Here is a 53,214-nt window from a genome sequence, read left to right on the forward strand (position 1 = left end):
ATGAGTCCGGCGCCGAGCAGGCGTCCGGCATCCGTGGGGGCGGCCGCGCCGAGCTCCCAGCGTCCGCCGGCGACGTAACGCATCACCAGGGCCATTCCGGCGACCAGACCGCCGGCGAAGCCGCCGCCAGGAAGGTTGTGACCCGAGAACAGCAGGAAGATCGATACGACGATGATCGTGTGGAACAGCACGCGCACGATCACCTCGAGCAGGATCGAGCGGTTCTCCGGCTTCATCCTCGGGCCGCCGACCAGCCAGGCGCGGGGGCTGCTCTCGTTCTCGTCGGTCTGGAAGCGGACGCCCTCGGTGGTCTCGACGAGCGGACGGCTGAGCGTGCGACGGCGTCGTGCCTTGGGCAGGGTCTTCGTGGCCGCGAGCATGTCGGCGCGATGGGTGACGAAAACGAGCGAGGCGACTCCGGTCGCGGCGAGCACGAGCACCGACAGCTCGCCCATCGTGTCCCAGCCGCGGAGGTCGACGAGCGCGACATTGACGACGTTCTTGCCGTGGCCGATGTCGTACGCGAGCTGCGGGAACATCTCCGAGATGGGGTGTGCGACGCGCGACTGCGTCGCGACCACCGCGACGAGCGCCATCGTGAGGCCGACGCCGACTCCGAGGAGCGCGCGGGGGATGCGTCCGACCGAGGCGTTGTGCTCGCCCATGCGTGCAGGCAGCCGCCGCAGCACGAGAGCGAAGGTGACCATCGTGACGGTCTCGACGAGGATCTGGGTGAGCGCCAGGTCGGGGGCGCCGCTGGTCGCGAACAGCACCACCATGCCGAGCCCGGTGATGGAGACCAGCACGACGCCGGTGTACCGCTTCTGCGCGCGCACGGCCATGACGCCGGCCGCCGCCATCATCGGCGCCACGACGAGCTGCGCCGGGGTGTGCCACGCGGAGAGCTGGAACCGGTCGACGTCGCTGGCGACCAGCGCGGTGATCTCGGCGGTGACGAAGACCACGAAGATGGTGCCGACGTACACCGGCAGCGAACCGCGCTGGGTGAGGGTGGTGCTGAGCACTGACAGGCGGTCGACGCCCCGCACGACGAGGTAGTAGACGTCTGCGGCGGTGAAGCGGATGAGACGCGCCTTGCGGTCCCAGCCGGTGCGCAGAGTCAGCAGGAACACGGCGGCGCCGAGCAGGATCGACAGGATCGAGATGCCGAGCGCGGGCTCGAGACCGTGCCAGAGGGCGAGGTGTCCCGGTCCTTCTGCGGCGACACCTTCGGCATCCAACCCGGGGGTCGCGGTGATCGCATAGCCCTGCAGAGCGACGTCGAGCGCAGGGGCGCCGATACCGGCGGCGAGGGTGAGGCCGGCCAGGATGATCGGCGCGGAGAGGAAGCCGACCGGCGGGTCGGGCCACGCGGTGTCCGGGAGGCGATCACCGGCGGCATCCCGCTTGGTCCAGAAGGCTCCCCACAGGAAGCGGATGCCATATGCCGCTGTGAGAATAGATCCGAGGCTGACGCCGATGATCGCCACGAGACCCCACGGGGATCCGTGCAGGGCGTCGTCGAGAAGTGCCGTGAGCGTCGACTCCTTGGCGACGAACCCGAGGGTCGGAGCGATCCCCGCCATCGAGGCGATCGAGATGAATGCCGCAGTCGCCATGACCGGAGCCTGCCGCCCGACCCCGCTCAGCTCGTCGACGTCACGCGTCGAGAGCTGCCGGTCGATCACCCCCACGATGAGGAAGAGCGCGGACTTGAACAGCGCGTGCGCGATCACGAGGGCGAGACCGGCGAGAGCGGATGCCTGCGTCCCGTAGCCGATGACCACCGAGAAGAAGCCGAGCTGGCTCACGGTGCCGAACGCGAGGATGCGCTTGAGGTCGGTCTCGCGGAGCGCCTGGATCCCGCCGAGCAGCATCGTGACGATGCCGAGCGAGATGATGATGGGCCGCCACGGTCCGGTGAACGCGAAGATCGGGGCGAAGCGGGCGATCAGGTAGATGCCGGCCTTCACCATCGCCGCGGCGTGCAGGTAGGCGCTGACCGGGGTGGGGGCGGCCATTGCGCCGGGCAGCCAGAAGTGGAACGGGAAGATCGCCGACTTGCTGATCGCGCCGACGAGGAGCAGCACCACGGCCGCGTCGACGACAGGACCCGTCGGGGCGAGCTCCAGGATCGCGCGGATGCTGGAGGTCCCGGCATCGACCACGAGCAGCACGACCCCGACGAACATGACGAGCCCGCCGAGCGTGGTGACCAGCAGCGCCTGCAGTGCCGCACGACGGCTGGCCGCGCGGCGGCGGTAGTGGCCGATGAGGAGGTACGAGAGGATGCTCGTCACCTCCCAGAACATGACGAGCATGACCAGGTCGTCGGTCAGGACGAGGCCGTACATCGCGCCCGCGAACCCGAGCAGCACGGCGGCGAACTGGCCGATCCCCGCCGAGTCGTCGTGGAAGTACCAGCGGCAGTACAGCAGGACGAGGGCGCCGACGCCGGTGACGATGAGGGTGAGCACCCAGCCGAGCACATCCATGTGCATCGACAGGTTCAGCCCGAGCTGCGGGATCCAGGCGAGGGACACGAACGGGGCAGGCCCGTCGAGCACCTGCGGAGTGAGCACGAGCGCGTGGACGAATGCCGCTGCGGGAATGAGTGCGGCGATGGCGAATGCCTGAGACCCCAGCCATCGCACCAGCACGGGCATGAGCAGCGACCCGAGGAGGAACACGGCGAGGAGCGTCAGCATATACGCGGCTCCTCAGGGCTCGTCGGCCGGGGGCGGCTCAGGCGGGCGGGCGGGTGTCGATATCGAGTTTACCTTGATTTCCCGCGCTTTCGGGCCGGTCTTCTCACCGTCCGATCACCCAAATGCCTGCGCATCCCCGGGATTCAGGGCATTGTGCATGCTGAGAAACGGAAAATCAGATCATTCGGACGCGTTCTCGGCCCGCCGCGCGAGCGCGGGACCGAGCCGCCGGTATGAGTTCTCGATGTGGGTCCGCATCGCCTCCGCAGCCGCAGCGGGGTCGCGACGACGCAGCGCCTCCAGGATGCGCTCGTGCTCGCTGACCGTGTCGTGCTCGAAGTCGTGGCGGAAGTTCAGTCGATAGAGGTGCATGTGCGAGCGCAGCCGCACGATGGCCTCGGAGAGCAGCGGGCTCTGCGCCTGCTCGGCGATCAGATGATGGAAGTGCAGGTCCTCGTCGATGAACCGTCGATAGTTGCGGAAGGTCTCGTCGTCGTCCGGAGCGGATGCCGTGCGCATCTTCACGACCGACGCCGACAGCTCGCTCTCGACGTCCTGATCGAGCTGGGTCGAGGCGCGGCGCGCGGCTTCCGGCTCGAGCAGCTCGCGCATGTCGTAGAGGTCACGCAGGCCGGCCTCGTCGAGCAGCGGTGCGGCGGCGTATCCCTTCAGCGCGCGTTTCGCGACGAGCCCCTCAGCCTCCAGTCGCGTCAGCGCCTCGCGGACGGGCGTGGGCGAGACATCCGCGGGTCCGTAGTCGAACGTGGCGCCCTCGGCGGGGTCATCCATCGCGAGGATGCCGGAGTTGAACACTGCGGCCGCGAGCACGGAGACGCCGCGCTGCGCCGCGAGAGGCATCAGGTCGTCTGCCGCCGACCGATCGAGGAGGGTCCAGCGCCCGGCGACCATCATGACGTCGGCATCCGTCTCCCGCACGAATCGCGCGAGCATCGAGCTCTGGTTCATGCCGGCGCCGAACGAGCGGATGACGCCCTGGTCGCGCAGCTCGCTGAGGGCGGGGAAGGCGCCTTCGAGAGCCTCCCGCTCGTGCTCGTCCGGGTCGTGGACGAGCACGATGTCGATGTGGTCGAGGCCGAGCCGCTCGAGCGACTGCTCGATCGACCGCAGCACGCCGTCCCGCGAGTAGTCCCGCACGCGACGGTGATCCGCCGGCACGTCGAAGAGGTTCTCGATGTCGGTGCGCCCGGCAGCCTCCTCATCGAGCAGGAGGGGCGGGTCGCCCTGCCCGATCCTGACGGCGTGCTCGACGAGAGCACCGCGCGAGTCGGAGAGCAGCCGATTGCTGCCGAGCGCGCGGATGGTGCGATCCTGGTCGATGTGGCCGCCGGCGCGACGCCGGTCGCCGTCTCGTTCCGCGCTCGTGACTGACGAAAGGCATCCCATGCGCATCGCCCTGCACTCCGAGATCCGCGACGGCGCGGTCGACGACTACCGCACGAATCACGCGCGGATCCCCGATGCACTCGCCGAGACCTTCGCTCGCATCGGCATCCACGACTGGACGATCTGGCGCTCCGGCCAGCGGCTGTTCCACCTGGTCGACTGCGACGACTGGGATGCCGCGGTCGCCGCGCTGAAGGACGACCCGGCCGACCACGCCTGGCAGGCCGACATCGGCCGGTTCGTCGAGGTCTTCCGCGACGCCGACGGTGCCGAGGGGACCGCGCCTCTCGAGCAGATCTGGGACCTCCGCGCGCAGATCTCCTGACCTGTCGACTCGCGTCCGTGGCCATGCCCCGCGAGCGGATGCGGTCGTCCACGCGCCGTGAAAGCGCGCGAGGAGTGGCAGAGTAGCTCCGTGACGCGGAGGTGGATGAGGGAGCTGGCCGGCTGGTCCAGCGCTGCCGCCATCGCGCTCGTCACCGCCGGGCCGGTCGCGTCGTCCGCCCGCGCCGACCTCGTGTTCCGCGACGGGGACTCGCTCGTCGTCGCGCTGCTCTCGCGCTCGCTGCTTTCGGGCGATGCGCTCGACTGGGCGATGTCGAGCGTGCTGTTCCTGCCGGAGACCGCAGGGTACTCAGCCCTGGACCTCGCTCTGCCTCTCGGCGTGAACGCGATACTCGCGGTGAGCGCGGTGCTGAACCTGCTCGCCCTGTACGGCGCCATCCGAGTGGCGGCGGGGCGAGCCGGCGAGGGCCGGGCGCCGGTGGCCTGGTCGGTCATCGCACTCGGGGTCTTCGGCATCCTGGCGATGACCGATGTGTCGGCGTCCCGCGATGCGCTGGACCTCGCGTCGCTGCAGCTGACGACCACGTACTACTCCTCGACCGTCGTCGCCGTCGTCCTCTCGATCGGCCTCGCGCGACGGATCCTCGACTGCGGCGAGCGCGGGGAGCGCGGTGGCCGCACCGTCGCTCTCCTGATCACCCTCGGTCTCGTCTCGACCGTCGCGACGCTGTCGAATCCGCTGTTCGCGGTGTGGGCCACGATCACCGTGGTCGCGGTGCTCGCGATCCTCGCCCTCCGCGCGACGCCGCGCGCGCCGATTCTCACCATGCTCGTCCCGCTCCTCGGCGGCACCGCTCTCGGCATCGTCCTGCGCATCCCGTTCGCGCCGTGGATCGCCAACACCGGAGTGGGATACGCGCAGCCCGCCCTCTGGGCGGAATCACTCCAGTACTACGGACGCCTTCTCACCGAACGCCTGCAGCATCCGCTCGGCGCGCTCGGGGCGATCCTCGTGGTCGCGCTCCTGGTCCTCGCGATCGTGGGATCCCGTCGCGCCGAGGACACCGGCTCGCGCCTGGTCGCGGTCGTCGCCTGGTCTGCTCCGCTGATCGTCGTCGTCGTCGGGGCCATCGCACTCGGCACGCACGCCGCGCGGTACCTGCAGCCCGTGGCGTTCATGCCCCTGCTCGCCCTCGTGGCCTCCCCGCGCGTCGTGCACATCAGTGTGCGCGTGCGATCGAGGGTGGCAGCCGGAATCGCCGTGCTTCTGCTCGTCGGGGGTGCGCTCAGCATCCCGCGACTGTCGGATGCCGCCTCGAAGCCCGACGTCGATCTCGCCTGCGTGACCGACTGGGTCGATGCGTCAAAGCGCACGGGCGCCGGTCAGTTCTGGACCGTGCGCCTACCGAAACTGCATCTCGCCGACCCGTCGCATCTCGTGCAGGTCGATCATCAGCTCAACGGCTACGCCTGGCTGGTGAATCGCACCGACTTCGATGTGGGCGAGGTGTCGTTCCTCGTCGAGGACTCGCAGACCGTGCAGTGGGATCTGCCGGTGGCGGTGGTTCCCGACGAGGTGGTCGACTGCGGCCGATACTCGATCCTCGACTTCGGCGAGCAGGCCCTCCCGCTGGGTCCGCAGCGTTCCTGACGCCGCGCGGCAGCCCCCGTCTGACCACTCCCAGCGAAGGAGAACTCACGCAACGAAGGAGAACTCACGCAGCGAAGGATCCATCGCGAGCACAGCTCCTGCGCACCGCGAGATCTCCTTCGCAGGCTGCGTGCGGCAGCTCCGCCCGGAGCCGCTGCGGCGGATCAGCGCCGCGGCGCGGCCGTCGTCGTGCCCGCCCGGAACCGACAGGTCAGGTGCAGGGTGAGACCCGGCTCCCCGCGGAGCATCCGCGCGACCTGCTCGCCGGCCGCCCGCCCCTTCTCGACCGCAGGCTGCACACTCGTGGTCAGTACGAGATCGCCGAGTCCGTCGGCGGCGATTCCGTCGAAGCCGGCGACGGACAGATCCTCGGGAACCCGCAGCCCGAGCTCCTCGGCGGCACGGATGACGCCGACCGCGATCAGGTCGCTCTGGGCGAGGATCGCCGTCGGCCTCGCGGCGGGATCGGCCAGCAGTCGGCGCCCCGCCAGCAGCCCCTCATCGATCAGGCTCCCGCCTGCGGAGATCGCCGGCGCATCGGGGAAGACCTCCCGCATGCCGGCGAGACGGTCGATCGTCACATCGACCGTGGCGGCGTCGATGCGCGGCTGGGTGACCGGCCCGCGTTCGCGGTCCGTGTCGAGCGGCAGCGTGACCAGCGCGACGTCGCGGTGCCCGAGATCATGGAGGTGCCTGGCAACATCGGCGGCCGCGGTGGTGTTGTCGAGCGTGATCCGCGGGATGCCCTCACCGGCGTCGCCCTCGATCACGACGACCGGCAGACCCCGACTGCGCACGATGTCGAGCGACGCCTTGGTGCGCCCCGAGCATCCGATCAGCACGACCGCGTCGACGGGGGCGTTGGTCAGAGAGGACCCCTCGTCGCCCGGCTCATCACGCAGCAGCAGGATGCCGGCGCTGAGATCGGCCATGCCGTCGGTGAGTCCGTCCATCATCGCCGTCGTCACCGGATCGAGGAACGCCGCACGCAGGTGCCCTTCGAGTACGACCGCGACGATCCCGCTGCGCCCACGACGCAATGATGCGGCCCGCGGATCGGGTCCCGCGTAGCCGAGTTCGGCGGCGGCCGCGAGCACCCGCTCACGTGTCGCGGGCGCCACGTTGGCCTTGCCGCTGAAGACGACGGATGCCGTGGAGGTCGCCACCCCCGCCTCACGGGCGACATCGGCGATCGTCGCTCGGCGCGGGAGGTCGTGGCTCGTCATACTCCGAGGATAGCTCCCCTGGTTTCGAAGTATCGAATCGATTCGATATGCTGTGCGACATGGACACCGCCCTCTCCCGTGCGCAGTATGTGCGCTGGCGCACCGCGATCTTCGCGATCTTCCTCGCCAGCGGTCTGTCGATCGCGACCTGGGCGTCACGCGTGCCCGACATCAAGCTCGCTCTCGAGGTCGACAAGGCGCAGGTCGGCATGCTGCTGCTGGGTGCGGGCATCGCCTCGATCGTCGGCATCTCGACGAGTCCGGCGATCATGGCGCGCACCGGCGCACGCCTCGGCATGATGGTGTCGATCTTCACGTTCGCATCCGGTGTCGCCCTGATCGGGATCGGCGCGAACGTGCTCGGCTCCTACGCCGTCGTGCTCATCGGCCTGGTGCTGTTCGGCCTGGGCAACGGATGCGTCGACGTGATGATGAACGTCGAAGCCACCGCGATCGAGCAGCACTCCGGGAAGACGATCCTGCCGCTCTTCCACGCCTTCTTCAGCTTCGGCACTGTCATCGGAGCCGGCCTCGGCGCCCTCGCCGCGCAGCTCCAGATCAACGTCTTCGCGCACACGCTCGCCGTCGCCGTGGTCATCGCCGCGATCGGCGTCGTCAGCATCGCCAACGTCCCCCGCCGCGAGGAGGCGCTCGATCCTCGGGCGGATGATGCAGAGAAGCCGCACTGGCGCGAGCGGATGCACGTCGCTCTGTCGGCCTGGCGCGAACCGCGCACCTATGCCATCGGTGTCGTGATGCTGGGCATGTCGTTCGCCGAGGGCGGTGCGAACGACTGGCTCGCACTCGGCGTCGCGGAGGATCACGGCGGCGGCACGGCCCTCGGCGCTGCCGCTCTGGCCACCTTCTCGGTCGCCATGACGGTCGTCCGCGTGTTCGGCGGGCCCCTCGTCGACCGCTTCGGACGCGTCGCGGTGCTGCGCATCCTCGCGGTGGCCGCCGCCTCGGGCATCCTGCTGTTCATCCTCGCGCCGACCCTTCCCCTGGTGTTCGTGGGTGCCGCGCTGTGGGGCGTCGGCGCGTCGCTCGGGTTCCCGCTCGGTATGTCGGCCGCGGCGGACGACCCCGCCAAGGCGGCCGCCCGCGTCAGCGCCGCGGCGACGATCGGGTACATCTCGTTCTTGGGCGGCCCGCCCGTGCTGGGCTTCATCAGCGAGCACATCGGCCTGCTCAACACCCTCTACATCCTCGTCGGGCTGGTCGTCCTCTCGGGACTCTTCTCCGGTGCCGCTCGACCCCTGCGCCAGGACGAGATGTCGTCGGCGCCTGCCGCAGAGAAGGCGTCTTCCTAGGTCGTCACCGCGCGGCAAGAAGGCGAGGCGGCGGCCCCTCGAGGCGAGCGATCGCGATCTTCACGTCGCCGAGCTCCGACCGAACCTCTTTCACTTCCGCTTCCAGACGATCGAACTGCGCGTCCACACGATCGAACTGCGCCTCCACACGATCGAACTGCGCCTCCATGCGCTGCTCGAACCTCTCGAACCGCGCATCGGTCCGGCTTATCGCCCAGCCGAACCCCGCCGCCAGCCCCAGCAGTGTGGACGCGACGGACACGATCATGGTCACCAGCTCGATCGACACCGTCATCTCCTCATGTTCGACTTCTCTGGCCAGAATGTCAGGATCGAGTGCGTCGCGGCAGCGCGTTCTCGCAACGGGCCGGCGGATGTGGAAAGGTCGCAACCTCTGCCCACCACCGCAGAAGGAGTGCGCCGGACGAAGTAGGCTCGACGGGTGCGTCTCGTCATCGCCCGCTGCTCCGTGGATTACACGGGTCGGCTCAATGCCCACCTCCCGCTCGCCACGCGTCTGCTCGTGCACAAGGGAGACGGGAGTCTGCTCGTGCACTCCGACGGCGGCAGCTACAAGCCGCTGAACTGGATGAGCCCGCCGTGCTCGCTCGCTCCGGAGGAACCCGGTGAGGAGGAGTCCATCGCCGGCGTGACCGAGGTGTGGCGCGTCACGCACAAGAAGACCGGCGACGCACTGCGGGTGCAGATCTACGAGATCCTCCACGACTCGAATCACGACCTCGGTGTCGACCCCGGCCTGCAGAAGGACGGTGTCGAAGCCGACCTCCAGCGCCTGCTCGCCGAACAGGTCGAGCGCATCTCGGAGGGCGCGACGCTCGTGCGCCGGGAGTATCCGACGGCCATCGGCCCCGTCGACCTTCTCGTCAGGGATGCCGAGGGCGCAGCCATCGCCGTGGAGATCAAGCGTCGCGGCGACATCGACGGCGTCGAGCAGCTCACTCGCTACCTCGAGCTGCTCGGGCGCGATCCGCACCTCACCCCGGTGCAGGGCGTGTTCGCGGCGCAGGAGATCAAGCCGCAGGCCCGTGTGCTCGCCGAGGACCGAGGCATCCGCTGCCTGGTGCTCGACTACGACGACATGAAGGGCATCGAGTCCGGCATCCCCCGCCTGTTCTGAGGCGGCCCGACGGCGGTTGCACAGATGTTCATCGCGGTCGGACGGGTTGTCGACTGCCCATAGGCTGGAAGGCATGGCCTCCTCCCCTTACTCGTGCGTCCTGTGGGACGTCGACGGCACGATCGCGGATGCGTCAGTCGGCATCCTCCGTCGTCTGAACGTCGCACTCACGCACTTCGGTCACCCTGCTCCCACGCGCGAGCAGCTGGTGCACTGGATCGGACCGCCGATGTTCGATTCGTTCCAGGCGCAGGCCGCCATGACGCCGGAGCAGGCGACCGAGGCCGTGGCCTTCTACCGCACGCTCGGCAAGGCCGACGGGTACACGACGGATGTCTCGACCTATCCCGGCGTCCCCGAGATCATCCGTGATCTGCATGCCGCGGGGGTGCCGCAGGCGACCGCGAGTTCGAAGCCAGAGATCCAGGTCGACGCGATCGTCGACTTCTTCGAGCTGCGTCCGTACTTCCTGACCACGGTAGGAGCGACGCCCGATGAGGCGACGCTCGCCTCCAAGACCGACATCGTCGCCGAGGCGCTGCGTCGCCTGGCCGAGCGCGGCGCCGACGTGTCGCGCCCGGTGCTCATCGGCGACCGACACCACGACGTCGAGGGCGGCAACGCGAACGGCGTGCCCGTGATCTTCGTCGAGTGGGGCTTCAGCGACTCTCACGAAGGCGACGACGCAGCGTTCCGCGCAGCATCCGCAGACGACCTGCGCGCACTGCTGCTGAACTGAGCCCGGCCGTCGGGCCCGCCGTGTCGGGCGGAGTTCGCCGCGTAAGGCGGAGCCTCAGCTCGACAGAATGCGCCCAATAGGGAGTTCTCCGCCCGACACGGCGCGCAACCGAGCTCAGCCGGGGGCCGCAGCCCGGTGCCCGTTCGCAGAAAGCACAGAACTCCCCGCCGGAGGTCGCAATGAAGTGCGGACCCCCGGTCAGGGAGTTCTGTTGTCGTCCGCTCTCAGAGCGGACGGATGTTCTCTGCCTGCAGGCCCTTGGGGCCCTGCGCCACGTCGAACTCGACTCGCTGGTTCTCTTCGAGAGACCGGTAGCCGGATGATTCGATGGCGGAGTAGTGCGCGAAAACGTCAGCGCCGCCGTCGTCGGGGGAGATGAAGCCGAAGCCCTTCTCCGAGTTGAACCACTTAACCGTGCCCTGGGTGCTCATGTACTGCCTGTTCTGCTGGAAAGAAGCCGACGCAGGATGCCCCGACGTGCTCCACGCTAGTGGAGCACGCGCTGAGCGGAAGTCCCGAGGTCAGCCCGTAACCCAAATGTTGCATGAGACGTCATCGACCGTCATGCACGCGGGTGGACACGCGCCCCAGAAAATGGTGTGGCCCTCACCGCGGGGGAGCGATGAGGGCCGAAGACGACCGGAGGGTGCGTCAGATTCCAGCCTAACCCCTCCGCGACCGATTTGTCCCCCATTTGGGGGACAAATCTGAAATCTGTAGGAGAGCGCCAACGATAGCGGCCCTCTCGAGCAGTCCGTTGGGGACTGAACCACTCGAGAGGGCCCAATCGCATGCACGGATCGCCTTGCCTCTGGGGAAGGCAGCCCGTCTCTGGGGAAGACGGAGACGATCAATCCCCTGTGCATGCACCTTCACCCTAGGGGAGCTCGGACGATCCCGCCATGGGGGTTGACGTCGCGCGTTTCGGCTCGTCCGGCGGCCGATCCATCCGGCGGGCGCGAGTAGCCTGGGGCCGTGACCCTGCTGAACAAAGACATGACGCTGTGCATCTCGCTGTCTGCCCGGCCGAGCAACAACGGCACCCGATTCCACAACTTCCTCTACGAGGAGCTGGGGCTCAACTGGATCTACAAGGCGTTCGCGCCCACCGACCTCGGCCAGGCCATCGCCGGCGTGCGCGGCCTCGGCATCCGGGGCTGTGCGATCTCGATGCCCTATAAGGAGGACGTCATCGCGCTGGTCGACCGCATGGATCCTTCGGCCACGGCGATCGATTCCGTCAATACGATCGTGAACGACGACGGGGTGCTGACGGCCTACAACACCGACTACAGCGCGATCGCCCAGCTGATCGAGAGCAACTCGCTGGACCCCTCGGCCTCCGTGCTGCTGCTCGGCTCCGGCGGAATGGCGAAGGCTACCGCCGCCGCCTTCCGTGACGCGGGATTCACGCGCGTCACCATCGCCGCTCGCAACGAGGAGCGCGGCCGCAGCCTGGCCGATCTGTACGGCTTCGCCTGGATCCCGGATGCCGCGGAGGCCACCGCCGACATCATCGTCAACATCACCCCGATCGGGATGGCCGGCGGGGCGGACGAGCACGCTCTGGCGTTCTCGGAGCAGCAGATCGCGGCCGCCTCCGTGGTGTTCGACGTCGTCGCGCTGCCGGCTGAGACCCCTCTCATCGCCGCGGGGCGCGCAGCGGGCAAGACTGTCGTCACCGGCGCTGAGGTGGCGACCCTGCAGGCACTGGAGCAGTTCGTGCTCTACACCGGCATCCGTCCGTCGGCCGAGCAGGTGCGCGCCGCCGAGGAGTTCATGCGCGCGCAGTAGCCGTCAGGCGGCGACGGTGCGGAGCGTGCCGGTGGTGGCCGGTGCCGGGCGACGCGCAGTGACGACCGCGATCACCATGACGACCAGAGCGGATGCCGTGATCGCCGCGCCGATCCAGATGGGCGAGGTGTATCCGAGCCCCGCTGCGATGCCGAGACCTCCAGCCCAGGCGCCGAGCGCGTTGCCGACGTTGAACGCCCCGATGTTCGCGCCGGACGCGAGGGTCGGCGCTCCTCCGGCGTACTGCATGATCCGGCTCTGCAGTCCAGGGACGGTGCCGAATCCGAAGGCGCCCATCAGCATCAGAATCGCGATGGTCACCGGCTGCGACCAGGCGAAGAGCCCGAACAGGACGAGCACGACGACCAGCGCCGCGATGAAGACGAGCAGGGTGCGATCGATCGACCTGTCGGCGAGGCGGCCGCCGATGGCGTTGCCGGCTACCAGCCCGACACCGAACAGCACGAGGAGCCACGGCACGGTCGTGTCGGCGAACCCCGTCACGCCGGTGAGCGTGTAGGCGATATAGGTGAACGCGCCGAACATGCCGCCGAACGCGAGCGCCGTCACCACCAGCGACAGCCACACCTGGCCGGAGCGGAACGCACGGAGCTCGCTGCGCAGACTCACCTGCTGTCCTGACGGCGTCGGGGCGGTCACGAGCAATGCGATGCCGGCGAACGCGATGACCCCGATCGCGGAGATCACCCAGAACGTCGAGCGCCATCCGGACTGCTGACCGATGAACGTGCCGAAGGGGACCCCGAAGACATTGGCGGCGGTCAGACCGGTGAACATGATGGCGATCGCGCGCGCCTTCTTCTCGGGGGCGACGAGGTCGGCCGCGACGACCGCGCCGATGCCGAAGAACGCGCCGTGGCAGAGTGCGGCGATGATGCGGCCCATCATGGCCACGCTGTAGTCGGGGGCGACCGCGGTGAGCGCGTTCCCGGCGATGAACAGCACGACCAGCCCGAGCAGCACAGGCTTGCGCGGCAGGCGAGTGGTGGCTGCGGTGAGGCCGAGCGCACCGACCACGACGCTCAGGGCGTAGCCCGAGATGAGCCAGCGGGCGGTGGCCTCGGTGACCCCGAAGTCGGTGGCGACCTCGGGAAGCAGGCCCATGATCACGAACTCGGTGAGTCCGATCCCGAAGGCGCCGATGGCGAGTGCGATGAGTCCGAGTGGCATGGGTGCGCTCCGAAGTCCTCTGCTAAAGTATTTGCAGACGCGGGATATTGCGTCCGACGGATAATCATTGCATACGCAAGTATTCCGCGCAAGCAACTACTTCGGAGGTCATCGTGGGAATCTCAGACGACGCTGTCGAGATCCGCGCGCGCGGCTGGCGCACACTCGCGGCCCTGCACGGCATCATCGAGGCGGATCTCGAGAAGGCGCTCGGCGCCTCGGTCGGGCTGTCGGTCGTGGAGTACACCGTGCTCGATGCCCTCAGCAGGCAGGACGGCTGGCATATGCGGATGCAGCAGCTCGCCCGTGCGACGGCTCTGAGCCCGAGCGCGACGACGCGACTCGTCACACGACTCGAGGACCGCGGACTGCTCACCCGCATCCTGTGCGCCGACGACCGTCGTGGCATCTACACAGAGCTCACCCCCGCGGGCCAGGCGCTGTACGAACAGGCGCACCCGATCCATGACGAGACGCTCGAACGAGCGCTCGGAGACGCCGTGACCCAGCCGGAGCTCGCCCCTGTCGTCCACGCCCTGCAGGGAGCGACGGTCGACGCCTAGGCGAGACGGCACGGCGCGGTCAGCCGTCTCCGCGAGTATCCGATGGGGCGGATGCGCGATCTGCGGTGCGATACGTGGGTAGCCTAGGCGCATGAGCGCGCCTCGCACCGCACGACGGACCCCCGCAGCACTCGCCATGGCGGCGATCGTCGCCCTGGCATTGACCGCATGCACCGGTGGTGGCGACAACGGCACCACAGAGGACGGTGGGCAGGCATTCCCCGACGACGGGTGCACGCACATCACCGTCGCGACATCCTCCGAGAAGGTCAACATGCTCGACGAGCTGGCGAAGGCGTTCAAGGACTCGCCCGAGCACAAGGGACTCGAGACCTGCGCCACGGTCCGACCGACGAACGTCTCCTCGGGCAACGCGACGCGCTTCCTCACCTCGGGCGAGGACTGGCCGAGCGACGACAAGGCCCTCTGGCCGACGCTGTGGTCGCCGGCATCCACGGTCTGGACCGACCGAGTCGCTGCGGCGGCCTCCGCCAGCCTCGTGGGCGAGCCCAAGTCGTTCACGCGGACGCCGGTCGTGTTCGGGATGCCGGAGCCGATGGCCACGGCCCTCGGCTGGCCGGACAGCCCGATCAGCATCACCGACCTCGAGACGCTGTGCCAGGACCCGGCCGGGTGGGGCAGCGTGGGCAAGGACATCTGGGGCGCCTTCAAGATCTCGAAGACGAATCCGAACACGTCGACCACCGGCCTGTCGACGATCCTGATGCAGTCCTACGAGGCGACCGGCAAGGCGGAGGGACTCACCTCGGCCGATGTCGAGGCCTCCGCCGACTTCTCGCGCGTGTTCGAGGAGTGCGTCATCCACTACGGCGACACCACCGGCAACGTCCTGTCGACGCTCTACGACGAGACCCAGAACGGCTCGAACGGATCGGCGTACGTCTCCGCCGTCGCGCTCGAGGAGACCTCGCTGCTCAACTACAACCAGGGAAACCCCGACTCGCACACGGTGCAGCCGGGTGAGACCCTGACCCCGCCCAAGACGAAGCTCGTCGCGGTCTACCCCGAGGGCGGATCGATGTGGTCGGACAACCCCATCACCGTGCTGGGAGCCGACTGGATCAGTGCCGAGCAGCGCACCGCCGGCGAGGCGTTCGCCGAGTTCGTGCAGACCACCGCCGCGCAGAAGATCTTGCCCGACTACGGCTTCCGCCCGCTCGACGAGTCCGTCCCCCTCGGTGACCTGTTCACCGCGAAGTTCGGCGTCGACCCTGCGCAGCCCGCCGTCACCCTTCCGAAGCCCGACGTCGACGTCATCTCGACCGCCATCGACCAGTGGACGCAGGTGCGCAAGCCCTCCTCGGTGCTCGAGCTGATCGACATCTCCGGGTCGATGGACGACCCGATCGGCGACGGGCGCTCCCGTCTCGACGGCGCGATCGAGGGTGCCCAGTCGACGCTGGACCACTTCCGCTCCACCGACGAGATCGGCGTCTGGGCCTTCACCACCGGCATCTCGTCCGATGAGGGCGAAGGCATCCAGGTGCTGCGCGATGTCAGTGCGCTCGGCTCGGACGGCGAGAAGCTCGACTCCTCCCTCGCCGACCTGCGCTACGCGCAGCGCAACGGCACCCCGCTCTACGACTCGATCCTGCTCGCCTACGAAGCCATGAGCGAGCGCGCCGAGCCCGGTCGCATCAACGCGATCGTGGTCCTCTCCGACGGGGAGGACACCGACTCCGGCATCTCGCTCGACTCCCTGATCGCGAAGATCGGCAAGAGCACCAAGGAGGGCGGCGACGACGCCCCTGTCCGTATATTCCCGATCGCGTATGGAGAGGGAGCCGACACCTCGGCTCTGCAGCGGATCGCGGATGTCACGGGCGGACAGCTCTTCGACGCCTCGGATGCCGAGCGGATCGACCTCGTGTTCGCCTCGGTCATCAACAACTTCTGAGGTCGCGATGCCGTTCCTCTCCGCCTCCGACAACCCCTGGATCAATGATGCCGTCGAGGGCATATCCGGAGAGAACATCTACGTCGATCCCGACGTGTCAGGTGGTCAAGCGATAACCGAGGCGCTCTCCGGCGTCGTCCCTGGCGACGGCTCGATCGCGGTGGTCGTGCTCCCTGCGGGTGCCGACAACAACACTCCGTACAGCAGCTACATCCTCGAACGGCTCACCGCGGCGGGCGACCACGAGACCGTGATCGTCGCGGTGGGCAAAAATCTGCAGGCGACCTCGAGCGCGATCGACGGCGATGTGGCGCTGCGCATCGCGAACGAGAACGAGTCGTCGGCAGGAAGCACACAGGATGCTCTCGTCGAGACCGTGCAGGAGATCTCGGCCGAGACGCCGACCTCGCCGGGCGGCGGCGATGCCGGAGCGGGAGGCGCGGCCATCCCGCTCGTGATCGGCGGGGTCGTGCTCGTCGCGGCCGCCGTGACTGCTTTCGGCCTGATCGCCCGTCGCCGACGCAAGCCTGCGGCGTCGACGGATCCGGTGCCCGCCGGCATCCGACTCCGCGTGAACCGACTGCGCGAGCTGCGCGCCGACTATGCGGCGGTGCCAGGGAGCCCCGTCGCAGCCGAGACCGCCGCAGCGATCGATGCGCTGGCCTCGCATGTCGAGCAGCTGTTCATCCGGCTCGATGCGAAGGCAGGCGAGGATCAGAGTGTGCTGGCTGAAGCCGAGTATTCCGACAAGCTAGCCCGCCTCGTCGCCGCCCTCGACCGCGACTATCTGCTCGACCTGCTCACCCGGCCTGACCTCTGGGACGCTCCGGACGAGCGCATCGGCGAGGTGCGCGAAGCGCTGGCTGCGGTGACCACACAGATCGTCGACAACATCAAGCAGGTCAACGCTCGCAGAGGACTGCTCTTCCAGGTGTCGCTCGACTCGCTCATCGGTCGCAGTGAGCTGCGCGACTGGGAGCGGCAGTTCAAGCAGAGCTCCGGCGACTAGTCGCCGCTCAGCGCCTCGGAACGGCGGCGTCGACGACACGACCGTCGACGAGGTGCACCACCCGGTGCATGCGCGGGAGGTGCACGAGGTCATGCGTGACGAGCAAAGTCGACGTGTTCAGCTCGTCGGTCAGCCGCAGGATGAGGTCGATGATCTGGGCTCCGCGTTTCTGGTCGAGGGCGCTGGTCGGCTCATCGACGAGCAGCACGCTCGGATCGTTCATCAGCGCCCGAGCGATGTTGACTCGCTGACGCTGCCCGCCCGAGAGCTGGTGCGGCCTCTTGTGCCCGTGCTCGGCGAGGCCGACCGCGGCGAGCAGCTCATCCGCACGGGATGCCGCGGCGGCGCGATCGCGGCGGTTGCGCGGCGCACCGAGCTCGTTCATGACGCTCAGCTGCTCTCGGGCCGTCAGAGAGGGGATGAGGTTGGGCTGCTGGAAGACGATCCCGATCCGGTCCCGCCGCAGACGCGTCGCCTCGGCCGGACTGAGCGCCGTGACGTCGTTCCCGTCGATGAGGATCTCGCCGGCATCCGGACGCAGGAGGGTGCCGGCGACGGCGAGCAGACTGGACTTTCCCGAGCCACTGGGACCGGTGATGCCGGTGACGGTTCCGGGGTGAGCCGCGAGTGAGACACCGTCCACGGCAGTCACCCGCGAGTCACCGTCCGGGAAGGTCAGAGTGATGTCGTTCAGGCGGATCATCGGTTGCTCCCGAGGGCGGTGAGGGGGTCTGCAGAGGTGACGGAGCGCAGGGCGAACGCCGCCCCCGCGAGGCCGAGGGCGATCATGATGACCCCCGGAAGGAAGGTCGTGACGGGACTCAGCAGGAACGGAAGGGCGGTGCCGGCGAGGAGGCCGAGCACAGTGACGAGCCCGAGTCCGACGCCGATGCCGACCAGCAGGACGATCAGCGCCTGGCCGAGCGCATCGCGGACTAGGGAACCCGTGCTGGCGCCGAGCGCCTTGAGCACGGCCACGTCTCCCTTGCGCTGCATCGTCCACACCGTGAAGAACGCTCCGATGACGAGTCCGGAGATGCCGAACAGCAGGACCACCATGAGCAGGAGCGATCCGATCTCGGAGCGGAAGGCGCTGAGCGCCGTCAGCGAGCCGATCGTCGTCTCGGAGATCGTGTCGTTCGCCGTATCCGCGGCATCCCAGTCGGGGGATCCCGAGACCGCGAGGACGGTCGCGTACGCATCGGGGTTGCCCGTGGCTGCGGAGTATGTGCGCCAGTCCTGAAGGGTCATCTGCACGACCGGGGTGTGGCTGTACCAGTCATCGCCCTCGATCGTCTCGACCACATAGGAGACGCCCGAGATCTCGACCTTCTCGCCGGTCGCCACCCCGAGCGCATCGGCGGCGGGCTGGGACAGACTCAGCCGGCCGTCGCCGGATGGCGCACTGCTGTCAAACCCCGGCTCCACACCGAACAGTGCGATCGCAGCGCGCATGTCGTCGGTCTCGGCTCGTGTCTGGCTGATGCCGAGCGGCCGCGCATCGGTGACATCGGACGTGGCTGCCCAGTCCGCCGCCTGCTGTGCGGTGATGGCCGAGTCCGCGAAGCTGACGGCGCCATCTCCGCCCTCGGGCGCGGAGAACACGATGCGGTCTCCGGGAAGCGCGAGAACGGCCGAGATGTTCTGGATGGCGAGGCCGCCGGTGAGCCCGCTGAGGAATCCCACGAGGAGGGTGATGAGGGCGACGACGGAGCCGATGAGGATGAATCGGCCTCTGGCGAAGCGGAGGTCGCGCAGTGCGACGAACATGGTGGCTGCCTTTCCTGTCTCCGGTGCGGCGACCGTTCCACTCTCGCCGTCCGGACCCGCGCGGTCATCGGCCACTCGACGAGCATTCGACGCCCGAGTGAAGGAGCCTCCGCTCGTCCTTTCGGACGATGCCGAGCGCGGTGGCGCGGCGTAGAGTTCGAGCCATGTCGCATACCGCTCTGACCCCGGTGTTCGTGGGTCTGCGGACCGGACTTCACGCTCTCTTCCTGGCCCTGACCGGCGTCGTCATCGCCCGGGCACTGCTCGACCCGTCCGAGTGGAGCGTCCCCGCAGTCGTGCTCGCGCTGATCATCGCGGCCACGTACGGGTCCGGGGTGCTCCTCGCCCGACTCCCCGGGGGTCGGCGGCTCGTGTCGCTGAGCTGGCTGGCGCTGCTCTCGGTCGAGTGGCTGATCCTGCTGTGGGTCAGCGCTGACGCCGCCTACCTCGTCTTCCCGCTGTTCTTCCTGTTCCTGCACCTGTTGGGAAGGTGGCTGGGGTCGATCGCGATCCTCGTGTCGACGATCGTCGCGGTCATCGCACTCGGCATCCACGGCGGATGGAGTGTCGGGGGCGTCGTCGGCCCGTTCGTCGGCGCCGGGGTCGCGTTGCTGATCGGCCTCGGCTACCAGGCTCTGGCGACAGAGGCCCAGCAACGCGAAGCACTGGTCAGCGAACTGCTCGCGACCCGCGGGCAGCTCGCCGCGCGCGAACACGAATCGGGTGTCCTCGCGGAGCGCGCCCGGCTCGCCCGCGAGATCCACGACACCCTCGCGCAGGGGCTCTCCAGCATCCAGATGCTGCTGCATGCTGCGGAACGCGCCGACGACACCCGACCCGGAACAGAGCACATCAGGCTCGCCCGCGAGACCGCGGCGGCGAACCTCGCGGAGGCGCGACGATTCATCCGCGAGCTGACGCCTCCCCAGCTCGACGACCAGACGCTCGGTGCGGCGCTGCGCCGGCTTGCCCGCACCCAGTGGGCGACACAGGGGCTCGACGTGCAGGTGCGGGTATCGGATGCGATGGTCCTGCCCATGCATCTGCAGACCGCGCTGCTGCGCATCACCCAGGGTGCGATCGCCAACGTCCTCCAGCACGCGGACGCGACCACCGCGACGGTCAGCATCCGCATCGAGAACGACCGCCTCCGCTTCACCGTCGACGATGACGGCACCGGATTCGATGCGGCACTCCCTGAGCCGGGCGCCGCCCAGAAGTCGGATTCCTTCGGTCTGCGCGCCACCGCCGAGCGGGTGCAGCAGCTCGGCGGACGCCTGGAGATCGACTCGGCATCCGGACGGGGAACCACGCTCACCGTCGATCTCCCACTGACGGAGCTCGCATGATCCGGCTCGTGATCGCCGATGATCACCCCATCGTCCGCGCCGGTCTCATCGCGCTGTTCAGCCTTGAACCCGATCTCGAGGTGGTCGCAGAGGCCGGCACCCCCGACGAGGCCGTCACCTGTGCCGAGCGGGAGAACCCCGACGTCGTCCTGATGGACCTGCAGTTCGGGTCTCGCGCCAGGTCCACGGGCGTCGACGCCACTCGGCGCATCCGCGCACTCGATGCTCCGCCGTACGTCCTGGTCCTCACGAACTACGACTCGGATGCCGACATCCTCGGTGCCGTCGAGGCCGGTGCCAGCGGCTACCTCCTGAAGGATGCACCCCCGCACGAGTTGACAGCCGCCGTGCGTGCGGCCGCGGCAGGCGAGAGCGCGCTCGCACCGGTGATCGCCTCACGCCTGCTCGACCGCATGCGCGCGCCGCGGATCAGCCTCAGCAGCCGTGAGATCGAGGTGCTCGAGCTCGTCGCCGCCGGGCGGTCGAACAGCGAGGTCGCCGACGAGCTCTTCGTCAGCGAGACGACCGTGAAGTCGCATCTCGCGCACATCTTCTCGAAGCTGGATGTGAGCTCGCGCACCGCCGCCGTCTCGGCGGCACGTCAACGAGGGATCATCCGCTGAGGCCGGACGGCGCGAGACTGCGCCGATCAGATGTCGTACACTGCGCGGCGGTGCGCGACGCGCACAACCGTCACGAGAACCTGGTCGTCCATGACCTCGTACAGCACTCGATAGTCGCCGATACGCACTCTCCAGGCATTGTCATACCCGGCCAGCTTGCGGCATCCGTGCGGACGCGGGTCGAGTTCCAGATCGGCCACTCCGGCAAGTGTCCGTCGGCGGATCGGCGGGTCGAGCTTGCGGATCTCCCTGGCAGCGGCAGCGGTGAACTCGATGCGAAAGCGAGTCACGCCACTTCCGCACGCAGCTCATCCAACGACACGCGCTCACCGTCATCCGACGCTCGCGCAGCGGCGAACTCCGCCGCGTCTCGGGCCGCCTCGAGTTCTTCGAGCAGTTCAAGATCGTCGACGCTGATCACCACGGCCGTCAGCTTGCCGTGGCGCGTGACGCCTACGCGTTCTGAGCCGTACGCGACCCCTCCGAGCACATCAGCGAGGCTGTCACGCAGGTCCTTCGAGGGCACGTGCCGACTGATCGTGTTCATGCGGCAAGCATAGCACTTATGTACATAATGCCGATATTGTACGTCGCTCGTGCGCGGGAAGACGCGCGGTCTCGTCAGGCGGCCGGAGCGGCAGTGGATGCCCGGACGATCAGCTGAGACCCCAGGGTCACGACGTCGTCGATCGCGGCGCCGGTCATCGCCTGCAGCAGCAGGTCGACCGCCAGCGCACCGCTGCGTTCGATCGGCATGCGCACCGTCGTGAGGGCGGGCGTGACCGCTCCGGCGAGGTCGATGTCGTCGATCCCCACGATGCTGATGTCCGCGGGGCACCGCTTGCCGAGCTCCAGCAGACCGGCCTCGAGGCCCAGCGCGACGAGGTCGTTGTAGGCGATGACAGCCGTCGCTCCGCTCGCCGCGGCGGGAGCGGCGGCGGCACGGCCACCCTGGATCGAAGCGGCATGGTGGCTGAGGCCGGTCAGCCGGATGCCGTGGCGCTCGCAGGCCCTGGCGACGGTGTCTGCCCGGCGCACATCGGCCCATGATCCACGCGGGCCTGCGGCATAGGCGATGTGCGTGTGCCCGAGCGCGGCGAGGTGCTCAATCGCCTGCGCCGGCCCGTGCTCGGTGTCCATCAGCACGCAGGGCGCCCCGTCGATCTGTCGGTTGACAACGACGTACGGGGTGTCTCCGACGAGCTCCAGCACGTCGGCGTCCGGGAGGCGCGGGGAGCACAGCAGCATCCCGTCGAGCTTGCGGGCCTGCTCGATCTGCTCTCGCTCACGGCGGAGGTCCTCGTCCGCGTCGAACAGCACGATGCGGTGCCGTCCGTGCCAGGCCTCGCCCAGGCGACGGATGCCGAGGTGCCGATCGTCCCCGGCGGCATGACGCCGACCGAGCTGTTCGCCTCGTGGTCTGCCGGCGCATCGGCCGTCAAAGTGTTCCCGGCAGGGCAGGTCGGACCGGGATATCTCAAAGATCTGCGGGGCCCCTTCCCCGACCTCGTCGCCGTGCCGTCGGGCGGCGTCGACCTCGCCGGCGCCGAGGCCTGGCTGCGCGCCGGTGCCGTCGCCGTCAGCGTCGGCGGCCCGCTGCTCGGTGACGCCTTCGCCGGGGGCGACCTGCCGGCGCTGCGCGAGCGCGCGGCCGCCTTCGTCTCGGTCTGCACCCGGAGTGAGGGATGACCGGTGCTGCGCCCTCGGTCGTGACGCTCGGCGAGACCATGGCACTCGTCCGGACGACGGAGCTCGGCTCGCTGCGGCACGCGGACTCGCTGTCGTTCGGCATCGGCGGCGCGGAGAGCAACGTCGCGATCGGTCTCGCGCGCCTCGGTGTCGACACCTCGTGGCTCGGTCGGGTCGGCGACGACTCGCTCGGCGAGCGTGTCAGCCGAGAGATCCGCGGTGACGGCGTCGATGTGCGAGCGATCGTGGACGCGGATGCCGCGACCGGTCTGATGGTGAAGGAACGGCCCTCTGCCGCATCCACCGCCGTGCACTACTACCGCGCAGGGTCGGCCGGGTCGCGTCTGCGGCCGGCGGATCTGCCGGAGCGCTGGGTCGAGGCGGGATCGCTGCTGCACGTCACGGGCATCACGCCGCTGCTGTCCGACTCGGCACGGATGACGGTGCACGCCGCGATCGATCGGGCACGGGCAGCCGGGGCCACGGTCAGCTTCGACATCAACTACCGTTCGGCGCTCGCCCCACCCGCCACCGCCGGACCCGTGCTGCGGGAGATCGCAGAGCGCGCGGATCTGGTGTTCGGCGGCGACGAGGAGTTCGCGATCCTCTATCCCGACCTCTCGCCAGCGGATGCCGCCGCTCAGCTGCGGCGCGCCGGATGCGCGACGACCATCCTCAAGCAGGGGCCGGAGGGCGCGACCGTGTTCGCCGCCGACGGTGTGAGCGCCGCCGGCGGATTCGCGATCGACCCCGTCGACACGGTGGGCGCGGGCGATGCCTTCGTCGCCGGATACCTCAGCGGGATGCTCTCCGGCCTGGACGTCGAGTCGACCCTGCGCCGGGCGAACGCCTGCGGCGCCATGGCCTGTCTCGTGCCGGGCGACTGGGAGGCCGCGCCGACCCTGCGTGACCTCGACAGGTTCCTGGCCGGCGACTCCGATCCGGTGCGACGCTGACCCGCGTGTCCGACGGTGTGATTCGACTGCATTCCGGCACGGTGCAGCGACCCCTGCGAACACGCGTAGCCTCGAAGAATGACTGAAGCCGTCGCCTCTCCGTCCGCGGCTTCCGCGCTGGGAAGCCCTCCGCCCGGCCGCGCGCGGCTCTTCGAGAACGCCGCCGTCAACCTGCGTCCCGTCGCCCTGGTCTACCGAGTCGCCGCACTCGCCGTCATCCTCACCGGTGTCATCCGGCTCTCGGAGGTCCTGACCGGCCAGCCGGCGTGGTCGACCTTCCTCTTCTACACGATGCTCAGCAACCTGCTCTGCCTCGCATGGATGGTGGCGCTGCTGTTCCGCACGGCGCGCGACCTGCGTCGCACCGGTGCGAGGGGCGCCTCGACCCCGAGTGCTCGCGGCAGTGGCGCGGTGATGTTCGCGATCACCGTGACCATGCTGATCTACCTCGTCGTCCTGGTGCCCACGAGGTTCGCGGACGGCGACTCGGACATCTTCTCCCTCACTGACACCCTGATCCATGTGGTGACGCCGGTGCTGATGATCGTCGACTGGCTGCTTTTCGTGCCGAAGGGGGCGTTCCGATGGATGGACCCCCTGCTGTGGACGCTCCTCCCGTACGCGTATCTGGGCTGGGCGTTCGCGTACGGCGCGTCCGGTGGAGAGTTCACGCCAGGCCAGAAGTACCCGTACCCGTTCATGAACATCGAGGCGCTCGGCATCCCCGGTGTCGCCCAGTGGATCGTGATGCTGTCGCTTGCCCTGATCGCGGTCGGGTTCGTCTACGTCGTGCTCGACCGGATCCTTGCCGCCCTCGCCCGCCGCATGCCGCGCCGCTGACCGCTGTCACCTGGGGTTTGCTGGCTCCATCCCGGTCCGGGCGCAGGACGACCGCGCGAATCGGCCCCGCCCCCCGCGCGAACGCAGGACAACCGCGCGGATGCAGGACGAAATGCCGGTTATCGTCCTGATTTCGGACGGTCCTCCTGCGTTCGGACCGCCCCGGCAGACGACGGCGCTCAGTTGATGATCTCGGCGCGGTCGTCGGCGTGGAGCGCCGCGAGCCGCTCGCGCCATGCGGCGAGCGCGTCGGGCGAGAGTCGCGTCCAGTCGAGCACCTCCCGCACCACCCGCAGAGGCGAGCTGCTGCGGTAGGACCGGGTCGGATTCCCCGGGAACTTCTTGTCGGTGACGTTCGGGTCGTTCTCGAACTCGCCGACCGGCTCGACTTCGTACACCCGCGGCTCGCGATCACCGGGCGCCAGCTCGGCAGCCAGCCCCGCACCATCGGGCAGCGCGGTGAAGTAGATGTGATTCATCACGATCTCGGGGCGGTAGTTCGAGGGGAATCCGGCCGTCAGCAGGTCGCCGGGTCGCAGGTCTGCCTTGGTGCCGTGGAAGAAGGGTCCGTCATCCAGTGCGTCGCTCACCCGCAGAATCCTACGACGCGGGCGGACGCCGAGGAAGGTCCCCGGCGCGACCCGTGCGGGCGGCACCGCGAGCGACAGGCTTCAGTCTTCCGAGCGCCGCGTTCCCACTCCGGGCTCGTCGTTGTGGATCGACTCGTCCTGGATCGTCGACTCCGACTCCGGATCGACGCGCACGGGGCCTGCCCCGCCCGAGTCCGCGCCGGCATTGCCGGCCGGAGTCTCACCGACCTGGTCAGGGTCGTCGGCATTCCGGTCGTCGATCAGGGCCTCGAGTCCCTCCTCCGACGGCGTCGCGCCGCCCGCGTCTCGGTCTCCGGTCATGCCGCACCGCCCTCGAGGTCTTCGGGGCGGTCGGCGAGGTCGGCATCGGCATCGCTCCGCTCCGACTCCGCGTCGACTTCGGTGTCCTCCCGTGCGGTGTCCGTGGGGAACGTCCCGTCCGTGACGTCATCCCGATGCGGGATGCCGGGCATCTCCGGCGGCAGGCTGTTGGCGAAAGCGTCGATGTTCGACATGGTGCCCTCCAGTGTTCGATCCGAATGATCATGATCGGTCGGATCGACCGCGAGCGCAGGACGGTTGACACCGGGTCCGAGGGCGGGGAGGATTCCGGCGCGAGCCCGCGCTACTCGATCTGCCCGATGGGCTCGCGCTTCTCGGCCTGGAACTGGTCTTCGGCACGTCCCCGGGCCCAGTAGGCCGAGATCGACAGGCGGTCGCGGGGGACCTCGCGCTCCTTGAGGAGGGCGCGCACCGCCTTGATCGTTCCCCGCTCTCCGTGCGCGAACACGGCAGGATGCCCGTCGTGCCAAGGCAGGGCCGCGAGCGCCGCCAGCAGTTCGTCGTCGTCGCGGGTCCAGACCAGGCGGACCCCCGAGGGCGCGGCGGGCAGGATGCGGTCGGCGGGGTCGGCGACGGACAGGATGACGTGGCCGACGGCATCCGGTTCCATCGCCTCGATCGCGGAGGAGATCGCAGGGAGCGCAGTGTGATCGCCGATGAGCAGATGCCACGGCATCTCGGGGTCCGGTCGGTATCCGCCACCGGCGCCGCTGAGCACGAGGGTGTCGCCGATCTGAGCACGGCGCGCCCACGGCCCTGCGACGCCCTCGTCGCCGTGCACGACGAAGTCGATGACGAGTCGGCGCTGCGCGGCATCCGATGAGCGCACGGTGTAGGTGCGCCGGGTCGGCAGCTTCTCCGGGGTCTCCTCGCGCAGTCGCGCCAGGTCGTACGGAGGGGTGAGACCGTGGCGGGGATCAGCGAAGAGGATCTTCACGTACTTGTCCGTGTAGACGTTGTCGGTGAACGCCTCGTAGCCCTCGCCACCCGCCGTGATCCGCACCAGCTCAGGGCTGACGTGCTCGACCTCCTGCACGGCGAGCACTGCTTGGCTGGGGGCGCGACGAGGCTGTTCCGACATGGGGTCTCCTGAGATCTCGGGAAGAAGTCCCCTCCAGTCTGCCCGCAGCCAGGAGGGGAGAGGCCATCGAGGGGTGCGGCTCTCAGCCGATCCACTGGAGCGGTGTCCCCTGCCCTCGCTACTCTCTCGTCATGACTTCCGAAACCGACCCGGACCTCGAGCGCGAAGTGCGCGCTCAGATTCGAGAGCTGCAGGCCGTCATCGAGAAGGTGTCGCACGAATTCAGCGGGCATCCGACTCAGGAGGTGAGGGATGCCGTGCAGCGCGAGATCGACGCACTCGGCAATGGCGCGTCGATCGTCGATCCCGAGTTGAACCACGGTGCACAAGCCGTCAGCGAGGGCAAGCAACTGCGTCTCACGGACGAGGGAAAGCTCCTCGCCGACGACTGATCGGTCAGCTATGGTCCACCAAGATCACGGGCTGTCTGATCGCAGAGGGTGATCAAGGACCGTACATCCTCGACCAGGCTGTTCGGTCAAGCGCCCGGCGCGCTGCTTCGTCGCCGTCGATCTCCGCTGCTCTGCCGGCTCTCGCGGTGTCGCCGTGCTGGAAAGTGCGCTCGCGTCGAGCTTTGCCGAGTCTCCACACGATGGCACTGATGAAGAGACTCACCACCACGGCTACCGCCACGAGCGCTTCGACCATGTCGTCAACGTACGGCGTCGCTGCCGCCGTCGTCACGTGAACAGCTGCTGAACTACCGGCCGCAAACGATCGTTTCCGGCGAGCTCGCGTCGCACGTCATCGTACGCCCGCCGTTAACGTTCGCCGGTATCTGCTTTCGGTAGACGTTTCCGGCGTTCAGGTAGCTGATCTTGCTCGTCGTCCGTCGATGCGAGTTGGCGTGGTTGGTTTCGTTCCGCGCGGAGTTGTTGCTCGATCTTGGCGTGTGCTTTTCGTTCGTTGCGGTCGGCTCTGATGATGGACCGCAGGACGAACCAGAATGCTGCGACGACGGCGATCGTGGGGATGACGGACCAAAAGGCGTTGGTCCAGTAGTCATTGAGATTCATCCGCGCCTCCCGGGGGCTCACGCAGCACGAGCGCCAGTCCGACGATTGCGAGGATGAACGCTGTTTCGTAGCTTCCAAGCGTGTATGCCCAGAGTGACCATTGGTCTGGAACGGTTGTGTCGATGAGGAGATGAGCCGCGATCAGTGCGACGGCGGCCAGGAGAAGGAAGGCCCCGACACGTACGAGGCGATCGTGACGCCGCTGTGGGGACACGTGGCTGGTGCGCGTGGGAACGTGTACTGGTGGACGGTGCCGAGCTGGGTGCAGGTGGCGGGTCATCTGAATATGGCTCCGATGAGGTAGAAGCTCGCAAGGGCGAGAAGCAAGGCGAGGACTGTGGCGCACGCGATGAAGACGGATATGCGGCGGAAGGGATTGCGGCGGGGGACCATTGGTGGCCGTTCTGGTGGTGGCGTTCTCTACCGGGCGGGGGCGAGGATGGTTGTGTCGTCGGCTGTGATCTGGACGATGCCTCGGTCGTCGACAACGATGAAGCGTTCGTCATCGATCGCGGTGAAGGCCTGAGCGGCCCCTTGAAGCGCGTCGAGGCGTTGCCATGTTCCTTCGGTGTTCTGTGACCAGAGGGCACCGTCGGTTCCGACTCCTGCGAGCGAGCCATTGGGTTTGGCGTCGAGTGTGTAGAGCAGGGGGGCGTCGGCGATGGGGGTGAAGGTGGCGCCGTTGTCGGTGCTGAGGAGCAGTCCTTCTTCTGAGGCCGCGTAGAGACCGTCGCCGTTGGCGGCGAGGTCTGCCGCGGCAAGTGTTGCGCCGCGGGTCCATTCGAGACCGTCGTCAGTGCTGATGAGCAGATCGACGTCATCGGACGCGATCCCGTAGAGAGTGCCGTCTGGTCCGGCGGTGAGGACATGGAAGTCTGTGCTGCCAGTGAGCGCGATCGGTGACCACGATTCCCCGAAGTCGTCACTGCGAATGACGCCGAGGTTGGGTGAGCCGAGCTCTGAGGGTGTCTGCGTGCCCGGGTGCCCGGATGCGAAGAGGGCATCGTCGAGGACGGTGAAGCCCATCGCGTCGAAGTCGTAGCCTCCGATGGGGCCGGTGATCGCACCCTCGGGCGTGAGGGTGAAGAGTCCTCCGTGGGTGGCTACGAAGAGGTCCTCACCGCGGGGGTCAGCGGCAACACTGTGAATGTGTTGGATAACGGGGGGGACCGCGTTGGTGCCGGAGGCCTGCGGCGCGGCGCAGCCGGTGAGGGCGACTGCTACGAGAGCGATCGCGAGAGCGGGTAGGGGCGAGTGGCGGTTCATGAGACTCCGACGTGAAGAAGTGCATGCGGGTGCGCGCGGTACGCGAATGAGAGTCGCGACATGGCGCCAGCGCGGTGGCGTGGGTTAATGCGAGAAGGCCAGTTCGGGGGTGCGGGCGAGCGCCGCACCCCCGAAGGTGGATCAGAGTGCGTCGAGGAGATCTTTCATTGTGGCGATCTCCGTGGTCTGCGCCTCGATGATCGTCTCGGCCAGAGCGATCGCGTCGCTGTTCTGGCCGTTGTCGACCTCTTCTTGGGCCATCTCGACGGCACCCTCGTGGTGCTGAATCATCTGCTCGAGGAACAGGCGGCTGGCGTCCGCACCGGTGGCGTCCTCGAGAGCCTGCATGTCCTCTTCGGACATCATGCCGCCGCCGTGATCCATTCCCTCCATGTCGGAAGTGTCAGCGCCCCACTCTTCGAGCCACTGGTCCATCTTCTGGATTTCGGGCTCCTGCGCGGCCTTGATCTCTTCCGCAAGGGCGACGACACGTTCGTCGACGCCCTCCTTGCTGAGAAGCATGTCGGACATGTCGATGGCCTGGGCGTGGTGCTCCTTCATCATGCTGGCGAACATGATGTCGGCGTCATTGGCGTCCGCGGAGGCCGGGGCGGAGCTGCTGCTTTCGTGGTTCATACCGGGCATGTCGCCGCCGCCCGAGGTGTTACCGGCGCAGCCGGCGAGTCCAAGCACTGCAGCGAGGGTGAGTGCGGCGGTCGCCGCAAAACGGGTCTTCATGATGGGTTCTCCAAAAGTCGATGAGGGTGCCCAGCGAGAGAGGCTGGGCAAGGGCGTTACCCGCAGAAGGCGGGCGCGCCTGCCATCACGTGCGACTGATGCAGAGAACGGTGAGAGACGGAGGCCGCAGCGGATGCAGCGCATCCCGGAGGTGTAGGCGGGACACGGGCGTTCCCAGGGAGTGCGCGACGGCTCGCCACCAGGCGGACGGCCGGGCGAGCAGCACGACGACAATGAGGAGCGCGAGAACGCAGGCCATCCACGCCATGCCGTGATCGTCAGAACACGTGGCGCACCCCGCCTCGACCACCGCTGCGGCGTCGCCTGAGGCGTGTGCGGGGTGAGCGTCGGCATGCGCGGGTGCGACGGCGATGGTCTCACTGTGCCCGGAGGGCATGGTGTGCGTGTTCATCGAGTGCATCGCCAGAAGCCCGAAGATCACGGAAAAGGCGACGGCGACGACGGTCAGGAGGGTGCGGGTGAGGGTGCGCTGGTCTTGCACGCGCCGTGCGATCGTCATCAACACTGTCCCACCTCCCTTTCTTCCAGGGTACGTCGCCGCCGCCCCTGACGCCTACTTGTCGACGACGGCGTCCGGGCTGAGGTCCAGCCGTCGCAGCAACTGCGCATTCAGCGCGACAACGATCGTGGACAGGGACATCAACACCGCACCGACCGACATCGGCAACACGAACCCGACGGGGGCGAGCACACCGGCAGCCAACGGCACCGAGAGAAGGTTGTACCCGGCGGCCCACCAGAGGTTCTGCTTCATCTTCCGGTAACTGGCCCGCGACAGCTCAATCACGGAGATCACCGATCGGGGGTCGTCGCTGGCGAGGATGACACCCGCGGAGGCGATCGCGACGTCCGTTCCTGCACCGATCGCAATCCCCACGTCCGCCTGGGCGAGGGCGGGGGCGTCGTTCACGCCGTCACCGACCATCGCGACCTTGCGGCCTTCGTTTTGCAGTTCTTTCACCTTGGAGGCTTTGTCCTCCGGACGGACTCCGGCGAAGTACCGGTCGATACCCAGCTCGCCGGCGACGGACGCGGCGACCGCGTCAGCGTCACCGGTGATCATGACCACCTGCACGCCGCGCTCGTGAAGCGCATCGACCGCGTGACGCGACTCGGAGCGGATCTCATCCGCGAGGCGCAGCGCGCCCGTCACCTGACCGTCGACGAGCACGTGGAGGATGATCGCACCCTCACCGCGCCACTCGTCGGCAACCGGCAGCTCGGCGGCGTGTTCTTGCTCGAGCATGTACGGGCCACCCACCTGCACGACACGTCCATCGACACGGGCACGTACCCCAACGGCGGGGGAGGATTCGAAGTCGGTCGAGCGTGGAACGGTGAGGTTTTTCTCTTTCGCCGCGTTGACGATCGCACGGGCGAGGGGGTGCTCGGAGTCGGCTTCCGCGGCCGCAGCCCACGACAGCAACTGATCGGCGTCGGTGCCTGTGACGGGATCGATTGCGGTCACGGCAGGGGTGCCCTTGGTGAGCGTGCCGGTCTTGTCGAACAGGACCGTGTCGACGGTGCGCATGCTTTCCAGTGCGAGGCGATCCTTGATCAGCACGCCTCCTCGGGCGGCGCGTTCCGTCGCGATCGACACGACAAGCGGGATCGCGAGACCCAGAGCGTGCGGGCAGGCGATCACCAACACCGTGATCGTGCGGATCACCGCAGCGTCGGGCTGCCCGACGAGAGTCCAGACAATCGCGGTGATCGCGGCAGCGCCGAGCGCGAACCAAAACAGCCAGCCCGCCGCCTTATCCGCGAGCCGCTGCGCCCGCGATGATGAACTCTGCGCCTCCGTCACGAGCTTCTGAATGCCCGCGAGAGCGGTGTCTTCGCCGATGGCGGTGATCTCCACCCGCACGCCTGAATCGGTGGCAACGGTGCCGGCAATCACCGGGTCACCGCCGCTGCGGCGTACCGGCCTGGATTCTCCGGTGATCATCGACTCGTCCATGCTGGCCGAGCCCTGCACGATCCGCCCGTCCGCAGGAATCCGCCCGCCGGGGCGAACGACCACGACATCGCCCACCTGCAGGTCGGAAGGTGCGACCGTGACGGTGGTGTCACCGTCGATCTTTTCGGCCTCGTCGGGCAGCAACGCGGCCAGGGAGTCCAACGCCGATGTCGTCTGTGCGAGGGAGCGCATCTCGATCCAGTGCCCGAGCAGCATGATCACGATGAGGAGGGCCAGCTCCCACCAGAAGTCCAGCTCGTGGTGCAGCAGGCCGAGGCTCGCACCCCACGAGGCGAGGAATGCCACGGTGATCGCGAGGGCGATCAGAAGCATCATCCCGGGTTTGCGGGCACGAAGTTCACTCACCGCGCCGGTGAGGAACGGGGTCCCGCCCCACACGTACATTACGGTTCCGAGAACCGGGGAGATCCACGCGACCCACGCGGCATCGGGCAACGGATAGCCGAGGATCATTGAGAACATCGTCGAGAACCCGACCACGGGCACCGCGAGGAGCAGCATGATCCAGAACAGTCGCCGGAACTGGCCCACGTGATCTCCGTGGCCGCCGTGACCCTCGTGCCCGCCGTGACCTGTGTGTTCTGGTGATGCGCCGTGGTCGTGGCCCATCGCCGCGTGGTCGTGCTCTGTCGTGGGCGCCCCGCCGTGTTTGGCATGTGCGGTGCGGTCGTCGTGCTGGCTCATCGGAACTCCTTGCTCGAATCCGCCCGGGTCGGGCCGGACGCTCTCAGGTGCGACTCAGGCGTGGTTGGTCGCGAGGGCGTAGCCGGCCTCTTCAACCGCAGCCTGCACGGCAGCGGGGTCGACAGGGCTGGTGCTGTGAATGGTCACCCGGGACGGGCCGCCAGCATTCAGATTTACGGTGACGGACTCGACGCCGTCGACACCGCTCAGTTCCTCACTGACGCTCGACACACAATGCGAGCACGTCATTCCCTCGACCAGCACGTCCTGCGTAACCGCTGACGTCACAGGTGCGGATGTCTCCGTGCTCGAGGGGCAGCGCAGCATGCACAGCCCGCGTTCGCGTCCTTTAGCCCGAGTTCGATGCGATCAGTCATGCGTATGTTCTCCTTCAACTAGACAGACGTGGGGGTCATGAACGGACCAGGCGGGCGATGGCTTCGTTGGCCTCGCGGACCTTTTCTGCAGCGACCGCCCCGCCTGTGGCGCTCGCTTCGGCGACGCAGTGACTCAGGTGATCGCTGAGCAGCGACAAGGCGACCGTCTCCAGGGCCTTCGTCGCCGCAGAAACCTGGGTGAGAATGTCGATGCAGTACTTGTCCTCATCGACCATCCGGGCAATACCTCGCACCTGACCCTCGACACGGTTCAACCGCTTGCGCAGATCGTCCTTGTTTCCGTCATACCCGTTCATGATTCGAAGATACCCCCTGGGGGTATACAACTCAAGTGGTTCCGATTCCATTCCCGACGTGAGTACTTTGTCTGCACTCACTCACGCTGCGAACCGCGATTCGCCGGCCGTGCCGTCCCGAGTATCCGGAGTCGCGGCGGAGACTCGCGCGAACGCGGCCCACCACAGCTAACACACCCCGGCGGGGTACTCAAGGGCCTCAATGAGTGGAGGACGCGAGCGTACCTTCGTGGCTCACGAAACTCGTGGCTCACGAAAGGACCCCTCATGTCTACTACCGAGGAAATGCTCCGTACCTACCCGAAAGACCTAGGCGGAATCGATCACGAGAAGCTTGCTGAGTGCATCGACGCGTGTCTGGAATGTGCGCAAGCCTGCACCGCGTGTGCCGACGCCTGCCTCAGCGAGGACATGGTCGCTGACCTGACCAAATGCATCCGCACGAACCTGGACTGCGCAGACCTTTGCGCCACCACAGCCCGCATCCTCTCCCGCCACACCGGGTACGACGCCAACCTCACCCGCGCCGCGCTCGAAGCCTGTCGAACGGCCTGCACGAGCTGCGCCAACGAGTGCGAACAGCACACCATGCACGAGCACTGCACGATCTGCGCCGAGGCATGCCGGCGCTGCGAACAAGCCTGCACTGCGCTGCTGGAGACGCTATGACACAGCACCACGCCGACAGCGGGGCACGCCCGCCCGTACCGGAATCTCACGAACAAGACCACGGCGGAATGTCGAGCTACCTCAAACTCGCCATCTCCCTGACGCTCAGCTTCATCGTGATGTACTTCCTCACGTTCGCGATGATCAACGTCCTCGATGACCTCTTCCTCAACATCAGCAACCTATACATGGCTCTGATGATGGTGTTCCCCATGGGCATCATCATGCTCATCGTCATGTGGAAGATGTTCCCGAACAAGGCGGTGAACGTCGGGCTGCCCGTAGGCTTCGCCGCACTATTTCTCGTCGCGTTCTTCATGGGCCGCGCAGAAGCCTTCGTCGGTGACGACCAGTTCCTCCGCTCCATGATCCCGCACCATTCGCGAGCGATTCTGGTATGTGAGCAGTCAGACATCAGCGACCCGGAAATCCAAGACCTGTGCAAGCAGATCATCTCTTCACAACAAGAAGAGATCGACCAGATGAACGACATCCTCGAGCGGCTCAACAACTAGTCAGTTGTCAGAGGGGGCGCGCTCGGACTCCGAAGCGCCGCGGGTTCAGCGGTGCCCAGGTTGACCCCGCACGCAACACGCGTGGAGGTTTGGCGAGACCGCCGTAAACGATCGTTTCCGGCGCGTGCCCGTTCTGCGACCGTGAGCAGTTGCCGATAACGCTGTCCGGAAATCCCTTATGGCAGGGGCTTTCGGCTGCGCCTCAATCGGCTGCGAGACGACGGTCATCCACGAGCCGTCGAACGACTACGCAGACGGGCGGTCGCGGCGTAGGCGAAGCGCTACCCACCAACCGCATCGACGGCAGATGAAAGCGCGATCCTCCCCGAGCGCGTGCAGCCTTCTGCGCGGCAGGTGCCGGCCGCAGCACGAACAGGCGACATCAAGTTCAGTCGACATAAGCGGTGATCGCCTCTCGAATCTGTTCAACGGTCGGCATCCCCGCTAGCCCAGCAGGTGTGTTGTAGACGCGGCAAGCCAAGTCGTCGCTGCGATCCGAACCCGGGAAAAGATCGTTCCCGTTCAGAGTGATTGTGGGGGACCCCGCAAACTGTACTGCCGCTGCATCTTCCTCGGTTTGGATGAGTCGATAACGCAGCACTGATCCATCGTGACCGGCCTCTCGGAGCGCCTCGGAAACACGGCGGCCGGCCTCTACCCAACTAGGGCAACGAGCAATGTGCAGCAGCTCGATGTTCATAACGTCAATCATCCTCGTGTTTCGTGTTGGTCGGCTGACTGTTTTGCGCTTGTTGGGATGCGTTCCGACGCGATCGGGTGAGCCCGAGCTCGCTTCTGGGATCCGCCGATAACGATCGTTTCCGGCGAGCTCGCATCCCACGTCCTTAGACGCCTGCCGCTAGCGCTCGCCGGTACCTGCTTTCGGCAGGCGTTTCTGGCTTGTCCCCCATCGGGCATTATCCACTCGGAGCCTCGAGGGCTCGAATGGCGATCCATCGACTCGGAACCCGTCATCGCCGCTACGCCAATACGTTGAGTCCCAGCCCGATCGTGAAGGCTGCGAGGAGCACGATTGCCACGATGCCCGCGAGAGTCCGGGTGCTAAACGTGGTGCGCAGGAGAGCGAGCATTTTGACGTCGACGAGGGGGCCGACGAGGAGGAGGGCGACGACTGATCCTGCGGAGAAGAATGACGCGAACGACAGGGCAAAGAACGCATCCACGTTCGAACAGATCGATACGACCATCGCGAGCAGAATCATTGCCACGATCGACATGACGGGATTGGATCCGACAGACAGGAGAACCTCACGGGGGATTAGCACCTGGATAGCACCGGCTAGGGCGCAGCCAATCACGAGTGCGGGCATGACTGCGCGGAACTCGACGACGAACTGGGTGAGGCTACGCCGACCGCGGCCACGGCTGCCTGACTCGTGGGCGGCCCTGTCGCACGCGTCACGGAACTGGTCAGTGAGGAGAGTTCCCGGATCGGGGTGACGGCTGTACAGCCAGCCGATGAGGTTGGCGATCGCGTAGCCGCCGAGAAGGCGCGCAATCAGAATGCCGTCATCGAATCCGAAGGCCTGGTGGGTCGTGAGAATGACGATCGGGTTGACGATCGGGGCTGCGATCAAGAAAGTGAGCGCATCAGGGACAGTGAAGCCGCGCATCAGCAGCCCCCGAGCAAACGGCACGTTGCCGCATTCGCAGACGGGGACGAACATGCCCAGGAGCGAGAGCACCATCCGACGCAGCCATGCCCGTCGCGGCATCCAACGTTCGAGCACCCCGGCGGGAATCCACACCTGCACGATGATCGACAAGACCACGCCGAGCGTGACGAATGGCATCGACTCAATGAGGACGCTGACAGCGAGTGTGAGGCCGTCCTGCGCGCGGGTCGGGAGGGAAACCGGGAAGAACGTCGGCGCAAAAACTTCGATCAGCAATAGTGCCGCAATCACGGACACGCCGACACCGACCATCGCCCACGCAGCACGCGAGCGAGCAGCAGGAGGTGCCCCGCTGCTCGCCCTGGTGGTCACCTGATCTGGCTCAGTCGACCGTGTCATCTGTGCTCGGCTCATCGCAGCCCGAATGCGCCACCACTAACCAGGATGAAGATGCCCAGACCGATCAGAACGAGCGGGAACAGCACGTGCTCCCAACGTTCCAGAATCTCCGCGATCGGTCGACGAGTAGCGATGAACTTTGCGACAACGACCAGGACCGCAACGAGGGCCAGGAACACCACGCAGTACGCGACGACCGCGGCAGGGCCCACGCTGAGGAACACGGGGACGTAGACGCCGATGTTGTCACCGCCGTTGGCGAAGGTGACCCCGGCCACAGCCCAGACCGCGACCTTCTTTCCTTCGATCTTGCCCTCGTCGTCATCGTCTTCGTCGCGATTGCGCCAGGCCTGCCATGCCGCCCAGAGACCCAAACCCAGGGGGATGAGGCCGAAGTAGGGAATGACTTCAGGGGGGAGGAACGCTCCTGCGCCGAGAGCAACGAGTACGGCGGCGCCGAGGATGCCAGCGAAGCCCAAATACTGTCCGAGCAGAATCCGGGTCGTTGTACCTCGTTGGCCCGCCCCTCGGGCGAAGAACAGCGAGAGCACGATGATGTCGTCGATGTTCGTTACCAGGAACAGACCAACTGCTTGGAGGATGGAGAGGAAGATCATGCGTTGACCTCCGTCGTGTAGCAGTCCGCAACTGTGCAGGTGGGGTCGATGCACTCGGCCTCGTGATCCACGGCCAGGGTCGTGTCCAGTAGAGCGGTCAGCGCCGTGGTCAGCCGAGGATCTGCGACCTCGTATCGAGTGCGCCGCCCCTCGGGCTCTGCCACGACGATGCCGCAGTCACGGAGGCAAGTGAGATGGTTGGAGACGTTCGATGGGCTCAGACCCAGCTCGCGGGCGAGCGCCGCCGGATAGATCGGGCCGTCAAGCAGCGACATAAGAATGCGTGATCGCGTCGAGTCGGCCATAGCGCGGCCGAGGCGATTCATCACGTCCAAGCGAGTGGTAATAGTCAGCACTCAATGAATATACACGCTTGGATGTATGATCGGCTACGGCGCCAGATCATCCGACAAGGCGCGATCCGAAGCGTCTCGACTACCTGGGTCTACCCGCTAGTGCAGCGCTCGACGTCAAGGAATCTCCATCATGCACACTTCGATATCCGGGCCCGGCCACCGAGCAGCCGCACACCGCCCCTCCCGCACGAGCGGCACATGGTGAGGCGGAATCGAAGTCGGAGGCTGGTTGTTGCGCTCCTGATCGCGTTCAGTATGACCGTGATCGACCAGGGTTCGAAGGCTTTAGCCCTGACCCAGCTCAGCGAGAACGAGCGCATTCCCCTAGTTGGTGATCTGCTGGGCCTCCAACTTGCATTCAATCCCGGCACAGTCATGTCGCTCGGGTCGGGGAGCACGTGGGTGTTTACTGTGATCGGAGTTGCAGCGACGATCGCGCTGGTCTACGTTGCGTGGCGATCGAAGTCGATCGCGTGGGCGGTGGCTATCGGATTCGTCTGGGGCGGAGCGATGGGGAACCTCATCGATCGACTCCTTGCCCCGCCCGGGTTTGGCATCGGTCATGTGACCGATTTCCTCGCCTACGGCAACCTCTTCATTGGCAACATCGCGGATATCTCCATCGGCATCGGCGTGGGCCTGGGCCTCATTCAGATCATCCGGTATCCCCGCCCGGAGCTTCCCCGTGGACAGTCCCCTGGTGCTTGACCTCCGCAAACTCATCTCGTCTTTACCGTAGTCACCTGCTTGCCATGTCCGCGTGAATCTCCTCCCCGTGCTGGGACGCTCGCGCTGCATGGGTCACGCGAAGATGGCTTCAGCGCCCGCCGAAATCGATCGTTTGCGGCGGTGTCGTCGTCGCGTACGACCGAATCGCGACACGACGTCGATTGATCCGCCGAAACCCCCTGCCGAAACCGAAACGCGCCGGAACTCGGCTGGACCGTTTTCGGCATGGCAATCGAATGCGGATACGCCCGAGTCTCGAGGCGGGAGCAGCACGCAAGATGCAGGAGACCGGGTTTTTGTGCGCTGTCGGCCGCAAAGCCGGACCGCACGAGAGGGATCATGGGAGGAAGGGGATACCCCGGCGAGTCGTTCCGACAGCTTTCAGCGAAGAATTCCGCCGGCTAGGCGTCCACCCGCTCCGGATCACCCCGCGCCGATCACCCCACGCCGATCATCCGGCGCAGAGGTCGGTGTCAGCGCTGCGGCTGACCGCGTCGACCGGCCGCGACGGGGGCGGCGTCTCCCGAGGCTGTGACGTCAGCTCGGTGTAGTCGGCACCGAGGAGGAGCTGCACGCCGTCGACGTCTCCGGTCTGGACCGTCACGGCGATGCCCAGCTCTGCGGCGAGCGCCTGCGCGGTCTGCTGCGCCTCCGGGGTGTCGGCGGCGGTGATCACCGTGGCGGCTGCCGGGTCGGCATTCGCGATGCCCGCGACGACGTAGCCGTACCCCGTGGCGTCTTCGGAGACGCGCGAGGCGAGACCGCTCACACCCGCGCCGTTGAGGATCTGCACCGGTGCGGTGCGCACCATGACGTCGGGCTCGGCCTCGTCGGTCGCGAGCACGATCGGCGCGTCGTCGATGAGCGCACGGAAGATGACGTCGGCATCCGCGGTGGGAACGACCCGGTTCGGATCCTGTGGAGCCTCCGTGGTGGGCATCGTGAGGAAGGTGACGCTGCTCATCGGGACGTTCGCGACCCGTGCGGCGAGGCCTGCGAGGTCGGTCAGCGCACCGAGTCCGGGGTCGACGGTCATCGATGACGTCACCGCGTCGAGGAAGGCATAGAGCCGGTCGGGCCGGACGAGCACGTCGGACTTGGTGGCCTTCTGCACGATCGCCGAGAGCACCATCTGCTGGTGGCCGAGGCGCGCGATGTCGCTCTCCTCGGCGAGTGCGTGGCGGGTCCGAGCCAGCGCGAGGGCCTGGTCGCCGTTGATCGACTGCGCCCCGGCGGGCAGATCGAGGCGTGCGTGGCCGTCCTGCAGCGGCTCGGGAAGGCACACGTCGATGCCGCCCATCGCATCGACCATCCCGATGAACCCCTCGAAGTCCATCTGCACGAAGTGATCGATCGGCACCCCCGTGAGCTGTTCGACGGCGGCGACCGAGCACGCGGGTCCGTACTGCAACGCGGAGTTCAGCATCGCCCAGCCGCCCTCGAACGAGCCGCTCCCGGTGTCCTCGCACGCGGGAAGATCCCCCACCGTGTCGCGCGGCAGCTGCACGGCGTCGATCCGAGTGCTGTCGCTGGAGATGTGAGCGAGCACCATGGCGTCGCTGCGTTCGCTGCCGTCGTCCTCGCCGAAGCCATCCGATGCGAGCGCCCGCGAGTCGGAGCCCAGGAGGAGGATGTTGAGGTCTCCCGTCGCGAGCGCCGGCTCCTCGGTCCCTGGGCGTAGCGGGGCGGTCTGGATGTTGCCCTGCAGCTGCGCGTAGACCACCGCACCGACCGCGACGAGAGCGACGACGATCAGCGCGCTGATCCAGCCGATCACGCGCCGGCGACGGCGACGTGGTCGGGCCGACGACGTGGGCTCGGTGGTCGGGTCGCTCTGGGGGGAAGCTGGCGGTCTCACTGGATCACATCATCACGAAGAGCGTCGGATGACAAATGAGCGGATGTGGAACCACCCGCTCGCTGCCGGACATTCCTCTATATGAGGTCCCATGATCTGGCCGCTCTGCGCGAGCGGTGCGTCGCTCTCATCGAGGCGCATTCGAGGAATCCCGCCGTGAACCCGCACTGGCTCGCCCGCGAGCTCTTCGTGTCCCGAAGACAACTCGACCGGGCGTTCAGCGGAGGACCCGGAGTAGCGGAGATGCTGGGCCGGCAGCGGGTGCGGCACGTCGTGATCCTGGCGGCCCGCAATCCTCGAGTGCCGATGTCGGAGATCGCGATGCACTGCGGCTACGGGACGTACGAGACCCTCCGGGCGCAGTGTCACCGATATCTGCAGCGGTCTCCTCGGGACGCATGCCGAGCTCACCGCCTTTCCTTGAGGACTGCGGAGTCCGCGGCGGCCTGACGAGGCCCGCCACGGACTCTGCAGAGGATGCGGGACGTAGACTCGTGTCACGGATCAGCGCAGGGACCGTGACGTGTGAGGTGGAATCTTGTCGGACAGGCTCGAACGCGATGCGCCGAGCGACGGGGAGCTTCTCTTTCGCCTGTCGCGCGGTGACGAGCCGGCCTACCGCATGCTGCACGATCGCCATCAGGCGCCGGTCTTCAGGATGTCGCTCGTGTTGATGCGCACCAGTTGGGATGCCGAAGAGGTCGCGGCGACGGCGTTCTTCGAACTGTGGCGCAAGCGGGACAAGGTCCGCATGGTCGACGGATCTGTGCTGCCGTGGCTGCTCGCCACGACGTCGTTCGCCGCCAAGAACAGCTTGCGCTCGCATCGCCGATATCAGCGTCTGCTCAACCGCATCCCTCACGAGGAGCAGGTTCCCGACCATGCCGAGGAGGTCGCCCGCGCGATGGATGCGCTGAAGATCTCGGAGAGCGTCCGCGAAGCACTGCTGCAGCTGAATCCCCGCGAAGCGGGCGTCGTCGTGCTCTGCGTCATCCATGAGCTGCCCATCGCCGAAGCCGCCGTCGTCCTGGGCATCCCGGAAGGTACGGTCAAGTCCCGTCTCTCACGGGTGAAGAACCGGCTGAGAGGTCAGCTGCATGACTACGCCCCAGCAGCAGAGGAGGCACACGCGTGAGTGATCGCATGCCGCACCACCGGGAAGTGCAGGACCTCCTCATCGAGCAGATGCGTCGGGATCTGTCGCGTCCGAAGTGGTGGAAGACCATCTGGGGGCGCGTGGCGATCGCTGCCGGCATCCTGTCCGTCGCCGGCGCTGGTGTCGCCGCGGTGGTCCTCCTCGACGAGAAACCCGTGAGCGAGACCGGCGTGGTCTACTGCCTCGAAGGTCCGTACCGAAACGCCGACGGGTCGCTGTCGGGTGCGGCGGCCAGCATCGCCACCCCGGACGGCGTCGTCGCCATCGAAGACGCTGAAGCCCTCTGCACCCAGATGTGGGAAGGGGGCGCGTTCGCCGACAACGACGAACTCTCCGCCACCCCCTCCCCCGGTACTGCGCCCTCCGAGTACACGACGTGCGTGACCGACGAGGGCGAAGCCGCCGTCGTGCCCGGCACCATCGAGTGCTCGGTCCTCAGGCTGCATCCCTTCCAGGGGTAGCAGGATGCGGATCAGCCCCAGGTCCCTGCGGGCCGATAGACGATCGACGAAGTCTTGCCAGCCAACGCTCCCAGCGTCGCGCAGTACGACGTGCATGTGATCTTGGCGCCGGTGTAGCTCGTGCCGTCATACTGCGTCGACCAGCAGTTGTTGAGGCCTTCGGCCGAGCGGACGTTGTTGTTCCAGGCGGAGGCGATGGTCGGGAATCCGTACGTCGATGCGTGGCATCCGCTGCCGGATCCATAGTGGATGAGGACCGTACCGGCCCGAGAGACCCCGGTCCACGCCTTCCCCACGATGACCGTCGAAGCGGCCGCGCGAGCAGAGCGTGCGGACTCCTCTGCGGGTTGCAGCTGGTCGAGGGCGCCGGGGGCGCCGTCTTCGATGAACTGCTCCGCCTCTTCGACCGAATCGAAACAGGACATCACCAGAGGGATGTCGTCAGGGAGGGGCTGTCCGTCAGGTACGGCGATGCCGCCGACGGCGCAGGCCGCCGGCTCCTCCGAGGCGGTGTCTGCGAGAGCCGATGCGGGCGTGGCCACAGCGAGCAGGGTGATGAGCGCTGCGGATGCGAACGAGAATCGAGCGGGCACGGGAAGCTCCTCCGATAGGGATGGATTTGCTTCGGTATGTCCGAGCCCGCTGTCGCGGTTCCGTCGCCCCGTGGAGGTTCAGTCCGTGTTCCGGGTGTTGACGCGGGAGTCGTCTCCGACCTCGGCGCGATCTCTGCAGCGCTAGGAAGGCGATGCGCGTGAGGTCGTCGACGCGCAGGTTCGCTCCTCTGCGATACCGTTCGGTTGCTCGGGCTTCACCGATGAACCACATTCCGACCGATGCCAGAGGGTCAGAGCCAGAAAATGCTGGCTGACCTGGACAAAAAAGTGGCCTGAGCTCGTAAACGAACTCAGGCCACTTTCATAAACATCGTGATGCTAGAAACCTAATAACACCTCGCTGTGCGCGAGGGGGGACTTGAACCCCCACGTCCATAAGGACACTGGCACCTGAAGCCAGCGCGTCTACCATTCCGCCACTCGCGCGAGTCGTCTCGTTCCGAAGAACTCAACTTCCCAAAGATATCACGCGTTCCGCCCTGCCAAGAAACCGAGGCCGGCACCCTCCGCATCCGCCGCCGGAAAGGCAAGGAAGGGAGGCCGCACCCCGGACCGCCACCACCCCTCCCGCCCCGGATTCTCGGCGGTTTCCCGCCTCGCGAGGGCGTTCACCCAGCACACCTGGCTACGATGTGCGTACCGGTCGGTATGCCAGAGGAGCCCAGTGGGACTACTTGACAGCTTTGAGAAGGGTCTCGAGCGCGCTGTGAACAGCGCCTTCGCGAAGACCTTCCGCAGCGGCATCCAGCCCGTGGAGATCGCTTCGGCGCTTCGGCGTGAAGCAGACACCAAGGCGGCTGTGGTGAGCCGCGACCGCATCATCACGCCCAACAGCTACGTCGTGGGACTCAGCACCGACGACGCCGAGCGGATGCGGGGCCTCGGCGGCGCACTCACCGATGAACTGCACGCGCTGCTCACGAAGCACGCCAAGTCGCAGGGATACAGCTTCTCCGGCCCGCTGTCGATCAGCCTCGAAGCCGACGACAAGATCGCGACCGGCACCGTCCACGTCAGCTCCGGCACGGTCGAGGGCCGGGTCAACTGGCAGGCCGTGATCGACGTCGACGGGCGCCGTCACTCGCTGACCCGTGCGCGCACGATTATCGGACGCGGCACGGATGCTGACATCACCATCGCGGATGCAGGCTCCAGCCGGAAGCACGTCGAGGTGCTGTGGGACGGCGAGCGCGCCATGATGCGCGACCTCGGCTCGACCAACGGCACCAAGGTCGACGGGCAGAAGGTGCGCGAGGCGTCGCTCTCCTCCGACACGACTCTGACCATCGGACGCACCGATCTGGTGTTCCGCATCGTCCCCGTCACGACTCCGTCACGCCCGCCGCGGCCCCGTGACGACGACGCGACCCGTGCGTTCGGAGCCCTCTCGTGAGCACTCCCAGTGAACTCGTCCTCCTGCTGCTGCGCGTCGGCTTCCTGCTGCTGCTGTGGTTCTTCGTGTTCGGCGTCGTGTACTCGCTGCGAGCCGACCTCTTCGGCATGAAGGTGCGCAAGCTCCCGACCGAGGGCCCGGCGGCGAGCGCCGCGCCGGCACCGGCGGCGGCATCCCGTCCCTCCTCCTCGAAGCCGAGCACCGGCCCCGCGACCGTCGCGACCGCCAAGCGCCTGGTCATCACGTCGGGTCCGAAGGCGGGGCTCGAACTCCCCCTCGGCTCCGACACCCTCACGATCGGGCGCTCGAGCGAGTCCGCCCTCGTGATCCGCGACGACTACACGTCCAGCCACCATGCGCGCCTGCTGCTGCGCGGAGACAGCTGGGCCATCCAGGATCTGGACTCGACCAACGGCACCTTCGTCGCCGGTCAGCGGGTGACCGGCGGCCCGGTCGGCCTCTCTCTCGGCACTCCGATCAAGGTGGGCGCCACGACCTTCGAGCTGCGAGCCTGACCCGGGCATGGTCTTCGAAGGCTCGAGCGCCGCGATCTCCCACACCGGGAAGGTCCGCTCCAACAACCAGGATTCCGGATACTCCGGGGCCAACCTCTTCGTCGTCGCCGACGGCATGGGCGGCCACGCCGGAGGCGATGTGGCCTCGAGCCTCGCGATCCACCGGATGGAGCCGCTCGACCAGCCGTACACGTCCACCGAAGACGCGCAGGCATCGCTGCAGGCCGCGGCGACCACGGCCGCCGGCGACCTGATCCGCGCCGCGAAGGATCGTCCGGAGCTCGCCGGCCTCGGCACCACCCTCAGCGCGATCATCATGGTCGACGACTTCGCGGTCATCGGCCACATCGGCGACTCGCGCATCTATCTCTACCGCGACGACGCACTCACCCAGATCACGGCCGACCACACCTTCGTGCAGCGGCTCGTCGACTCGGGGCGCATCACTCCCGAGGAAGCTCGCTACCACCCGCGCCGTTCTGTGCTGATGCGCGTGCTCAGCGACATGGACGCCGACCCCGAGCTGGACATGTTCGTCATGCACACCCAGCCCGGCGACCGCTGGTTGCTGTGCTCGGACGGACTCTCGGGCGTCGTCGACGAGGCGCACATCCTCAAGGCGATGCGCATGGGGATGGCTCCCGGCCGCACGGCCGACAACCTGCTGAAGCAGGCCCTCGACGGCGGAGCCCCCGACAACGTCACGATCGTCCTCGTCGAGGTCGGCGGCCAGCACGCCATGCACTCGGGCACCGCGACGATCGTCGGCTCGGCGTCGAACCCCGCCAACGTCACGGTCCCCCCGGTACGTGCCCCGCGCGGCAACTGGCTGCACCCGGTGCGCCAGGCCGCGAACGAGCCCAGCCATTTCGAGCCAGCCCCCGAGTACCTCGAGGAGCTGATCGAAGAGGACCGGCGCCGCGCCAAGCGTCGCCGAATCGGCTGGATCGCCGGGATGCTCGTGGTCATCGCGATGCTCGTGTTCGCCGCTTTTGCGGCCTACAGCTGGACCCAGACCCGCTACTTCGTCGGTGCCGATGAAGACAGCGTCGTGATCTATCAGGGCGTGCAACAGAACATCGGCCCGATCACCCTGTCGACACCGCTGCGCGACACCGACATCCTGCTCGCGAATCTGCCGCCGTATCAACGCGATTCCGTCGAGCGCACCATCACGGCACGCTCGTTCGCCGACGCCGAGGCGATCGTCACGCGTCTGCAGGCCGGAGCCGATCGCGTGACCGGTGAGACGCCGCTGCCCACTCCCCTGCCCACGCCGAGCCCGACACCGACGGAGGACGCCGGATGAGCACCGACGTCACGGCCGACACCAGCGTCATCAAGGCGCTCAAGCGCATGCGGATGCCGCAGACGCAGCGCAACCGCGAGTTCTGGCTGCTCCTGTTCGCCGTCGCGCTCAGCGGCGCATCCCTGACCCTCGTGCAGCTCGGCGCACTCGGACTCATCGACCCGATGATCCTGGCGATCGGCGGCGGCCTGGCCGTACTGGCCTTCGCCGTGCACTTCGTGCTGCGCGCCGTCGCCTCGGACGCGGACCCGTTCGTCCTCCCGATCGCGACCCTGCTGACCGGCCTCGGCATCGCGATGATCTACCGCATCGACATCGCCCAGTCGCTCACCGGCTGGAACGCCTACTCGACGAAGCAGCTCGCGTGGACCGCGATCTCCCTCGCCGGCGCGATCGCGGTCGTGATCCTGCTGCGCAATTACCGGGTGCTGTTCCGCTACACGTACATCTTCGGCCTCTCCGGCATCCTGCTGCTGCTCCTGCCCTTCGTGCCCGGACTGCGCATCCCCGACGCGAACGCGCAGGTGTGGGTGTCACTCGGCGGCATGTTCGCGTTCCAGCCGGGAGAGCTCGCGAAGATCTGCCTGGCGATCTTCTTCGCCGGCTACCTGGTGCGCACCCGCGAGAGCCTCACCTCGGTGGGAACCAGGTTCCTCGGCATCACCTGGCCCCGCATGCGGGAGCTCGGACCCGTGCTCGTCGTCTGGGCGATCTCGCTCGGCATCATCGTGATCCAGCGCGACCTCGGCACCGGAACCCTGATCTTCGGCATGTTCGTCGCGATGCTCTACGTGGCCACCGGCAAGACCAGCTGGGTGCTCATCGGCCTCGCGCTGGTCGCGGCCGGCGTCGCCGTCGCCACGCAGATCCTCAGCTACGTGCAGGGGCGGTTCACGAACTGGCTGTTCCTCTTCGACCCCGAGAAGGTCGACCCCGACGGCGCCGGCTTCCAGCCCATGCAGGGACTGTTCGGCCTCGCACATGGCGGACTGCTCGGCACTGGCTGGGGGCAGGGTCGCCCCGAGGTCACTCCGCTCGCGCATAGCGACTACATCATCACCAGCCTCGGCGAGGAGATCGGCCTGATCGGCCTGTTCGCGATCCTCAGCCTCTACATGGTGTTCGTCAGCCGCGGCGTCCGCATCGGTCTCGCCGGGCAGGACGACTTCGGCAAGCTGCTCGCGACCGGCCTCTCCTTCACGATCGCGCTGCAGGTCTTCATCATGGTCGGCGGTGTGACCAGGGTCATCCCGCTCACCGGTCTCACCACTCCGTTCCTCGCCGCGGGTGGATCGTCCCTCATCGCCAACTGGCTGATCGTGGCGATCCTGCTGCGCATCTCCGACGGCGTCCGCAGTCAACCCAGGGCGGTGATCGGCTGACATGACGAAGGAACTCCGCAGACTCAGCATCGTGATGCTGTTCATGTTCATCTCGCTGTTCGCCGCGACCAGCTGGATCCAGGTCGTCGAGGCCGACTCGCTCGGCCAGAACAGCAACAACCGGCGCACCCTGCTCGACAGCTACGAGATCCAGCGCGGCTCGATCATCGTCGACGACGTGGCGATCGCCTCGTCCACGCCATCCGACGATCGCTACCAGTTCCAGCGCGTCTACACGGATGCCGCGATGTGGGCGCCGGTGACCGGCTACTTCAACCCGGCGCTGCAGTCGGCCACGGGCATCGAGCGGGCGATGAACGGCGACCTGTCCGGCACCGGCTCGAGCGCGTTCTTCGCCGAGATCGAGCGCATCCTGTCCGGCCAGCCGCAGCGCGGATTCAGCGTCGAGCTGACTCTCGACAGCGCCGCACAGCGCGCCGCCTACGAGGGCCTGGAGGGACTCAACGGCGCGGTCGTCGCGATCGAGCCGAAGACCGGCCGCATCCTCGCCATGGTCTCGACACCGGGCTTCGACACGAATTCGCTCGCCAGCCACGACGCGGATGCCGCGAACTCCGCCTACGACATTCTCGACGAGGATCCGAACAAGCCGCTGTCGAACCGCGCGATCGCCGGCGACCTCAACCCTCCCGGCTCGACGTTCAAGCTCGTCGTCGCGGCCGCGGCCTACGCCTCCGGCGACTACACGCCCTCGTCGACTCTGCCGAACCCCGCCCGCTACCAGCTGCCCGGCTCCACGAACACTGTGGCGAACGCGTGGGGAGGCACCTGCGGAAGCGGCGCCACGGTCACGATCTCCGAGGCCATCCGGCTGAGTTGCAACATCCCGATGGCGGAGCTCGCCGTGAAGCTGGGCGACGACGCGATCCGCGAGATGGCGGAGAAGTTCGGCTTCAACCAGAGCTTCGCCACCCCCCTCGAATCGACCCCCTCGAGCTACCCCCGCGCCCTCGACGACGCGCAGACCGCCCTGACCGGATTCGGCCAGGGTCAGGTCACCGCGACACCGCTGCAGATCGCCATGGTGGCGGCCGGCATCGCGAACGACGGCGTGGTGATGAACCCCCGTCTGATCGACACGGTCATCGGCAACGACCTCTCGGTCGTCCGCGCCTTCGAGGACTCCGAGTTCGGTCGGGCCCTCGAAGCGACGGTGGCCGACGACGTGACGGCGTCGATGGTCGCGAGCGTCTCAAACGGCGCCGCTCAGGGTGCAAGAATAGACGGGGTCGATGTGGCCGGGAAGACCGGTACGACCGAGAACGATGACAACCCGTACACGTTGTGGTTCACCGGTTTCGCGCCGGCGAACGACCCCGAGGTTGCAGTAGCGGTCCTCGTCGAAGACGGCGGTGGACAAGGGCAGTCAGGATCCGGCGACACCATCGCCGCTCCGATTGCGAAGAAGGTCATAGAGGCGGTGCTGGGCAGATGAGACCGACGCAGGGTGTGTCGTTCGGTGGTCGCTACGAGCTGCAGTCGCGTATTGCGATCGGCGGCATGGGCGAGGTGTGGGAGGCGACGGATCACGTCATCGGCCGCACCGTGGCCATCAAGATCCTCAAGGACGAGTACATGGGGGACCCCGGGTTCCTCGAGCGGTTCCGCGCTGAGGCGCGCCATGCCGCACTCGTCAATCACGAGGGCATCGCGAGCGTCTTCGACTACGGCGAGGAGAACGGCAGCGCCTACCTCGTCATGGAGCTCGTGCCCGGCGAGGCCCTGTCGACTGTGCTGGAGCGCGATGGCGCCCTGAGCGCCGACAAGACGCTCGACATCGTCGCGCAGACGGCATCCGCTCTGCAGGCGGCGCACGCCGCTGGTCTCGTGCACCGCGACATCAAGCCGGGAAACCTGCTGATCACGCCCGACGGCCGCGTCAAGATCACCGACTTCGGCATCGCCCGCATCGCCGACCAGGTGCCGCTGACGGCCACCGGCCAGGTCATGGGCACCGTGCAGTACCTCTCGCCGGAGCAGGCGTCGGGCCACCCCGCCTCCCCCGCCACCGACACGTACTCGCTCGGCATCGTCGCCTACGAATGCCTCGCGGGCAAGCGCCCGTTCACGGGTGAGTCGCAGGTCGCGATCGCGATGGCGCAGATCAACGAGCAGCCCCCGCCGCTGCCGCCGACCGTGCCGATCCCGGTGCAGAACCTCGTCATGGCGATGATCGCCAAGAAGCCGGCCGACCGTCCGTCGTCCTCCGCCACCGTGGCCCGCGCCGCACAGGCACTGCGCCGTGGCGACCTGAACTCCGCAGCGATCGCCGTCCCGGCCATCGCGACCGGTGGAGTGGCATCCGACGATGCGACCCGTCTGCTCAGCGCGAGCGGCGACGACGGGGCCACGCGCATCCTGCCGACGACCGCACAGCTCCCGACCGGAGAGGATGCGGTCGACGAGGACGAGAAGAAGAAGAAGAAGCGCAGTCCCTGGACCTGGCCTCTCATCGCTCTGATCGCCCTCCTCGTGATCGTGCTGGCCGGCACCGTCTTCGCCCTGATGAACCAGGGAGACGGCGACCCCGAGCCCACGAAGTCGACGACCACGAGCGCGACTCCCAAGCCGACGCCGACAGAGGTCGAGACCGAAGAGCCCGCTCAGGTCGACGTCGATGCTCTCGGCCTCGAAGGCATGCAGTGCGAGGCCGCTCGGACCGCGGCGATCAACGCCGGTCTGCAGGCCGAGTGCGTGGTCGGCAACACCGTCGCGTCGTCGCCCGACCAGGTCGGCACCGTCGAATCCGTGCAGCCGGGTGGGAATGTGCCAGAGGGCACCACGCTCACCCTGACGACGTTCAAGGAGCCGGTGCAGGTCGGAAAGCCCTCCGGCACGCCGACGCTCGCCGGTGAGCCGACCGAGGGCCAGCCCGTCACGCTGAACTGGCCGAGCTTCGAGTGCCCCTCCGGCACCGGCGCTCGCTCTGCCTTCGAGGTCACGCTGACGAATGCGACGTTCTCCGGTGGTAACGCCGGGGAGTCGATCCGCAGCTTCGGCCCGAGCGTCCTGTCGACGCAGATCGTGCCCGGAACGGCCGGACAGACCGTCACAGCGACGTTCCGCGTCTTCTGCGGCAGTGACAGGCCGTCGGAGCAGTCCGACCCGATGCCCGGCGCGATCATCCTGCCCGCGGCTCCCGTCGACGGCGGAGACGGTGGCGGCGAAGACGCAGGTTGATCGCCGACTCGCACCGTAGGCTGAGAGCATTCATCAGGTCGTATCAGGGGGTCAGTACGTGTCGACAGAGCCACGCGTTCTCGCGGGACGCTATCGCGTCGACGAACTCATCGGTCACGGCGGCATGGCGAAGGTCTACCGCGGGTACGACCTGACCCTCGGCCGCGCGGTCGCGATCAAGATCCTCGACCCCGAGCTGGCCCGCGACACGGCATTCCGAACCCGGTTCCGCCTCGAGGCGCAGTCCGCCTCGCGCATGTCGCACCCGTCGATCGTGCGCGTCTACGACGCCGGTGACCCCTCGACGACCGACAGCAGCACCGACGAACCGCCGTACATCATCATGGAGCTCATCAGCGGCACGCTGCTGAAGGACATCATCGCGAACGGCCCCGTCCCCGTCGATGACGCGGTGCGCTATGTCGACGGCATCCTCGAGGCACTCGACTACTCCCACCGCGCCGGCGTCGTTCATCGCGACATCAAGCCCGGCAACGTGATGGTCACCGAGAAGGGGCAGGTCAAGGTCATGGACTTCGGCATCGCCCGCGCGGTGTCCGACTCCTCGTCGACCGTGGCCGAGACCACGCAGATCATCGGCACGGCCGCGTACTTCTCCCCCGAGCAGGCCAAGGGCGAGCCCGTCGATGCACGGGCCGACCTCTACTCCACCGGCGTGGTCCTCTACGAACTGCTCACCGGTCGCCAGCCCTTCCGTGGTGAATCGCCGGTCGCTGTCGCGTACCAGCACGTGAGTGAGACGCCTGTTCCCCCGACCGAGGTGAACGAGGACTCTCCCGGCGCTCTCGACCCGATCGTCCTGCGCGCCCTGGCGAAGGATCCGTACCAGCGGTATCCGGATGCCGCGCATTTCCGCGCGGCGCTGGATTCCGCCGTCGCCGGCCATGCCCCCACCCGCAAGGAGCTGGGCGCTCTCACGAGCGAGCTCTACGGTCCGAGCCCCCGCGCGGCCCAGGAGACGGCACGGTCTCTGCGACAGCTGAGCACCGACACGACGATGGCGCGCACCCAGTCCGGTCCCCCGGTGGCCTGGATCTGGGCCGGCGTCGCCCTGCTCGCCGTGCTGCTGGCATCCGTCCTCTTCTGGGTGTGGACAATCAGCATGCGGCCTGACGACGTGCCCACCAGCTCGCGCGTGGTCCCCGACCTCGTGAACGTCTCGTCCGAGCGCGCGCAGGAGGATCTCGGCGAGCTCGACCTCACCTCGAAGCTCGTGCTCGAGTCGAGCAACGACGTCGCCGAGGGCAACGTCATCCGCACCGACCCCGAACCCGGAACTGCGGTGAACGAAGGCGACTCCGTCACCCTCTACGTGTCTTCCGGCAAAGAGACGGTCGTGGTGCCGACGCTGGAAGGGCTCTCGGTGGCGGCAGCGAAGGAGGCCATCGCGAGCGCCGGACTGCAGCTCGGCACGGTGATCCAACGCAACGACAAGGGTCTCGCCGCCGGGACGGTCATGGAGGCGAGCGAGACCGCCGAGAGCGAGGTCGCACCCAAGACCGTCGTGAACCTCGTCGTCGCCAGCGGTCGCGTGACCCTGACCGATGTCTCGGGGTGGACGATGGAGGCCGCTGAGGCCGAGCTCGAACGCATCGGGCTCACGGCACAGCCCGTGGAGCTCACCGACTGCGAGCCGACGAACCCGCCGACGGTCGCATCGATGTCCGTCGCCCCCGGCGATGTCGCGATCGGGTCGACGGTCGAGCTGCGTTACTGCGCCGCCGCCGGCTGATCGGGCCGCAGGTCCGCGCCCGACACCGGGTGCAGCCGTTCGGAGCGCGCCACGGCATCCGCGTCGCCGACGGAGGCGAGCCAGTTCGCGAGCAGGCGGTATCCGCCCTCGGTGAGCACGCTCTCGGGGTGGAACTGCACCCCGACGATGGGCAGTCGGGCGTGCGCGAGAGCCATGACGGTGCCACTGTCGGTGCGGGCGGTCACGACGAGGTCGTCCGGTAGGGCGGACTCGTCGAGGGCGAGCGAGTGGTAACGGCCCACGTCGAACGGCGAGGGGATGCCGCTGAACAGCGCTGACCCGTCGTGCGTCACGCTCGACACCATGCCGTGCATGAGCTCCGGCGCCTCCGTGACGGTCGTGCCGAACGCCTCCCCGATCGCCTGGTGACCGAGGCACACGCCGAGGAGAGGCGTCCACCGCCGCGCCGCAGCGCGCACGACGTCGAGTGAGGCACCGGCGTCCGCCGGAGTGCCTGGGCCAGGGGAGATCATCACGGCGTCGAACGCCGTGAGCAGCTCATCGAGGGCGGGGATGTCGACGGCATCCGCCTCGACCATCTCGACCTCGGCGCCGAGTTCGCGCAGGTACCCGACCAGGGTGTGCACGAAGCTGTCGTGGTTGTCCACGACGAGCACACGGGTCATTCGAGGTCGACCTCGCCCGGCGTGATGAGGGGGCTCACCCAGGGGAAGACGTACCAGAAGAGTCCGTAGAGCACGGCAGCGATGAGCACAACGAGGATGAACAGCTTCAGCCACCACGGACCGGGGAGGATGCGCCAGAGTGCGGCGTACATGAGTCGTCTCGTTCCGTTCGGTTAGATCGACGGCCCGGCGGGCGGCGGTGGCGGGTCGGTCAGAGCCGGGGGCGGACCCTCGGCTCTCGGCTGGAAGCTCTCGTACACCCCGTAGGCGACGATGCGCTCTGCCAGCGAGTACAACGGCGAGCAGGCGGTGAGGGTGATGTACTTCTCCCCCGTCTGCGCTCCCGGCATCTGCGGGACGTCGAGCAGGACCTCTGTCTGCGTGGGCTTGACGTACTCGAGCGTGCGGAACCGGTAGGTGAACCAGCCGTCCGGTGTCTCGACGACGATCGCATCGCCGAGCTGCAGCTTGTCGAGCTGGTTGAACGGCTTGCCCCAGGTGGTGCGGTGCCCCGCCATCGCGAAGTTGCCGACTTCACCGGGCATCTTCGAATCGGTGTAGACGCCGATGCCGAGCTTGTCGAGCGTGCGCGCTCTGGTGGTGCCGCCGTAGATGCCCACGTTGTAGGCGGATCCGAACCGCGGGATGTGCATCTGGCCGAGACGTTCGGTATCGGCCGGCGGCGCGGGGATCACCGGCTCGAAGGTCGTGGTGCCGTCGTCTCCCTCGACGACGGGTGGCAGCTCCGGCGTGGGCCCGCTCGCCCACTCCTGCGAGACGGCCGCGCCCTCATCGTTCTTCTGCGCGCTGATGATGATGTCGCCGATCCACATCTGCCACGCGACGAAGAGAAGCACCAGCGCTCCGGCCGTGAGCAGGAGCTCGCCGAGGACGCTCGTGAAGGTGGCGCGCGAGCGAGGACGGCGACGGCCTGCGCGTCGCTCCCCCGAGACGACGGATGCGGTCATGCCGCGATTTTATCCCTCTGATCTGAACCCGTCCCACCCGCCGCGGTTTCTCGGTGCGATATACGACTCTTGGGTACACTGTGGGAATGGCACGTGACCGCAACACTGAAGAACCCGAAGTTCAGCGCAGCGAAGGTGACGCCGCGCCCAACGCCGTGTGGTTCAAGCCGGTGATGATCGGCTTCATGCTGCTGGGCCTGATCTGGATCCTCGTGTTCTACATCTCCGGCATGCAGTTCCCGATCCCGGGTCTGGACAACTGGAACCTCGCGATCGGCCTCGGCATCGCCCTGATCGGATTCCTGATGACCACCCGCTGGCGCTGACGCCGCCCTCACGTCGAAGAAGGCCCCTCGCAGTCGCGAGGGGCCTTCTTGCATAGGACGACAGCTGCAGAGTTATCCACAGGTTATCCCCAACATGGGGAGAATTACACGGATGTTATTCACAGGGGTTAAC

Annotated in this window: 62 protein-coding genes and 1 tRNA gene (1 of these 63 cut by a window edge); 30 read left to right on the forward strand and 33 right to left on the reverse strand. The window is 67.4% G+C overall.

From position 1 onward, the window contains the following. Both BLW44_RS01310 and BLW44_RS01315 read right to left on the reverse strand, forming a co-directional pair. A protein-coding gene (locus tag BLW44_RS01310) for a Na+/H+ antiporter subunit A (RefSeq protein WP_060927895.1) crosses the window boundary here: on the reverse strand, positions 1 to 2,708 show its 5' portion. The gene continues 235 nt to the left of window position 1, outside the view; only the first 2,708 of its 2,943 coding nucleotides appear in the window; its start codon is at positions 2,706 to 2,708; its stop codon lies beyond the left edge, outside the window. A gap of 180 nt (positions 2,709 to 2,888) precedes the next feature. Then, the gene (locus BLW44_RS01315; RefSeq protein WP_245647455.1) at positions 2,889 to 4,112 is read right to left on the reverse strand and encodes an aldo/keto reductase; all 1,224 of its coding nucleotides are present in this window, start codon (positions 4,110 to 4,112) and stop codon (positions 2,889 to 2,891) included. On the opposite strand from BLW44_RS01315, the gene BLW44_RS01320 reads away from it, so the two are divergent. Continuing rightward, on the forward strand, positions 4,111 to 4,437 hold the full coding sequence (locus BLW44_RS01320; protein WP_060927897.1) for an L-rhamnose mutarotase: 327 nt from the start codon (positions 4,111 to 4,113) through the stop codon (positions 4,435 to 4,437). The two genes, BLW44_RS01315 and BLW44_RS01320, sit on opposite strands and share 2 nt — an antisense overlap. 90 nt (positions 4,438 to 4,527) lie before the next feature. Beyond that, on the forward strand, positions 4,528 to 6,048 hold the full coding sequence (locus BLW44_RS01325; protein WP_060927898.1) for a hypothetical protein: 1,521 nt from the start codon (positions 4,528 to 4,530) through the stop codon (positions 6,046 to 6,048). 164 nt (positions 6,049 to 6,212) lie between these two features. Here BLW44_RS01325 and BLW44_RS01330 read toward each other — a convergent pair whose 3' ends face one another. Further along, positions 6,213 to 7,274, reverse strand: a complete 1,062-nt coding sequence (locus BLW44_RS01330; RefSeq protein ID WP_060927899.1) for a LacI family DNA-binding transcriptional regulator — start codon at positions 7,272 to 7,274, stop codon at positions 6,213 to 6,215. Between the two features lie 59 nt (positions 7,275 to 7,333). On the opposite strand from BLW44_RS01330, the gene BLW44_RS01335 reads away from it, so the two are divergent. Beyond that, the gene (locus tag BLW44_RS01335) at positions 7,334 to 8,584 is read left to right on the forward strand and encodes an MFS transporter (protein ID WP_060927914.1); all 1,251 of its coding nucleotides are present in this window, start codon (positions 7,334 to 7,336) and stop codon (positions 8,582 to 8,584) included. Positions 8,585 to 8,588: 4 nt separating this feature from the next. Here the strand turns inward: BLW44_RS01335 and BLW44_RS01340 are convergent, their stop codons facing one another. Beyond that, the gene (locus BLW44_RS01340; protein WP_060927900.1) at positions 8,589 to 8,879 is read right to left on the reverse strand and encodes a hypothetical protein; all 291 of its coding nucleotides are present in this window, start codon (positions 8,877 to 8,879) and stop codon (positions 8,589 to 8,591) included. Between the two features lie 147 nt (positions 8,880 to 9,026). On the opposite strand from BLW44_RS01340, the gene nucS reads away from it, so the two are divergent. Together nucS and BLW44_RS01350 are read left to right on the forward strand one after the other, a co-directional pair. Beyond that, on the forward strand, positions 9,027 to 9,722 hold the full coding sequence (gene nucS / locus BLW44_RS01345) for an endonuclease NucS (protein WP_060927901.1): 696 nt from the start codon (positions 9,027 to 9,029) through the stop codon (positions 9,720 to 9,722). 73 nt (positions 9,723 to 9,795) lie between these two features. Continuing rightward, positions 9,796 to 10,461, forward strand: a complete 666-nt coding sequence (locus BLW44_RS01350; protein WP_060927902.1) for an HAD hydrolase-like protein — start codon at positions 9,796 to 9,798, stop codon at positions 10,459 to 10,461. Between the two features lie 224 nt (positions 10,462 to 10,685). Here the strand turns inward: BLW44_RS01350 and BLW44_RS01355 are convergent, their stop codons facing one another. Beyond that, the gene (locus BLW44_RS01355) at positions 10,686 to 10,892 is read right to left on the reverse strand and encodes a cold-shock protein (RefSeq protein ID WP_042540947.1); all 207 of its coding nucleotides are present in this window, start codon (positions 10,890 to 10,892) and stop codon (positions 10,686 to 10,688) included. Between the two features lie 544 nt (positions 10,893 to 11,436). Between BLW44_RS01355 and BLW44_RS01360 the strand changes: the two genes are divergently transcribed. Then, positions 11,437 to 12,255 carry a shikimate 5-dehydrogenase gene (locus BLW44_RS01360; protein WP_276326186.1) on the forward strand — a complete coding sequence of 273 codons (819 nt, stop codon included), beginning with the start codon at positions 11,437 to 11,439 and terminating at the stop codon, positions 12,253 to 12,255. A gap of 3 nt (positions 12,256 to 12,258) precedes the next feature. On the opposite strand, the gene BLW44_RS01365 is transcribed toward BLW44_RS01360, so the two are convergent. Then, positions 12,259 to 13,446, reverse strand: coding sequence for an MFS transporter (locus BLW44_RS01365; protein ID WP_060927903.1), 1,188 nt, complete (start codon positions 13,444 to 13,446; stop codon positions 12,259 to 12,261). Positions 13,447 to 13,559: 113 nt separating this feature from the next. Between BLW44_RS01365 and BLW44_RS01370 the strand changes: the two genes are divergently transcribed. From BLW44_RS01370 to BLW44_RS01380, 3 genes are all read left to right on the forward strand, one after another. Then, positions 13,560 to 14,009: a MarR family winged helix-turn-helix transcriptional regulator gene (locus BLW44_RS01370; RefSeq protein ID WP_060927904.1), complete on the forward strand. Its 450-nt coding sequence runs from the start codon at positions 13,560 to 13,562 to the stop codon at positions 14,007 to 14,009. A 91-nt stretch (positions 14,010 to 14,100) separates the two neighbouring features. Next, positions 14,101 to 15,927 carry a substrate-binding and vWA domain-containing protein gene (locus tag BLW44_RS01375; protein WP_060927905.1) on the forward strand — a complete coding sequence of 609 codons (1,827 nt, stop codon included), beginning with the start codon at positions 14,101 to 14,103 and terminating at the stop codon, positions 15,925 to 15,927. A gap of 7 nt (positions 15,928 to 15,934) precedes the next feature. Next, the gene (locus BLW44_RS01380; protein WP_060927906.1) at positions 15,935 to 16,936 is read left to right on the forward strand and encodes a hypothetical protein; all 1,002 of its coding nucleotides are present in this window, start codon (positions 15,935 to 15,937) and stop codon (positions 16,934 to 16,936) included. Between the two features lie 7 nt (positions 16,937 to 16,943). Here BLW44_RS01380 and BLW44_RS01385 read toward each other — a convergent pair whose 3' ends face one another. Continuing rightward, entirely contained in the window at positions 16,944 to 17,639 is a 696-nt protein-coding gene (locus BLW44_RS01385) for an ABC transporter ATP-binding protein (protein WP_060927907.1), read from the reverse strand. Beyond that, on the reverse strand, positions 17,636 to 18,706 hold the full coding sequence (locus tag BLW44_RS01390; RefSeq protein WP_060927908.1) for an FtsX-like permease family protein: 1,071 nt from the start codon (positions 18,704 to 18,706) through the stop codon (positions 17,636 to 17,638). The genes BLW44_RS01385 and BLW44_RS01390 overlap by 4 nt, the downstream gene beginning before the upstream one ends. Positions 18,707 to 18,870: 164 nt before the next feature. On the opposite strand from BLW44_RS01390, the gene BLW44_RS01395 reads away from it, so the two are divergent. Both BLW44_RS01395 and BLW44_RS01400 read left to right on the forward strand, forming a co-directional pair. Continuing rightward, positions 18,871 to 20,055 carry a sensor histidine kinase gene (locus BLW44_RS01395; RefSeq protein ID WP_060927909.1) on the forward strand — a complete coding sequence of 395 codons (1,185 nt, stop codon included), beginning with the start codon at positions 18,871 to 18,873 and terminating at the stop codon, positions 20,053 to 20,055. After that, positions 20,052 to 20,678: a response regulator transcription factor gene (locus tag BLW44_RS01400; RefSeq protein WP_060927910.1), complete on the forward strand. Its 627-nt coding sequence runs from the start codon at positions 20,052 to 20,054 to the stop codon at positions 20,676 to 20,678. The genes BLW44_RS01395 and BLW44_RS01400 overlap by 4 nt, the downstream gene beginning before the upstream one ends. Before the next feature lie 26 nt (positions 20,679 to 20,704). Here the strand turns inward: BLW44_RS01400 and BLW44_RS01405 are convergent, their stop codons facing one another. The 3 genes from BLW44_RS01405 to BLW44_RS01415 form a co-directional block, all read right to left on the reverse strand. Beyond that, complete coding sequence (locus tag BLW44_RS01405; RefSeq protein WP_060927911.1) at positions 20,705 to 20,968, reverse strand: type II toxin-antitoxin system RelE family toxin; 264 nt, start codon at positions 20,966 to 20,968, stop codon at positions 20,705 to 20,707. Further along, positions 20,965 to 21,225: a type II toxin-antitoxin system prevent-host-death family antitoxin gene (locus BLW44_RS01410; protein ID WP_060927912.1), complete on the reverse strand. Its 261-nt coding sequence runs from the start codon at positions 21,223 to 21,225 to the stop codon at positions 20,965 to 20,967. Before BLW44_RS01410 ends, BLW44_RS01405 begins: the two co-directional genes overlap by 4 nt. Positions 21,226 to 21,299: 74 nt before the next feature. Next, positions 21,300 to 21,998 carry a LacI family DNA-binding transcriptional regulator gene (locus tag BLW44_RS01415; protein WP_245647456.1) on the reverse strand — a complete coding sequence of 233 codons (699 nt, stop codon included), beginning with the start codon at positions 21,996 to 21,998 and terminating at the stop codon, positions 21,300 to 21,302. Between the two features lie 6 nt (positions 21,999 to 22,004). Between BLW44_RS01415 and BLW44_RS17450 the strand changes: the two genes are divergently transcribed. The 3 genes from BLW44_RS17450 (at position 22,005) to BLW44_RS01430 (ending at position 24,163) form a co-directional block, all read left to right on the forward strand. Beyond that, positions 22,005 to 22,367: a bifunctional 4-hydroxy-2-oxoglutarate aldolase/2-dehydro-3-deoxy-phosphogluconate aldolase gene (locus BLW44_RS17450; RefSeq protein ID WP_254775104.1), complete on the forward strand. Its 363-nt coding sequence runs from the start codon at positions 22,005 to 22,007 to the stop codon at positions 22,365 to 22,367. Further along, complete coding sequence (locus BLW44_RS01425) at positions 22,364 to 23,323, forward strand: sugar kinase (RefSeq protein WP_060926264.1); 960 nt, start codon at positions 22,364 to 22,366, stop codon at positions 23,321 to 23,323. The genes BLW44_RS17450 and BLW44_RS01425 overlap by 4 nt, the downstream gene beginning before the upstream one ends. A gap of 78 nt (positions 23,324 to 23,401) precedes the next feature. After that, complete coding sequence (locus tag BLW44_RS01430; RefSeq protein ID WP_060926263.1) at positions 23,402 to 24,163, forward strand: Pr6Pr family membrane protein; 762 nt, start codon at positions 23,402 to 23,404, stop codon at positions 24,161 to 24,163. 179 nt (positions 24,164 to 24,342) lie between these two features. Here BLW44_RS01430 and arr read toward each other — a convergent pair whose 3' ends face one another. The 4 genes from arr to BLW44_RS01450 form a co-directional block, all read right to left on the reverse strand. Beyond that, on the reverse strand, positions 24,343 to 24,753 hold the full coding sequence (gene arr, locus BLW44_RS01435) for an NAD(+)--rifampin ADP-ribosyltransferase (protein ID WP_060926262.1): 411 nt from the start codon (positions 24,751 to 24,753) through the stop codon (positions 24,343 to 24,345). Positions 24,754 to 24,834: 81 nt separating this feature from the next. Continuing rightward, positions 24,835 to 25,074 (reverse strand): hypothetical protein, encoded by a 240-nt coding sequence (locus tag BLW44_RS01440; protein WP_060926261.1) that lies wholly within the window; start codon positions 25,072 to 25,074, stop codon positions 24,835 to 24,837. Then, positions 25,071 to 25,268: a hypothetical protein gene (locus BLW44_RS01445; RefSeq protein ID WP_060926260.1), complete on the reverse strand. Its 198-nt coding sequence runs from the start codon at positions 25,266 to 25,268 to the stop codon at positions 25,071 to 25,073. Before BLW44_RS01445 ends, BLW44_RS01440 begins: the two co-directional genes overlap by 4 nt. Before the next feature lie 110 nt (positions 25,269 to 25,378). Then, on the reverse strand, positions 25,379 to 26,176 hold the full coding sequence (locus BLW44_RS01450) for a siderophore-interacting protein (protein WP_060926259.1): 798 nt from the start codon (positions 26,174 to 26,176) through the stop codon (positions 25,379 to 25,381). A gap of 131 nt (positions 26,177 to 26,307) precedes the next feature. Here BLW44_RS01450 and BLW44_RS01455 point away from each other — a divergent pair, with 131 nt between their 5' ends. Further along, positions 26,308 to 26,568, forward strand: coding sequence for a hypothetical protein (locus BLW44_RS01455; RefSeq protein WP_060926258.1), 261 nt, complete (start codon positions 26,308 to 26,310; stop codon positions 26,566 to 26,568). A 52-nt stretch (positions 26,569 to 26,620) separates the two neighbouring features. On the opposite strand, the gene BLW44_RS01460 is transcribed toward BLW44_RS01455, so the two are convergent. Together BLW44_RS01460 and BLW44_RS01465 are read right to left on the reverse strand one after the other, a co-directional pair. After that, positions 26,621 to 26,824: a hypothetical protein gene (locus BLW44_RS01460; protein ID WP_139305214.1), complete on the reverse strand. Its 204-nt coding sequence runs from the start codon at positions 26,822 to 26,824 to the stop codon at positions 26,621 to 26,623. Between the two features lie 113 nt (positions 26,825 to 26,937). Next, a complete protein-coding gene (locus tag BLW44_RS01465) occupies positions 26,938 to 27,192 on the reverse strand; it encodes a hypothetical protein (RefSeq protein ID WP_074731521.1) in 255 nt (84 codons plus the stop codon). A 130-nt stretch (positions 27,193 to 27,322) separates the two neighbouring features. Between BLW44_RS01465 and BLW44_RS17905 the strand changes: the two genes are divergently transcribed. Continuing rightward, on the forward strand, positions 27,323 to 27,496 hold the full coding sequence (locus BLW44_RS17905) for a hypothetical protein (RefSeq protein ID WP_157519569.1): 174 nt from the start codon (positions 27,323 to 27,325) through the stop codon (positions 27,494 to 27,496). Between the two features lie 116 nt (positions 27,497 to 27,612). Here the strand turns inward: BLW44_RS17905 and BLW44_RS01470 are convergent, their stop codons facing one another. The 6 genes from BLW44_RS01470 to BLW44_RS01495 form a co-directional block, all read right to left on the reverse strand. Then, entirely contained in the window at positions 27,613 to 28,458 is an 846-nt protein-coding gene (locus BLW44_RS01470; protein WP_060926256.1) for a F510_1955 family glycosylhydrolase, read from the reverse strand. A 141-nt stretch (positions 28,459 to 28,599) separates the two neighbouring features. After that, positions 28,600 to 29,196: a DUF305 domain-containing protein gene (locus BLW44_RS01475; protein ID WP_060926255.1), complete on the reverse strand. Its 597-nt coding sequence runs from the start codon at positions 29,194 to 29,196 to the stop codon at positions 28,600 to 28,602. Between the two features lie 85 nt (positions 29,197 to 29,281). After that, complete coding sequence (locus BLW44_RS01480; protein ID WP_067121011.1) at positions 29,282 to 29,716, reverse strand: DUF6153 family protein; 435 nt, start codon at positions 29,714 to 29,716, stop codon at positions 29,282 to 29,284. 54 nt (positions 29,717 to 29,770) lie between these two features. After that, positions 29,771 to 31,807, reverse strand: coding sequence for a heavy metal translocating P-type ATPase (locus BLW44_RS01485; protein ID WP_245647370.1), 2,037 nt, complete (start codon positions 31,805 to 31,807; stop codon positions 29,771 to 29,773). Between the two features lie 129 nt (positions 31,808 to 31,936). Continuing rightward, positions 31,937 to 32,209, reverse strand: coding sequence for a heavy-metal-associated domain-containing protein (locus BLW44_RS01490; RefSeq protein WP_338061377.1), 273 nt, complete (start codon positions 32,207 to 32,209; stop codon positions 31,937 to 31,939). Between the two features lie 85 nt (positions 32,210 to 32,294). After that, positions 32,295 to 32,576, reverse strand: coding sequence for a metal-sensitive transcriptional regulator (locus BLW44_RS01495; RefSeq protein WP_060926252.1), 282 nt, complete (start codon positions 32,574 to 32,576; stop codon positions 32,295 to 32,297). Between the two features lie 267 nt (positions 32,577 to 32,843). Here BLW44_RS01495 and BLW44_RS01500 point away from each other — a divergent pair, with 267 nt between their 5' ends. Then, positions 32,844 to 33,245 (forward strand): four-helix bundle copper-binding protein, encoded by a 402-nt coding sequence (locus BLW44_RS01500; RefSeq protein WP_060926251.1) that lies wholly within the window; start codon positions 32,844 to 32,846, stop codon positions 33,243 to 33,245. After that, a complete protein-coding gene (locus BLW44_RS01505; protein WP_245647367.1) occupies positions 33,242 to 33,760 on the forward strand; it encodes a DUF305 domain-containing protein in 519 nt (172 codons plus the stop codon). Before BLW44_RS01500 ends, BLW44_RS01505 begins: the two co-directional genes overlap by 4 nt. Before the next feature lie 388 nt (positions 33,761 to 34,148). On the opposite strand, the gene BLW44_RS01510 is transcribed toward BLW44_RS01505, so the two are convergent. From BLW44_RS01510 to cmtR, 4 genes are all read right to left on the reverse strand, one after another. Beyond that, entirely contained in the window at positions 34,149 to 34,460 is a 312-nt protein-coding gene (locus BLW44_RS01510) for a thioredoxin family protein (RefSeq protein WP_074731985.1), read from the reverse strand. 280 nt (positions 34,461 to 34,740) lie between these two features. After that, on the reverse strand, positions 34,741 to 35,709 hold the full coding sequence (locus BLW44_RS01515) for a permease (RefSeq protein WP_245647366.1): 969 nt from the start codon (positions 35,707 to 35,709) through the stop codon (positions 34,741 to 34,743). Positions 35,710 to 35,807: 98 nt separating this feature from the next. Next, positions 35,808 to 36,413 carry a cadmium resistance transporter gene (locus tag BLW44_RS01520; RefSeq protein WP_060926248.1) on the reverse strand — a complete coding sequence of 202 codons (606 nt, stop codon included), beginning with the start codon at positions 36,411 to 36,413 and terminating at the stop codon, positions 35,808 to 35,810. After that, positions 36,410 to 36,769 carry a Cd(II)/Pb(II)-sensing metalloregulatory transcriptional regulator CmtR gene (cmtR, locus tag BLW44_RS01525; RefSeq protein WP_025103725.1) on the reverse strand — a complete coding sequence of 120 codons (360 nt, stop codon included), beginning with the start codon at positions 36,767 to 36,769 and terminating at the stop codon, positions 36,410 to 36,412. The genes BLW44_RS01520 and cmtR overlap by 4 nt, the downstream gene beginning before the upstream one ends. Positions 36,770 to 37,024: 255 nt before the next feature. Here cmtR and BLW44_RS01530 point away from each other — a divergent pair, with 255 nt between their 5' ends. Then, on the forward strand, positions 37,025 to 37,477 hold the full coding sequence (locus BLW44_RS01530) for a signal peptidase II (protein WP_227751423.1): 453 nt from the start codon (positions 37,025 to 37,027) through the stop codon (positions 37,475 to 37,477). A 472-nt stretch (positions 37,478 to 37,949) separates the two neighbouring features. Here BLW44_RS01530 and BLW44_RS01535 read toward each other — a convergent pair whose 3' ends face one another. After that, positions 37,950 to 39,356, reverse strand: coding sequence for an LCP family protein (locus BLW44_RS01535; protein ID WP_083389564.1), 1,407 nt, complete (start codon positions 39,354 to 39,356; stop codon positions 37,950 to 37,952). Between the two features lie 81 nt (positions 39,357 to 39,437). On the opposite strand from BLW44_RS01535, the gene BLW44_RS18630 reads away from it, so the two are divergent. The 3 genes from BLW44_RS18630 to BLW44_RS01550 all read left to right on the forward strand — a co-directional run bounded on the left by BLW44_RS18630 (position 39,438) and on the right by BLW44_RS01550 (position 40,973). Next, the gene (locus tag BLW44_RS18630) at positions 39,438 to 39,806 is read left to right on the forward strand and encodes a helix-turn-helix domain-containing protein (protein WP_060926247.1); all 369 of its coding nucleotides are present in this window, start codon (positions 39,438 to 39,440) and stop codon (positions 39,804 to 39,806) included. Positions 39,807 to 39,978: 172 nt separating this feature from the next. Then, on the forward strand, positions 39,979 to 40,491 hold the full coding sequence (locus tag BLW44_RS01545; RefSeq protein ID WP_139305215.1) for an RNA polymerase sigma factor: 513 nt from the start codon (positions 39,979 to 39,981) through the stop codon (positions 40,489 to 40,491). Beyond that, on the forward strand, positions 40,488 to 40,973 hold the full coding sequence (locus BLW44_RS01550) for a hypothetical protein (RefSeq protein WP_139305216.1): 486 nt from the start codon (positions 40,488 to 40,490) through the stop codon (positions 40,971 to 40,973). Before BLW44_RS01545 ends, BLW44_RS01550 begins: the two co-directional genes overlap by 4 nt. An 11-nt stretch (positions 40,974 to 40,984) precedes the next feature. Here the strand turns inward: BLW44_RS01550 and BLW44_RS01555 are convergent, their stop codons facing one another. After that, a complete protein-coding gene (locus BLW44_RS01555) occupies positions 40,985 to 41,566 on the reverse strand; it encodes a hypothetical protein (protein ID WP_060926244.1) in 582 nt (193 codons plus the stop codon). Positions 41,567 to 41,930: 364 nt separating this feature from the next. Next, a tRNA-Leu gene (locus BLW44_RS01560) sits at positions 41,931 to 42,013 on the reverse strand. 238 nt (positions 42,014 to 42,251) lie between these two features. On the opposite strand from BLW44_RS01560, the gene BLW44_RS01565 reads away from it, so the two are divergent. From BLW44_RS01565 to pknB, 7 genes are read left to right on the forward strand one after another with little or no spacing between them, the layout of a single operon-like run. Then, positions 42,252 to 42,980, forward strand: a complete 729-nt coding sequence (locus BLW44_RS01565; protein WP_060926243.1) for an FhaA domain-containing protein — start codon at positions 42,252 to 42,254, stop codon at positions 42,978 to 42,980. After that, on the forward strand, positions 42,977 to 43,495 hold the full coding sequence (locus BLW44_RS01570) for an FHA domain-containing protein FhaB/FipA (protein ID WP_060926242.1): 519 nt from the start codon (positions 42,977 to 42,979) through the stop codon (positions 43,493 to 43,495). The genes BLW44_RS01565 and BLW44_RS01570 overlap by 4 nt, the downstream gene beginning before the upstream one ends. A gap of 7 nt (positions 43,496 to 43,502) precedes the next feature. Then, a complete protein-coding gene (locus BLW44_RS01575; protein WP_060926241.1) occupies positions 43,503 to 44,804 on the forward strand; it encodes a PP2C family protein-serine/threonine phosphatase in 1,302 nt (433 codons plus the stop codon). Continuing rightward, positions 44,801 to 46,186 carry an FtsW/RodA/SpoVE family cell cycle protein gene (locus BLW44_RS01580; protein ID WP_060926240.1) on the forward strand — a complete coding sequence of 462 codons (1,386 nt, stop codon included), beginning with the start codon at positions 44,801 to 44,803 and terminating at the stop codon, positions 46,184 to 46,186. The genes BLW44_RS01575 and BLW44_RS01580 overlap by 4 nt, the downstream gene beginning before the upstream one ends. A 1-nt stretch (position 46,187) precedes the next feature. Beyond that, positions 46,188 to 47,642: a peptidoglycan D,D-transpeptidase FtsI family protein gene (locus BLW44_RS01585; RefSeq protein WP_060926239.1), complete on the forward strand. Its 1,455-nt coding sequence runs from the start codon at positions 46,188 to 46,190 to the stop codon at positions 47,640 to 47,642. Next, positions 47,639 to 49,387, forward strand: coding sequence for a protein kinase domain-containing protein (locus tag BLW44_RS01590; RefSeq protein WP_074731525.1), 1,749 nt, complete (start codon positions 47,639 to 47,641; stop codon positions 49,385 to 49,387). Before BLW44_RS01585 ends, BLW44_RS01590 begins: the two co-directional genes overlap by 4 nt. A 58-nt stretch (positions 49,388 to 49,445) precedes the next feature. Further along, positions 49,446 to 51,140 carry a Stk1 family PASTA domain-containing Ser/Thr kinase gene (pknB, locus tag BLW44_RS01595; RefSeq protein WP_060926237.1) on the forward strand — a complete coding sequence of 565 codons (1,695 nt, stop codon included), beginning with the start codon at positions 49,446 to 49,448 and terminating at the stop codon, positions 51,138 to 51,140. On the opposite strand, the gene BLW44_RS01600 is transcribed toward pknB, so the two are convergent. From BLW44_RS01600 to BLW44_RS01605, 3 genes are read right to left on the reverse strand one after another with little or no spacing between them, the layout of a single operon-like run. Beyond that, on the reverse strand, positions 51,119 to 51,787 hold the full coding sequence (locus BLW44_RS01600) for an anthranilate synthase component II (protein ID WP_060926236.1): 669 nt from the start codon (positions 51,785 to 51,787) through the stop codon (positions 51,119 to 51,121). The two genes, pknB and BLW44_RS01600, sit on opposite strands and share 22 nt — an antisense overlap. Continuing rightward, positions 51,784 to 51,939, reverse strand: a complete 156-nt coding sequence (locus BLW44_RS17910) for a hypothetical protein (protein ID WP_167347452.1) — start codon at positions 51,937 to 51,939, stop codon at positions 51,784 to 51,786. The genes BLW44_RS01600 and BLW44_RS17910 overlap by 4 nt, the downstream gene beginning before the upstream one ends. A gap of 21 nt (positions 51,940 to 51,960) precedes the next feature. Further along, entirely contained in the window at positions 51,961 to 52,755 is a 795-nt protein-coding gene (locus BLW44_RS01605) for a class E sortase (protein WP_060926235.1), read from the reverse strand. 86 nt (positions 52,756 to 52,841) lie between these two features. Between BLW44_RS01605 and BLW44_RS01610 the strand changes: the two genes are divergently transcribed. Beyond that, on the forward strand, positions 52,842 to 53,081 hold the full coding sequence (locus tag BLW44_RS01610) for a cell division protein CrgA (protein WP_060926234.1): 240 nt from the start codon (positions 52,842 to 52,844) through the stop codon (positions 53,079 to 53,081). Positions 53,082 to 53,214: the final 133 nt, after the last annotated feature.

The sequence above is a fragment of the Microbacterium hydrocarbonoxydans genome, assembly GCF_900105205.1.
GTDB classification, from domain to species: Bacteria; Actinomycetota; Actinomycetes; order Actinomycetales; family Microbacteriaceae; genus Microbacterium; species Microbacterium hydrocarbonoxydans.

What these genes read in the sequence shown, in the direction of transcription:
- BLW44_RS01440 (WP_060926261.1), bottom strand. Translation starts at nt 25,074, where the DNA reads ATGACCGGAGACCGAGACGCGGGCGGCGCGACGCCGTCGGAGGAGGGA.
- BLW44_RS01400 (WP_060927910.1), top strand. Translation starts at nt 20,052, where the DNA reads ATGATCCGGCTCGTGATCGCCGATGATCACCCCATCGTCCGCGCCGGT.
- BLW44_RS01510 (WP_074731985.1), bottom strand. Translation starts at nt 34,460, where the DNA reads ATGAACATCGAGCTGCTGCACATTGCTCGTTGCCCTAGTTGGGTAGAG.
- BLW44_RS01590 (WP_074731525.1), top strand. Translation starts at nt 47,639, where the DNA reads ATGAGACCGACGCAGGGTGTGTCGTTCGGTGGTCGCTACGAGCTGCAG.
- BLW44_RS01585 (WP_060926239.1), top strand. Translation starts at nt 46,188, where the DNA reads ATGACGAAGGAACTCCGCAGACTCAGCATCGTGATGCTGTTCATGTTC.
- BLW44_RS01545 (WP_139305215.1), top strand. Translation starts at nt 39,979, where the DNA reads ATGCTGCACGATCGCCATCAGGCGCCGGTCTTCAGGATGTCGCTCGTG.
- BLW44_RS01425 (WP_060926264.1), top strand. Translation starts at nt 22,364, where the DNA reads ATGACCGGTGCTGCGCCCTCGGTCGTGACGCTCGGCGAGACCATGGCA.
- BLW44_RS01430 (WP_060926263.1), top strand. Translation starts at nt 23,402, where the DNA reads ATGACTGAAGCCGTCGCCTCTCCGTCCGCGGCTTCCGCGCTGGGAAGC.
- BLW44_RS01320 (WP_060927897.1), top strand. Translation starts at nt 4,111, where the DNA reads ATGCGCATCGCCCTGCACTCCGAGATCCGCGACGGCGCGGTCGACGAC.
- BLW44_RS01350 (WP_060927902.1), top strand. Translation starts at nt 9,796, where the DNA reads ATGGCCTCCTCCCCTTACTCGTGCGTCCTGTGGGACGTCGACGGCACG.
- BLW44_RS01515 (WP_245647366.1), bottom strand. Translation starts at nt 35,709, where the DNA reads ATGGTCGGTGTCGGCGTGTCCGTGATTGCGGCACTATTGCTGATCGAA.
- BLW44_RS01465 (WP_074731521.1), bottom strand. Translation starts at nt 27,192, where the DNA reads ATGAATCTCAATGACTACTGGACCAACGCCTTTTGGTCCGTCATCCCC.
- BLW44_RS01520 (WP_060926248.1), bottom strand. Translation starts at nt 36,413, where the DNA reads ATGATCTTCCTCTCCATCCTCCAAGCAGTTGGTCTGTTCCTGGTAACG.
- BLW44_RS01315 (WP_245647455.1), bottom strand. Translation starts at nt 4,112, where the DNA reads ATGGGATGCCTTTCGTCAGTCACGAGCGCGGAACGAGACGGCGACCGG.
- BLW44_RS01450 (WP_060926259.1), bottom strand. Translation starts at nt 26,176, where the DNA reads ATGTCGGAACAGCCTCGTCGCGCCCCCAGCCAAGCAGTGCTCGCCGTG.
- BLW44_RS01480 (WP_067121011.1), bottom strand. Translation starts at nt 29,716, where the DNA reads ATGACGATCGCACGGCGCGTGCAAGACCAGCGCACCCTCACCCGCACC.
- BLW44_RS01355 (WP_042540947.1), bottom strand. Translation starts at nt 10,892, where the DNA reads ATGAGCACCCAGGGCACGGTTAAGTGGTTCAACTCGGAGAAGGGCTTC.
- BLW44_RS01445 (WP_060926260.1), bottom strand. Translation starts at nt 25,268, where the DNA reads ATGTCGAACATCGACGCTTTCGCCAACAGCCTGCCGCCGGAGATGCCC.
- BLW44_RS01605 (WP_060926235.1), bottom strand. Translation starts at nt 52,755, where the DNA reads ATGACCGCATCCGTCGTCTCGGGGGAGCGACGCGCAGGCCGTCGCCGT.
- BLW44_RS01490 (WP_338061377.1), bottom strand. Translation starts at nt 32,209, where the DNA reads ATGCTGCGCTGCCCCTCGAGCACGGAGACATCCGCACCTGTGACGTCA.
- BLW44_RS01365 (WP_060927903.1), bottom strand. Translation starts at nt 13,446, where the DNA reads ATGCCACTCGGACTCATCGCACTCGCCATCGGCGCCTTCGGGATCGGA.
- BLW44_RS01395 (WP_060927909.1), top strand. Translation starts at nt 18,871, where the DNA reads ATGTCGCATACCGCTCTGACCCCGGTGTTCGTGGGTCTGCGGACCGGA.
- BLW44_RS01475 (WP_060926255.1), bottom strand. Translation starts at nt 29,196, where the DNA reads ATGAAGACCCGTTTTGCGGCGACCGCCGCACTCACCCTCGCTGCAGTG.
- BLW44_RS01600 (WP_060926236.1), bottom strand. Translation starts at nt 51,787, where the DNA reads ATGACCCGTGTGCTCGTCGTGGACAACCACGACAGCTTCGTGCACACC.
- BLW44_RS01575 (WP_060926241.1), top strand. Translation starts at nt 43,503, where the DNA reads ATGGTCTTCGAAGGCTCGAGCGCCGCGATCTCCCACACCGGGAAGGTC.
- BLW44_RS01340 (WP_060927900.1), bottom strand. Translation starts at nt 8,879, where the DNA reads ATGACGGTGTCGATCGAGCTGGTGACCATGATCGTGTCCGTCGCGTCC.
- BLW44_RS17905 (WP_157519569.1), top strand. Translation starts at nt 27,323, where the DNA reads ATGAGCCGCGATCAGTGCGACGGCGGCCAGGAGAAGGAAGGCCCCGAC.
- BLW44_RS01500 (WP_060926251.1), top strand. Translation starts at nt 32,844, where the DNA reads ATGTCTACTACCGAGGAAATGCTCCGTACCTACCCGAAAGACCTAGGC.
- BLW44_RS01580 (WP_060926240.1), top strand. Translation starts at nt 44,801, where the DNA reads ATGAGCACCGACGTCACGGCCGACACCAGCGTCATCAAGGCGCTCAAG.
- BLW44_RS17910 (WP_167347452.1), bottom strand. Translation starts at nt 51,939, where the DNA reads ATGTACGCCGCACTCTGGCGCATCCTCCCCGGTCCGTGGTGGCTGAAG.
- BLW44_RS01470 (WP_060926256.1), bottom strand. Translation starts at nt 28,458, where the DNA reads ATGAACCGCCACTCGCCCCTACCCGCTCTCGCGATCGCTCTCGTAGCA.
- BLW44_RS18630 (WP_060926247.1), top strand. Translation starts at nt 39,438, where the DNA reads ATGAGGTCCCATGATCTGGCCGCTCTGCGCGAGCGGTGCGTCGCTCTC.
- BLW44_RS01335 (WP_060927914.1), top strand. Translation starts at nt 7,334, where the DNA reads ATGGACACCGCCCTCTCCCGTGCGCAGTATGTGCGCTGGCGCACCGCG.
- BLW44_RS01485 (WP_245647370.1), bottom strand. Translation starts at nt 31,807, where the DNA reads ATGGGCCACGACCACGGCGCATCACCAGAACACACAGGTCACGGCGGG.
- BLW44_RS01495 (WP_060926252.1), bottom strand. Translation starts at nt 32,576, where the DNA reads ATGAACGGGTATGACGGAAACAAGGACGATCTGCGCAAGCGGTTGAAC.
- BLW44_RS01410 (WP_060927912.1), bottom strand. Translation starts at nt 21,225, where the DNA reads ATGAACACGATCAGTCGGCACGTGCCCTCGAAGGACCTGCGTGACAGC.
- BLW44_RS01380 (WP_060927906.1), top strand. Translation starts at nt 15,935, where the DNA reads ATGCCGTTCCTCTCCGCCTCCGACAACCCCTGGATCAATGATGCCGTC.
- BLW44_RS01460 (WP_139305214.1), bottom strand. Translation starts at nt 26,824, where the DNA reads ATGGTCGAAGCGCTCGTGGCGGTAGCCGTGGTGGTGAGTCTCTTCATC.
- BLW44_RS01330 (WP_060927899.1), bottom strand. Translation starts at nt 7,274, where the DNA reads ATGACGAGCCACGACCTCCCGCGCCGAGCGACGATCGCCGATGTCGCC.
- BLW44_RS01385 (WP_060927907.1), bottom strand. Translation starts at nt 17,639, where the DNA reads ATGATCCGCCTGAACGACATCACTCTGACCTTCCCGGACGGTGACTCG.
- BLW44_RS01390 (WP_060927908.1), bottom strand. Translation starts at nt 18,706, where the DNA reads ATGTTCGTCGCACTGCGCGACCTCCGCTTCGCCAGAGGCCGATTCATC.
- BLW44_RS01505 (WP_245647367.1), top strand. Translation starts at nt 33,242, where the DNA reads ATGACACAGCACCACGCCGACAGCGGGGCACGCCCGCCCGTACCGGAA.
- BLW44_RS01610 (WP_060926234.1), top strand. Translation starts at nt 52,842, where the DNA reads ATGGCACGTGACCGCAACACTGAAGAACCCGAAGTTCAGCGCAGCGAA.
- BLW44_RS01530 (WP_227751423.1), top strand. Translation starts at nt 37,025, where the DNA reads ATGACCGTGATCGACCAGGGTTCGAAGGCTTTAGCCCTGACCCAGCTC.
- BLW44_RS01375 (WP_060927905.1), top strand. Translation starts at nt 14,101, where the DNA reads ATGAGCGCGCCTCGCACCGCACGACGGACCCCCGCAGCACTCGCCATG.
- BLW44_RS01455 (WP_060926258.1), top strand. Translation starts at nt 26,308, where the DNA reads ATGACTTCCGAAACCGACCCGGACCTCGAGCGCGAAGTGCGCGCTCAG.